This is a genomic window from Marmoricola sp. Leaf446, assembly GCF_001424755.1.
Classification (GTDB): domain Bacteria; phylum Actinomycetota; class Actinomycetes; order Propionibacteriales; family Nocardioidaceae; genus Marmoricola.
In genome coordinates this window covers 111,446-167,552 of the sequence record NZ_LMRF01000003.1, presented here as the reverse complement: position 1 = coordinate 167,552, position 56,107 = coordinate 111,446, and the positions used below count along the sequence as shown (strand labels likewise).

The window sequence follows — 56,107 nt, the reverse complement described above, 5'->3', positions numbered from 1 at the left end:
GGACTCGACGACGAGCCGGCCGAGGTGGCCGGAGGCGCCGGTGACGACGATGGACATGGGGTTCCTCCCGGGTGGTGGGGCCGCGGGTGCGGCCCGGCACGAGCGCAACGGGAACAGCCCCGGGTCACTTCCCGTTGGAGAGCAGGCACCTTGAAGTGCTGTAGCCACCCCGAGGAGAGCCATGACCGCGACGTACGCCCCCGACCCCTACTCCGGGGCCTGCCCCAGCCGCCAGCTGCTGGACCGGATCGGCGACAAGTGGACGGTCCTCGTCCTCGGGGTGCTCGCGGCAGGGCCGCGGAGGTACGGCGAGATCGCCCGCGCCATCGAGGGGGTGAGCCAGAAGATGCTCACGCAGACGCTGCGCCACCTCGAGCGCGACGGGATGCTCGTCCGCACGGTGCACGCCACGGTGCCGGTGCGGGTCGACTACGAGCTGACGGACCTCGGCCGGTCGCTCAGCGGGCCGCTGGCCGTGCTGGAGGCCTGGGCCGTCGAGCACATCGGCGTGATCGAGCAGGCCCGGGCGGCGTACGACGCCCCCGCCGGTGACGGGGGCGCCGGGCCCGCGGGGTCTGCCGGCGACGTCAGGAGCGGAAGCCGACCGTCCCGGTGACGCTGGTGGAGATGTCGACGTAGGCGAGGGTGCTGCCGGGGACCACCACGCGGCGGCCCTTGGCGTCGGTCAGGGCCAGCACGCCGCCGTCGGCCAGGGCGGCCGAGACCGCCGCCTCGACGGCGTCGGCGTCGAGCGTGGTGTCGATCGTGATCTCGCGGGCGACGTTCTGGACGCCGATCTTGACCTCCATGCGGAGGGCCTCCTCGTGTAGTGCGGACGGTGCCGGGGTGGGTGGGGCCGAGCGTGTGCGGCCGGCCGGGCGTGCCGGGCGCGCGCGGTGGATCAGCGCTCGTCGGTGCGGGGGTAGCCGCCGATGCCGCGCCAGGCGAGGCCGGCCACCAGGCGGGCGGCGTCGCCCTGGGGGATGGTGCCGGTCTCCTGCAGCCAGAACCGTGCGCTGACCTGGCCCATTCCGACCAGGGACACGGCGAGCAGCTGGGACTGCTCGGCGGGCAGGCCGGTGTCGTCGCGGATGACGTGGGCGATCAGCTTGGCGCACTCGGTGGTGACGCGGTCCACGCGTGCCCGCACGGCGGGCTCGTTGGTGAGGTCGGACTCGAAGACCAGGCGGAACGCGCCCTCGGCGCCGGCGACGTACTGGTAGAACGCGTGCATCGTGGCGATGACGCGCTGCTTGTTGTCGTCGGTGGACTCCAGCGCGGCGGCGGCGGCGTTGATCATCTGGTCGCACGACTCGTCGAGCAGCGCGAGGTAGAGGTCGAGCTTGCCGGGGAAGTGCTGGTAGAGCACCGGCTTGGAGACGCCGGCACGCTCGGCGATGTCGTCCATCGCGGCGGCGTGGTAGCCCTGCGCGACGAAGACCTCGCGCGCGGCGGTGAGCAGCTGCGCGCGCCGGGCACGCCGGGGCAGTCGCACCCCGCGTCCGGTGGGTGCGGCACCCGGGAGGGTGCCTTCCCGCGGGTCGCGCCGAGACTCCTCGATCCTGCTCACCCGGCGAAGCCTACAAGCAGCCTCGCCCGTGACCGGGCAGCAGCCGCGGGGGGCGTCCGGATGGCGGGCACGGCCGGACCGGCGGGGCCCGCGAGGGACCATGGAGCGACGGCGCCGGCGGGAACAGCCACGCACGGTGCCGCGTTGTGCACCGCAGCATCCCCGCAAACCCGAGGAGAAGTCGTCGTGTCCCTTCCCGCGCTGGTCGAGCCGGCCACCGAGCTGACCATCGACGAGGTACGCCGCTACAGCCGCCACCTCATCATCCCCGACGTCGGCATGACCGGGCAGAAGCGCCTCAAGAACGCCAAGGTGCTCGTCATCGGTGCCGGCGGGCTCGGCAGCCCCGCGCTGCTCTACCTGGCCGCGGCCGGCGTCGGCACGCTCGGCATCGCGGAGTTCGACGAGGTCGACGAGTCCAACCTGCAGCGCCAGATCATCCACGGCCAGTCCGACATCGGAAAGTCCAAGGCGGTCTCGGCCAAGGAGTCGATCGCCGAGACCAACCCGCTGGTCGAGGTCGTCGTGCACGACGAGCGTCTCGACAACGACAACGTGCTGGAGATCTTCGCCCAGTACGACCTGATCGTCGACGGCACCGACAACTTCGCGACCCGCTACATGGTCAACGACGCGGCGTACTTCCTGAACAAGCCCTACGTCTGGGGCTCGATCTACCGCTTCGACGGTCAGGCCAGCGTGTTCTGGCCGACGCTCGAGGGTGCGGACGCCCCCTGCTACCGCTGCCTCTACCCCGAGCCCCCGCCGCCGGGCATGGTCCCGAGCTGCGCCGAGGGCGGCGTGCTGGGCGTGCTGTGCGCGAGCATCGGCTCGATCCAGGTCAACGAGGCCATCAAGCTGCTCGCCGGCATCGGCGACCCGGCCGTCGGCAAGCTGGTCATCTACGACGCCCTCGAGCTGGAGTGGCGCACGCTCAAGGTCCGCAAGGACCCCAACTGCCGGCTGTGCGGCCCCAACGCCGACGTCACCGAGCTCATCGACTACGAGTCCTTCTGCGGTGCGGTCTCCGACGAGGCCGCCGACGCCGCCGCCGGCTCGACGATCTCGGTCACGACGCTGGAGCACATGCTCAAGGAGCGCGAGGAGGGCAGCCGCGACTTCACCCTCGTCGACGTCCGCGAGCAGAACGAGTACGAGATCAACCGGATCCCCGGCTCGGTGCTCATCCCCAAGGGCGAGTTCCTCAACGGCAACGTCTTCGACCAGCTCGGTCAGGACAAGCCCGTGGTGCTGCACTGCAAGTCCGGCGTCCGCTCGGCCGAGGCGCTGGCCGTCCTCAAGGGCGCGGGCTACGACGACGCCGTCCACGTGGGTGGCGGCGTGGTCGCGTGGGTCAACCAGATCGACCCCTCGCAGCCGTCCTACTGACGCACCCGAGCGCCGACAGCACGAGCCGACGGCCCGCCCCCACCGGGGGCGGGCCGTCGTCGTGCGTGACCTTCTCGGCCCCGGTGCGTTGTGACCTGCATCACGCCCGGCACCCAGGCGTTCGACGCCGGGGCCGGTCCGCCCAGACCCCCGGCCCGCCCGAGGCGGGCACCGGGGAACAGCGGGGGCGACGACGCGCACAGGGGGCGTGGCGTCGCCCTCGTGCCGCGTCCGAGCACCGTGCGCGGGAGGATCGGCGCGTGGATCCCGAGGACTACGTCGAGCGCGTGCTGTCGGTGGTCGAGCACGTCCCGCGCGGTCGCGTCACGACGTACGGCGCGATCGCCGAGCACCTCGCCGACCCGCGGCGGCGCGGCCCCCGCTCGGTGGGCCGGGTGATGTCGCAGCAGGGCGGCGGGGTGCCCTGGTGGCGCGTCGTGCGGGCCGACGGGTCGCTGCCTCCCTCGCACGGCGACGAGGCGCGGGCGGCGTACCTCGAGGAGGGCACGGCGCTGCGTCCCAGCGGGCGCGTCGACATGCCGCGGGCCTTCTGGCACCCGGCCGACGGGACGCCGGGGCCCTGAGCGGCCCGTTGTCGGTGGCGGGTGTTTGGGTGTCCTGGTGAGACCCGAGGCCCGCTCCCCGCGCTCCCCGCGCTACCGCCTCGCCCTCCCGGCCGCCGCGTCGACCGCCCCGCCGCCGCTCGACGCCGCGCAGCGCTCGGTGGTCGACCACGCCGGGGGGCCGCTGCTCGTGCTCGCCGGTCCGGGCACCGGCAAGACCACGACCCTCGTCGAGGCGATCGTCGACCGCGTCGAGCGCGGCGGGGCCGACCCGTCCTCGGTGCTGGCGCTGACCTTCAGCCGCAAGGCCGTCGAGCAGCTGCGCGACCGCGTGACCGCCCGGCTGGGCCGGACCACCGCCACCACGATGTGCTCGACCTTCCACTCCTTCGCCTACGGCCTGATCCGCCGCTACTCCCCGCCCGAGCTCTATGCCGGCCCGCTGCGCCTGCTCAGCGCCCCCGAGCAGGACGTCGTGCTGCGCGAGCTGCTGCTGGAGACGCCCGAGTCGGTGCGCTGGCCCGAGTCGCTGCGCCGGGCCGCCGGGACGCGCGGGTTCGCCCACGAGGTGGCCGCGGTCCTGGGCCGCGCCCGGGAGAAGGGCCTCGACGGCGACGAGCTCGCCGACCTCGGCCGCCGGCACGACCTGCCCGAGCTGGTCGCGGCGGGCCACTTCCTCGAGCAGTACCTCACGATCCTCGACGACCTCGGCGCCACCGACTACGCCGACCTGATCCGCCGGGCCACCCTCGAGGCCCAGGTGCACCAGACCGAGCTGCGCCAGCAGCTCCGGCACGTCTTCGTCGACGAGTACCAGGACACCGACCCCGGCCAGGTGGCGCTGCTGCGCGCCCTCGCGGGCGACGGCCGCGACCTGACGGTGGTGGGCGACCCGCACCAGTCCATCTACGGCTTCCGTGGCGCCGACGTGCGGGGCATCCTCGACTTCCCGCACGCCTTCCCGCGTGCCGACGGCCGGCCCGCCGACGTGGTCGCCCTGGGCACCACCCGCCGGTTCGGGCCGCGCGTGCTGGCCGCGACCCAGCGGGTGGCCCACCGGCTGCCGCTCCCCGGCGGGCTGCCCGAGCAGGCGCGCGAGGCGTTCCTGCACCCGGTGGCCCAGGCGCCCGTCGCCGGTCGGGTCGAGGTGATGACCTTCGACACCGAGCGCGCCGAGAGCGAGCACCTCGCCGACCTGCTCCGTCGGGCCCACCTCGAGGGCGGCGTGCCCTGGCACGAGATGGCCGTGCTGGTCCGCTCGGGCCGCGGCTCCATCCCCGGGCTGCGTCGGTCCCTGGGCGCGGCCGGCGTGCCCGTCGAGGTCGCGGGCGACGACGTGCCGCTGGTGCGCGACCCCTCGGTGCGCCCCCTGCTCGACGCGCTCCGGGCGGTGCTCCACCTCGACGTGGACGACCCGGACGACCTCGGCCACCTCGACGCCGGGCGCGTGGAGGCGCTGCTGACCGGCCCGCTCGGCGGCCTCGACGCGAGCGACGTGCGCCGCCTGGCGCGGGCGCTGCGCGGCCGCGAGAAGCTGGCGCTGGAGGACCGGGTGGAGGCCGACCTCGCCCACGAGCTCGCCGGGGAGCCCGTGGCGCAGCCCGCCCCCGCCGACGCGGCACGTCCCCGCACCTCGCGCGAGCTGCTGCGGCTGGCGCTGCTCCGGCCCGGGTTCCTCGACGGGCTGCCCGAGGGGCCCGAGGTGCTGCGGACCCGGGCGCTGCACCAGCTGCTGCGCCGCGCCCAGGACCACCTCGTGGCCGGGGCCTCCGCCGAGGAGCTGCTGTGGGAGCTGTGGTCGGGCACCAGCTGGCCCGGCCGGCTGCGCCGCGCGGTCGAGGGCGGCGGTGCGGCGGCGCGCCGCGCCCACCGCGACCTCGACTCGGTCGTGGCGCTCTTCGCCGCCGCCGCACGGGCCGAGGAGCAGCGCGACCACCACGGCGTGGAGTCGTTCGTGGCCACGCTGGTCGCCCAGCAGCTGCCCGCCGACACCCTCGCCGAGCAGGGCGTGCGGGGCTCGGCGGTGCGGCTGCTGACCGCCCACCGCTCCAAGGGCCTGGAGTGGCGCGTGGTGGTGGTCGCCCACGTCCAGGCCGAGGGCTGGCCCGACCTGCGCCGCCGCACCACGCTGCTGCAGGCCGACCGGATCGGGGCGGGCGAGCTGGTCCCGCCGCTGACCGGCCGGGAGCTGCTCGTGGAGGAGCGCCGGCTGTTCTACGTCGCCTGCACCCGCGCCCGCGAGCGGCTGGTCGTCACGGCCGTGGCCTCGCCCGAGGACGACGGCGAGCAGCCCAGCCGGTTCCTCGAGGAGCTGGGGCTCGAGCCCCGGCGGGTGACGGGCCGGCCGCCGCGGCCGCTGTCGATGGCCGGGCTCGTGGGCGAGCTGCGCCGCACCGTCACCGACCCCGCGACCAGCCCGGCGCTGCGTGCCGCGGCCGCCACCCGGCTCGCCCGGCTGTCCCGCGAGACCACCGGCAGCGGCCGGCCGCTGGTGCCGACCGCCGACCCCGCCACCTGGTGGGGCACCCGCGCGGCCAGCCGCTCCGAGCAGCCGGTGCGCGACCCCGAGCGACCGGTGCCGGTCTCCGCGAGCGTGCTCGACGCGATGGCGGTCTGCCCGACCCAGTGGTTCCTGCAGCGCGAGGCCGGCGGCACCGACCGGGTGCACCAGTCGGCCAACCTCGGTCAGCTGCTGCACGCGCTGGCCGACCGGGTCGCCACCGGTGAGCTGCCCGCCGACCCCGAGGCCGTCGAGGAGCTGATGTCCCACGTCGAGGCGGTGTGGGACCGGCTGGAGTTCCGCACCCCGTGGTCGCGGCAGCGCGAGCACGCCCGGGTGCGCGCCGCGCTGGGCCGGTTCCTGCAGTGGCACCGCCACAACCCCCGGCGCCTGCTCGGCACCGAGACGCACTTCGCGACCGACGTGGTGCTCGACGACGGCGAGCGCGTCCGCATCTCCGGCTACGCCGACCGGGTCGAGGTCGACGCCGACGGCCACGTCGTCGTGGTCGACCTCAAGACCGGCCGCACCGTGCCCAGCAAGGTGGCCGTCGAGCGCCACCGCCAGCTCGGCCTCTACCAGTACGCCGTGGACCACGGCGCCGTCGACGAGCTGCTCGCCGGCCACGAGCTGCCCGTCCCGGGGCGGGCCGGTGGCGCCGAGCTGGTGCAGCTGGGCCGGCTCGACGAGTCCACCGACGCGGTGGTGCAGCAGCAGCCGGTGCAGCCCGAGGGCGGGGCCGAGCGCGACGTGCTGCGCGAGGAGCTGGGTCGTGCCGCGGGCCACCTGCGGTCCGAGGTCTTCCCGGCCACGCCGGGGCCGCACTGCCTCGACTGCTCGTTCGTGCCGGTGTGCCCGGCCCGGAGCGCCGGGTCGGTGGTGCAGCAGTGAGGCAGATCGACAGCCCGGCCGACCTGCGCGAGGTGATGCGGGCCGACTACGAGGTCAGCGCCCAGCAGTGGCAGGCGATCTCGGCGCCGCTCGCCCCGGCCGTGGTCATCGCCGGGGCCGGGTCGGGCAAGACCACGCTGATGGCGGCGCGGGTGGTCTACCTCGTCGTGACCGGCCAGGTGCGTCCCGACGAGGTGCTGGGCCTGACGTTCACCACCAAGGCGGCCAGCGAGCTGCGCTCGCGCATCCGTGACGCGCTCGTGGTGGCCGGGGTGCTCGGGCCCGACGTACGCCCTGCCGCGCTCGCGCCGGGGGAGGACCCCGAGGACGCGCTCGAGCCGACCGTGGTGACCTACAACGCCTACGCCGCCTCGCTGCTGGCCGACCACGGGCTGCGCATCGGCCACGAGCCGGACACGCGCGTCATCACCGACGCGTCGCGCTTCCAGCTGGGCGCGCGCGCGGTGGAGCGCTACACCGGCGACGTCCAGGTGCTGTCGGACCACCCGCCGACGGTGATCCAGAACCTCCTCGCGCTCGACGGGGCGATGACCGAGCACCTCGTCGCCCCGGCCCAGGTGCTCGCGCTCGACGCCGAGGCCCGGGCGGGGTTCGTGCGTGCGCACGAGGAGGAGGTCGCGGGGAAGAACCGCAAGACCTACCTCGAGCCGCTGGCCAAGGCGGTCTCGGCCATCGACCGCCGCGCCGACCTGATGGGGCTGGTGCTCTCCTACCGTCGCCTCAAGGCCGACCTCGGGCTGATGGACTTCGCCGACCAGATCGCGCTGGGCGCCCGGCTGGCCCAGGAGCAGCCCGAGGTCGGGGCGCTGGAGCGGTCGCGCTTCCGGGTCGTGATGCTCGACGAGTACCAGGACACCTCGGTGGCCCAGGCGCAGATGCTGGCCCGGCTGTTCTCCGGCCCGACGCCCGCCGCCGGGCTGGGGCATGCCGTCACCGCGGTGGGCGACCCCAACCAGGCGATCTACGGCTGGCGGGGTGCGTCGGTGTCCAACATCCTCGGCTTCGGGGCCACCTTCCCGGCCGTCGACGGGCCGGTGCCGGTGCTGCCGCTGACGGTCAACCGGCGCTCGGACCGCCGCATCCTCGAGGTCGCCAACACCCTCGCCGAGCCGCTGTACGCCGCCCTGCCCGACGTCGCGCCGCTGGTCCCCGCCGGCGACCGCGAGGGCCGTGTGACCACCCAGGTCTTCGAGACGGCCGACGCCGAGCTGGCCTGGCTGCTCGAGGAGGTGCGGGCCACCCACGACCCCGACGGGGCGTCCGGCACCCGGGTCGACTGGTCCGACATCGGCGTCCTGACCCGGGACAACACCACCGCCGAGGCGGTCTTCGACGCGCTGACCGCGGGAGGGGTGCCCGTCGAGATCGTCGGGCTGTCGGGGCTGCTCCGGCTGCCCGAGGTGGCCGAGGTCGTGGCCGTGCTGACGCTGCTGCACGACGTCACCGCCAACCCGGCGCTGCTGACCCTGCTCACCGGCCCCCGGTGGGCCGTGGGACCGCGCGACCTGCGGCTCCTGGGGGAGCGGGCGACCGAGATCGCCGGCCGGCGGGGCCGCGCCGACGGGCCGGTCTCGATCGCCCGCGAGCTGACCGAGATCGCCGACGGCATCGACCCTGCCGAGGCGGCGGCGCTGTCCGACGCGCTCGCCGACCCCGGCGACGCGGCGTACTCGCCCGAGGCGCTGGAGCGCTTCGGCCTGCTGGCCGGCGAGCTGCGGGGGCTGCGCGCGGCCGTGGGCGAGCCGATCCTCGACGTGGTGCGCCGCATCGTCGACACCACGGGGGTCGACGTCGAGCTCGCGTCCGCGGTGAGCCCGGCCGCGGCCGCGCGCCGCGACAACCTCGACCTGTTCCTCAAGGCGGTGGCGGAGTTCCAGGCCGTCGACGGCGACGTCACCCTGCCCGCCCTGCTGGCCTACCTCACGGCCGAGGACGACCAGGGCAACGGCCTCGACGTGGCCACCCCGACCGAGGCCGACTCGGTCAAGCTGCTCACCGTGCACCGCTCCAAGGGGCTGGAGTGGCACTCGGTGTTCGTGGTGGGCGTGTGCGAGACGCGGTTCCCCTCCAACCGCTCGCGGACGCTGTGGACCTCCTCGCCGGCGGTGCTGCCCGCCCCGCTGCGCGGCGACGCGGCCGACCAGCCGCAGCTGCACGGCCACGACAAGGCGGCGCTCGACGCCTACCGCGCGGCCACGCGGGCCCACGACGCCGAGGAGGAGCTGCGCCTGGGCTACGTCGCCCTCACCCGGGCCGCGAGGCGGCTCTCGGTCACCTCCCACCTGTGGGGCACCCGCGCGACGCCGTACGGTCCCTCGTCCTACCAGCAGCGGCTGCGCGAGCAGGTCGAGGCCTGGGGCGAGGAGGTGACCTGGCTCGACAAGCCGGAGAAGGGCGCACCCAACCCCTACGACGACGTCGACCGGTCCTCGCCGTGGCCGCTGAGCGGCCTCGGCCGCGAGGCCACGCTGCGGCTGGCTGCCGCCGAGGTGGTGCGGGCCAGCGACCCCGACGGGGACGACCGCGACCTCGACATGGTCGAGACCGCCCGGGTGGGCGACTGGGACGCCGAGATCGACCGGCTGCTCACCGAGGCCCGGGCCGACCGCGCCGAGGTGGTCGACGTGCCCCTGCCCAGCAGCCTCTCCGCGACGGCCGTGGTGCGGCTGCGCGAGGACCCCGAGTCGTTCGCCCGCGACCTGGCCCGGCCGATGCCGCGTCGCCCGTCGCCCGCGGCCCGCTTCGGCACCCGCTTCCACGCCTGGGTCGAGGCCCGCTTCGGGCAGCAGTCGCTGCTGGACCCCGACGACCTCCCGGGCCGCGGCGACCTCGGCATCGACGACGAGGACGACCTGCGCGAGCTGGTGGTCCGGTTCGAGGCCGGCCCCTTCGCCGACCGCGTGCCCCACGCCGTCGAGGCGGCGTTCTCGCTCGTCCTGGGCGGCCAGGTGGTGCGCGGCCGCATCGACGCGGTGTACGCCGAGCCCGGTGGCCGCTGGCTGGTCGTGGACTGGAAGACCAGCAGCCACCAGGACGAGGACCCGCTGCAGCTCGCGCTCTACCGCCTGGCGTGGGCCGACCTGGTCGGCGCGCGGCTGGAGGACGTGGACGCCGCGTTCCACTACGTGCGCTCGGGCGAGACGGCGCGTCCCCCCGACCTGCCCGACCGGGCCGCGCTCGAGGCGCTGGTGCGTCCGGGCTAGCCGCCCAACGCCGCCTCCAGCGCGACCTCGACCATGGCGCCGAAGGTCTCCTCGCGCTCCTGGGACGTGGTCGCCTCGCCGGTGACGACGTGGTCGCTGACGGTGCAGATCGCCAGCGCCCGGCGGCCCTTCGCGGCGGCGAGGGTGTAGAGCGCGCTGGCCTCCATCTCGACGGCCAGGACGCCGTGCTCGACCAGCGGGGCGGTCAGCTCGGGGCGGGGGTTGTAGAACGTGTCGCCCGACAGGATCAGCCCGACGTGGGCGGTGACGTCGTCGCGGGCCTGCGCCGCGTCGTACGCCGCCCGCAGCAGGCCGAAGTCGGCGACCGGGGCGTAGTCGAGGCCGTGGAAGCGCAGCCGGTTCATCGAGGAGTCGGTGCAGGCGCCCGAGGCGATCACGAGGTCGCGGATCGCGACCCGCTCGGTGAGCGCGCCGCACGAGCCGACCCGCACCACGGTCTGCACGTCGTAGTCGTCGAGGAGCTCGTTGACGTAGATCGACATCGAGGGCTGGCCCATCCCCGAGCCCTGCACCGAGACCGGCTGCCCGCGCCAGGTGCCGGTGTAGCCGAGCATCCCGCGCACCTCGCTGTGGCACTCCGCGTCGTCGAGGAAGGTCCGCGCGATCCAGCGCGAGCGAAGCGGGTCGCCGGGCAGCAGGACGGTCGGGGCGATCTGGCCGGGCTCGGCGCCGATGTGGGTGCTCATGCGGGACAACCTAGGTCGTACGCTCGGCCGACATGGACCTCCAGCCCCTCGCGCTCCCCGCCACCGACGGCGACTGGCTGCCGTGGACCGACGCCCGGGTCGAGCAGGGCGTCGCCGCGGCCGAGGCGGGCCTGGCCGACCTCCGGGCCGCAGCACCCGGTGACCCGGTCGCGCTGACCCGCTGGAACGACGTCGAGATCGCGCTGTCGCAGGTGCTGTCGCTGGTCTCGCTGCTGGGCGCGGTCCACCCCGACGGGGCCGTCCGCGAGGCGGCCGAGGCGCACGACCTCGCGACCCGGCGCCTGGCCACCGACGTCTACCTCGACGCCGAGGTGCACGCCCGCCTCGCCGCGCTCGACGCCAAGGCGCTCGACCCGCCGGCGCAGCGGGTCCTGGCCGACGCGCTGCGGGCGTTCCGGCGTGCCGGGGTCGACCGCGACGACGCCACCCGCGCACGGGTGCGCGAGCTCGACCGCCGGGCCCAGGAGCTGGGCCAGGCCTTCTCCCGCGCGATCCGCGACGACCGCCGCACCACGCGGGTGCCGGCGGCCTCGCTCGCCGGACTCCCCGAGGACTGGTTGGCCGCGCACCCCTCCGACGCCGACGGCACGGTCGAGGTCAGCACCGACTACCCCGACACGCTGCCGGTCCTCACCCACGCCCGCGACGCCGAGGCGCGACGGGCGGTGGCGCGCACCATGCACGACGTCGCCTGGCCCGAGAACGACGCGGTGCTGGCCGAGCTGCTGACGACCCGGCGGGAGCGGGCCACGCTGCTGGGCCACGCCGACTGGCCGTCGTACGACGCGGAGCTGAAGATGATCGGCGAGGGCGACCGGATCCCGGAGTTCGTCGACCGCGTCGCCGAGGCCGCCGACGGCCCCGGACGCCGCGACCTGGCAGACCTGCTGGAGGTGGCCCGTGCCGCGGGCGAGGACGTCGTCGACTTCTCCTCCTGGCGCCACCACCTGGAGACGCTGCGCCGCGAGCGGTTCGACGTCGACACCCAGGAGGTGCGCCGCTACCTCGACGCCGGCAAGGTCCGCGCCGGTCTGCTCGAGGTGACCGGGCGGCTGTTCGGGCTGCGCTACGAGCCGGTCGACGCGCCCACCTGGCACCCCGAGGTCACCAGCCACGACGTCCACCTCGAGGACGGCACCCTGCTCGGCCGGGTCCACCTCGACCTCCACCCGCGGCCGCACAAGTACCACCACGCCGCCCAGTTCAGCCTGGTCCCCGGCGTCCGTGACCGGCTGCTGCCCGAGGGCGTGCTGGTCTGCAACTTCTCGCGCGGCCTGATGGAGCTCGACCACGTGGTCACGCTGTTCCACGAGTTCGGCCACCTGCTCCACCACGTGCTGGCCGGCCGCCACGACTGGGTGCGCTTCTCCGGGGTGGCCACCGAGTGGGACTTCGTCGAGGCGCCCTCGCAGCTGCTCGAGGAGTGGGCCTGGGACGCCGGCGTGCTGGCGAGCTTCGCCACCGACGAGCACGGCACGCCCATCCCCGCCGAGCTGGTCGGCCGGATGCGGGCGGCGCAGGAGCTCGGCACCGCCTTCCTGGCCCGCACCCAGACGGCGTACGCCGCGGTCTCCTACGCCTTCCACCAGGAGTGCCCGCCCGACCTGACCGCCCGGCTGCGCGAGCTGATGGCGCGCTACAGCCTCGTCGAGCTGGTGCCCGACACCCACTTCCACACCGGGTTCGGCCACCTCGAGGGCTACACCTCGGCGTACTACACCTACCTGTGGAGCAAGGTCATCGCCAAGGACCTGTTCTCCGCCTTCGACGCGGACGACCTGTTCGCGCCCGAGGTGGCCCGTCGCTACCGCGACACCGTGCTCGCCGCGGGTGGGTCCCGCGACGCCGCCGACCTGGTCGAGGACTTCCTCGGCCGTCCCTACGACGACCGGGCGTTCAGCGCCTGGCTCGACCACCGAGGCGAGGAACACCCGTGAACCGCACCCTGCCCCACGTCGCGCTCTCGCAGCACGCTCACGACCGCCACGGCGAGCTGCGCCGCGACGAGGCCTGGCTCGACGAGCGCTGGCGCGACCCGGCGACCCGGGTCCTGGTCATCTCGGGCGCGCGGCTGCGCCCGGTCGACGGCGAGGTCGCGTGGGTGTCTTCCGCCGACGCCCCGGCCGGTGGCCTGCGGCTGCTGCTGGGCGAGCGCGACGGCGTGGAGCACTTCGCGCTGCTCGTCGACCCCACCGAGGCACCGGGGGAGCGCGAGGAGTGGGTGCCGCTGCGCTCGGTCGTGATGGGACTGGTCGACGACACCATCGCGGACGGTCCGCTGGTGATGCACGCCATCGGGATGGCCGAGTGGCACGCGGCGACGACCTTCTGCCCGCGCTGCGGCGACCGGCTCGAGCCGCGGCAGGCCGGTCACGTGCTGCACTCGCCGCGCTGCGGGCGCGACCAGTTCCCGCGCTCGGACCCGGCCGTGATCATGCTGGTGACCGACGGCGAGCCCGGGTCGCCCGAGGAGCGGGCGCTGCTGGGTCGCAGCCCCGCCTGGCCGGCGGGTCGCTACTCCACCCTCGCGGGCTTCGTGGAGCCCGGCGAGACCATGGAGGACGCCGTACGCCGCGAGGTCGCCGAGGAGACCGGCGTCCAGGTGGGCGAGGTGGCCTACTTCGGCAGCCAGCCGTGGCCGATGCCGGCGAGCCTGATGGTGGGGTTCACCGGGCGGGCGCTGAGCACCCGCGTCGACGTCGACGGCGCCGAGATCGAGGCCGCCGGGTGGTTCACCCGCGACGACCTGCGGACCCAGTCGGAGGCCGGCACCCTGGTGCTGCCCAGCGGCGTCTCGATCTCGCGCTCGCTCATCGAGGACTGGTACGGCGGCCCGCTCACCGGCCAGTGGTGAGGCCGGCGGCGGGCGGACCCGCGGGCCCGGGGGTCACGCCAGCGCGGCGATCTTCTCCTTGACCTGCTTCAGCGAGGGGTTGGTCTGGGCCGACCCGTCGCTGTAGACCAGCGTCGGCACGGTCTGGTTGCCGCGGTTGACCTGCATCACGATCTCGGCCGAGGCGGGGTCCTGCTCGATGTCGACCACGTCGTAGGCGATCCCCTCGCGGTCGAGCTGGCTGCGCAGCCGGTGGCAGTAGCCGCACCAGGGGGTGCTGTACATCGTGAAGGCGGCGCCCCCACGGGTGCTCGGGGTGGTGGGGCCGGACTGGTGGTCGGTCACGGGCTGTCCTCTCTCGCATCTAGGCTCTGACCCCTGGCCAACGCACCGCAGAGGGAGTTCATTTCGTGCCGTCGTCCGATGACCTGCTGGCGGCGCTCGACCCCGAGCAGCGCGAGGTCGCCAGCGCCCTGCGCGGACCGGTGCGGGTGCTCGCGGGCGCCGGCACCGGCAAGACCCGCGCGATCACCCACCGGATCGCCTACGGCGTCGCGACGGGCGTCTACAACCCCACCGAGGTCCTCGCCGTCACCTTCACCACGCGGGCGGCGGGCGAGATGCGGGCGCGGCTGCGCACGATGGGGGCGGGCCTGACCCAGGCGCGCACCTTCCACTCCGCGGCGCTGCGCCAGGTGCGGTGGTTCTGGCCCAAGGTCTACGGCGGCGAGCCCCCGCAGCTGATGGAGTCCAAGATCCCGGTGCTGGCGGCGGCGGCCCGGCGCAACCGGGTCGAGACCTCCCAGGCGCTGCTGCGCGACCTGGCTAGCGAGGTGGAGTGGGCCAAGGTCAGCAACGTGCGCCCCGACGACTACGAGCGGCTCGCGGTCCCCCGGGGGCGCGAGGTCACCGGCGCCGACGCGGCCACCGTGGCGCGGGTCTTCGCCACCTACGAGGAGGCCAAGCGCGAGCAGGGCCGGATGGACATGGAGGACGTGCTGCTGTGCGCGGCGGCGCTGCTGAGCGACGACGAGCGCGTGGCCGCCGAGGTGCGCCGCCAGTACCGGTGGTTCGTGGTCGACGAGTTCCAGGACGTCAGCCCGATCCAGAGCGCGCTGCTCGACCTGTGGCTCGGGGGTCGCGACGAGCTCTGCGTCGTCGGTGACCCGGCGCAGACGATCTACTCCTTCGCCGGGGCGCAGCCGGCCTTCCTGTCCGAGTTCACCACCAAGTTCCCCGGCTCGACGAGCGTCGAGCTGGTCCGCAACTACCGCTCCACGCCGCAGGTGATCGCGGCCGCCAACGGGGTGCTCGCCGGTGGCACCACCCGGAGCGTCACGCTGCGCTCGCAGTCGTCGGGCGGCCCGGAGGTGACCTGGCGCGAGGCGTCCGACGAGGTCGCCGAGGCCGAGGCGGTCGCGACCCGGGTGGCCGCGCTGCGCGACCGCGGGGTGCCGCTGCGCGAGATGGCGGTGCTGTTCCGCATCAACGCCCAGTCCGAGGCCTTCGAGGAGGCGCTGACCGCGCACGGCCTGCCCTACGTGCTGCGGGGGGCGGCCCGGTTCTTCGAGCGGCAGGAGGTGCGCCAGGCGGTGGCGCTGCTGCGCGGCGACGTGCGCGCGGCCGAGCGGGCCGCGGACGCGGGCGAGCTGACCGCCCCGGCCGGCGACCTGCTCGAGCAGGTCACCGGCGTGCTGGGCGGCATGGGCTGGTCGACCCGGGCGCCGGCGGCCCGCGGCCAGGCCCGCGACCGGTGGGAGTCGCTGCAGGCGCTGCACTCCCAGGCCGAGGCCTTCGTCGCCGGGGCAGGCGAGGAGCGGCCTGCGACGCTGGGCGGGTTCGTGGCCGACCTCGACCGCCGCGCCCACGAGCAGCACGCCCCCGTCGCCGAGGGCGTCACGCTCGCCACGATCCACGCCGCCAAGGGCCTGGAGTGGGACGCCGTCTTCCTCGTCGGCATGCAGGACGGCTCGATGCCGATCATCCACGCCGACGCCCCGGCCGGGGTCGAGGAGGAGCGCCGGCTCCTCTACGTCGGCGTCACCCGCGCCCGCACGCACCTGTGGCTCTCCTGGTCGCTGGCCCGCAACCCCGGTGGGCAGGCCCGGCGCAAGCCCTCGCGGTTCCTCGACGGGCTGCGGCCCACGTCGGCCACCGACCGCGACGCGGGTCCGGCGGTCGGCCGGCCGGCCCGGCGTACCTCCCGCAGGGCCGCGACCTGCCAGCAGTGCCAGCGACCGCTGGCGACCTCCCGCGAGCGCAACCGGGGCTACTGCGCCGACTGTCCGGTGCCCTACGACGAGGAGCTCTTCGAGACCCTGCGCAGCTGGCGCAAGCAGCAGGCCGACGCCCAGAGCGTGCCCGCCTTCGTGGTCCTCTCCGACGCCACGTTGGAGGCGTTGGCCGAGGTCAGGCCGACCACGCACGCCGGGCTGCAGGGCATCAACGGCATCGGCCGCGCCAAGCTCGAGAAGTACGCCGAGGAGCTGCTCGCGCTGCTGGCCTGAGCCGGCTCCTGGCCGCTCCAGGCCGCTGCTGGCCGACCGTGGTGGACGAGTCGTCGTTAAATACGTTGCGCCCCCGCGCGGGGGGCTACTACCGTGCTGTGCACCACGTCACCGGGCCCGGCCGACCGCCGCTGCCCCCCAGCCACCGAAGGAGGTGCGAGATGAAGAACTGGTACACCCCCACGACCGCTCTGCGTCACGGTCCCGTCTCGCCCGTCCTGCTGGGTTGCGAGGGAGAGGTCCGTCCGCAGGCGGATCGTCGCCGTGTCGACACCCCTGTCCAGGACGTGACCGCTCCGGTCCTCGCCATGGGCGGCTTCGACGCCCCGGGTCTCCGCACCTCCGGTCCACCGACCACCTGAGCTCAGCTCAGACGTCGGCAGCCTCGAGGCCGCGGAACCCCCACCGGGATTCCGCGGCCTTCGTGCTTCCCGGGCACGAGGAGCAGGTCGCGGAGCCACACGCTTCGACCCGACGTCGTTCACGAGGAGGTGACCGAGATGAACACCAGTGCTGTCGACCGACCACGGGCCCACGAGGTGGGGCTGCCCTGCCACAGCAGGGACCCCGAGCTCTACTTCGCCGAGTCCCCGGCCGACGTGGAGCTGGCCAAGGAGCTGTGCCGGGCCTGCCCGGTGCGCGCCACCTGCCTCGCCGGGGCTCTGGAGCGCCGCGAGCCCTGGGGGGTGTGGGGCGGCGAGCTCTTCGCCCAGGGGCAGGTGATCCCGCGCAAGCGACCCCGCGGGCGTCCCCGCAAGGACGCCGTCGTGGCCGCCTGACCCCCGTCCCCCAGGAGCACCCGTGACCGACTCCCCGAACCACCCGACCAGCACCACCACCAGCAAGGAGCACGTCGATGAGCCTCATCACGACCGACCTCGTCCTCGAGCGGCAGCAGGAGCGCCGCGCCGAGGCCGAGGAGGGACGCCTGGCCGGCCGGGCCGCAGCCGCGGCGCGGCTGCAGCGCCGGGCCTCCCGCCTGGCCCACCGGGCCGAGCGGGCTGCCGTCCGGGCCGAGCGCGTCGCAGCGCGGGCCCGGGTCGCCGCCGCCCGCATCATCTGATGCCACCCGCCCACCACGACAGCACCACCGAGGGCCACGAGCCCCGGGGAGGACGCCCTCCCCGGGGCTCGTTGCCGTTCCGACGCGGACTGCCGGGCGGGCGGGTCTAGCGTGGGCGCCATGGTGACGTGCGCGTCCTGTGGTCGGACGGTGGAGGGGGAGGGGCCGCCGCTGTCGTGGACCAGCGCGGTCGAGCGGGGCCAGCAGCGGTGGTTCTGCGACACCTGCTCGCGCGAGCACCTCCGCTCGATGGAGGCCAAGCTCGACTCGGAGTGGTGGTAGCCCCCTCCGAGGGGTGGCTCAGCCCGCGAAGCCGGGGACCGTCTCCTCTAGCACGCGCCGGAACGGCACCCGCGCCTCGAGCTGGCTGAGCACGCCGATGCCGCCGGCGAAGGCCCGGTGGATGAGCATGTACGACGGGGGCAGGTTGAGCCGCAGCATCGTGCTGTAGGCGTCGCTGCGGGGGTCCTGCACCCGCTGGAACTGCTCCTGCATCCACGCCCGGGAGAAGTGGAAGGTCTCCACGCTGGCCGGCTCCAGGAACGGGCCGAGGTAGGCCTTGAGCGCCTCGGGGTCGAGCCGGATCCTGTCGCGGACGAAGCCCTCGGAGCGCAGCGCCTCGACGAGCTGGTCGTAGTCCTCCATGAGCGCGATCCGGATCAGCGCCCCCATCGAGGCGGGCAGCTCCCGCTCGGGCAGCCGTGCGACGGCGCCGTAGTCGAGCACGCCGAGCCGGTCGGGACCGCCCGCGGCGTCGGGCACCTGCCGGAAGTTGCCGGGGTGCGGGTCGGCGTGGAGCATGCCGGTGCGGCCGGGGGCCTCGAACATGAAGCGCAGGAACAGCAGACCGAGGTGGTCGCGCTCCTCCTGGGTGCCCTCGCGGATGACGCGGGCCAGCGAGCCCTGGCTGTCCATCCACTCGGTCACGAGCACGGTGCCGGCGTCGGCCACGACGTCGGGCACCACGAAGGCCTCGTCGTCGGCGAACGCGGCCGCGAAGCCGCGCTGGGCCTCCGCCTCGAGCTGGTAGTCGAGCTCCTCGACGGCACGCGCCTGCACCTCGGTGATCAGCGCCTTGACGTCGAGGCCGGGCACGAGCGGGCCGAGGCCGCGGGCGACGCGCGAGAGCTGGCGCAGGTCGGAGGTCAGCGCCTCGGCGGAGCCGGGGTACTGCACCTTGACGGCGACCTCGCGGCCGTCGGACCAGCGGCCCCGGTGCACCTGGCCGATCGACGCCGCGGCCGCGGGCATCGGGTCGAGCTCGACGAGCCGCTGCTTCCAGTCGGGTCCCAGCTCGCGGGTGAGGATCTCGCGGACCGTCACGGTCGGCATCGGGGGAGCGGAGTCCTGGAGCTTGGTGAGCTGCTCGCGGTAGGGGCCGGCGAGCTCGTCGGGCAGCGCCGCCTCGAAGACCGAGAGCGCCTGCCCGAACTTCATGGCCCCGCCCTTGAGCTCGCCCAGCGTGCGGAACAGCTGCTCGGCGGTGCGCTGCTGGACCTCGGAGAGCACGGTCTCGGCGGAGGCGCCGCCCATGCGGCGTCCGAAGCCGAGGGCGGTGCGGCCGGCGTACCCCAGGGGGAGGGCCGCCAGGCGCGCCGTACGACGCACCGCCCGCCGCGGGATCTCGCTCACAGCGGCGCCTGCGCGTGGGTGCTCCGGCCGGACCTCATGTCCCCATCGTGCCCCACGCGTGGTCGTCGGGGGCCCAGTTGCAGCCGCAGCGCGGGTGGCGCGACCACTCCCGGAGGGCGGGCTCTTCGGCGGTGCCGGTCCAGCGGCGCGTGCGGGACCAGCCGGGCGGCTCCTCGCCCCGGACGTAGGCCGCCACCTCGCGCACCGCGGCGGCCGTCGCGAGCGCGACCAGGGCGGGGTCGGCGAGGTCGGGGACACCGTCGGTGCGCGGCCGGGACCCGGCCTCGACGTAGCGGGTGGTCACGGCGTGGTGGTCGGGGTCGGCCACCGCACGGTGGGCGTCGACGCAGCGCAGGCAGCAGGTCAGCCCGGGGGCGACGAACGGGCCGAGCAGGGCGTCGCCGTCGACGAGCCGCAGCAGCAGGTGGGGCGTGCCGACGCGCACGAGCGGGTCCAGCCGGTCGCGGTCGCACTCGCCGCGGGTGCGGACCAGCACGACGTCGGCCTCCTCGGTCCACGGGGTGAGCGTCAGCCCCGTCGCCTCGAGCAGCCGGGTCGGGTCGAGCGGGTCGTCCGGGTCGCCCGCGAGGTCGTCGAGCACGGCGACGACCGGCACCGGCGGGTCGTCGGTCAGCAGCCGCAGGCAGCCGCGGTCGAGGAGGGCGTGGACCACCCGACGGGCGGTCGGTGACCCGGGCAGCGGCAGGTCGGACCGCAGGGCGTCCAGCACCTCGGCGGTGGTCCGGTCACGCGGCAGCAGCACCCGTCGCTCGGGCTCGAGACCGACCTGCAGCAGGTCGGGGCCGCGGCGCACGACACGCAGGCCCGGGGCGAGCCGCGGCCGGACGCCGGCGGCGTACGGGTCGGGGGGCGGGGCGGGCGGTGGCAACGACACGCCGTGACCGTAGGGCGGTCGGCGCGCCTCGTGCTGCGGTCGTCCACAGGCCGGTGGCGGGGCCGGGACGCAGCAGGACGGCGGGCCCGTGAGGGTCCCGCCGTCCTGGGTGCGCGCCCCGCGGGGCGGCGTACGGCTCGGGTCAGGCCTTGCCGAGGATGCGGTTGAGGTTGGTGCCGCAGACGGGGCAGACGGCCTTGGCCATCCGGGTGCCCTTGTCGTTCACCTTCACCTCGCCCTCCGCCTCGCGCTTCTCCTTGCACTTCACGCAGTAGAACTCGCCGCTCCAGGTCTCGGCCATGAGGGACTCCTTGCATCGTGTGACCAGCTCGTGGCGGCGGTGCTCGCAGCGCCGCCGGGGTCCGGTGGCCCGGGCCTCGCTCGACCCTAGTCCACCGCCGCCCCGCCGAGCGGTAACCTCCGCCGCATGCCAGACACGGACAGCCTCGACCTGACCCACCTGCGACTCGAGCGCCCCTCCGAGGGCGTGGTCCGCCTGGTGCTGGACAACCCCGACCAGCGCAACGCCATGTCGGCGCCGATGACGGACTCGTGGACCAGCGCGGTCGCGCAGGTCAGGGAGGACCCCACGGTGCGGGTCGTCGTGGTGACCGGGGAGGGGTCGGCCTTCTGCTCCGGCGGCGACACCAGCTGGATCGCCAGCGAGCCCGACGCGGGCGTCGACCGGCTGCGCACCCGGATGATGGCCTTCTACCGCGCGTGGCTCTCGATCCGCTCGCTCGAGGTGCCGACGATCGCGGCCGTCAACGGCGCCGCCATCGGGGCGGGCCTGTGCCTCGCGCTCGCCTGCGACCTGCGGTACGCCGCCGCGGGCGCCAAGCTCGGCGCCCCGTTCGTCAAGCTCGGCATGAACCCCGGCATGGCGGCCACCTTCCTGCTGCCCGACGTCGTCGGCCGCGCCGTGGCCCGCGACCTGCTGCTGACGGGTCGCATCGTGACGGCCGAGGAGGGCCTCGACCTCGGGCTGGTCTCGCGGGTGCTCCCCCGCGAGGAGCTCGCGGCGCAGGTCGACGAGATCGCGGCCGGGATCGCTGCCACCGCCCCCATCGCCAGCCGCTACACCACGCTGGCGCTGCGCGGCGAGGGTCACCCCGACCTCGAGTCCTGCCTGCAGTGGGAGGCGCTCGCGCAGCCGGTCACGCTGGCCACGGCCGACCTCCAGGAGGGCATCCGCGCCGCCCGCGAGAAGCGTCCGGCGGAGTTCCGCGGGGTCTAGGCCCCGGCCGTCCCCCGGACCGTCCCCCTGGCCGGATCCGGTGGTCAGGCGCCGCGCGGACTGCCCTCGAGGATCTTCTCCAGGCGGGGGATCAGGCTCTTGACCAGGTCGGACTTCTCCAGGTAGCCGTGCGCCCCGGCGTCGAGCGCGCCCCGGCCCGCGGTCTCGAAGGGGTAGCCCGAGAGCATCACGACGGTGGCGTCGGGCGCGGCCTCCCGGATCAGCGGGAGCGCCTCCATGCCGTCCATCACCGGCATCGCGATGTCGAGCAGCACGAGGTCGGGCTGGCTGGCGCGGGCCTCGTCGACGGCCTCGCGACCCTCCGTCGCGGTGGCCACCACGCGCCACCCCTGGGGGTGCCGGCGGATCACCATGCTGATGAGGTCTCGCAGGTCGTCGGAGTCGTCGACGACCATCACGTTGAGTCCGGTGGTCATGGGTTCTCCGAGCCGCTCCGAGCCGGCCCGGTGCGGACGGCGGTTCCCGGCTCCACCGACTCACCTCCGGCCAGCTCTCCGATCCAGTGGCGGGCGTGGCTGGAGGTCCGGGCCACGATGCTGCGGGCGAAGTCGGTCTGGCCCAGGTCGAGCGCCATCTCGGCGGCGACGAGGCCCTGCACGATGGTGTCGTTGACCTCGGCGGCCACGAGGGTCCGCTCGGCGCGGGCGGAGTCGGCGGCGACCTGCTGCTCGACCAGCTTCTGCATGGTGAGGTCGGTGAAGACCAGGCAGCGCACCAGCACGCCGTCGACGTCGAGGTCGGTCGCCGCCACCAGGCAGGGCAGCTCGCCCTGGGCGGTGGGCAGCGTCAGCTCGGCACGCCGGGTCGGCTGCTCGGTGGAGGTGAGCAGCGAGGCCAGCACGGGCAGCTGGTCGACCGAGACGTAGTCGGCGACGTCGCGCCCGGCCATGCCGTCGCGGTCGACCCCGAGGAACGAGGCGACCTGCGGGTTGGCGTAGAGCACGACGCCGTGCTCGGAGACCGTCATCGCGCCCTCGCCCATGTTCTCCACGATGACGCGGTAGGGCCGGTCGGCGCTGGTGAGCGTGTAGACCTGCTCGTCGTGCCCCTCGCCGAGCACGACGGCGTCGATGCCGCTGCCGCCCCCGATGGCGTTGAGGGTGCGCTGGAGCATCGCGACCTGCTCCTGCAGCTGGGCGAGGGCGACGCTGTCGTCGTCGTCCCGGGGCCAGCGCAGCTCCCCGCCGTCGGGCGTCGAGCTCACGTGCCACCGCCCTCGGGGGCGCGCAGCTGCAGGCCCACCAGGACCTTGTCGGTGTCGGACAGGTCGCCGATGATCTTGCGGATCGGGTCGGGCAGCTTGCGCACCAGCGTGGGCACGGCGACGATCTCGTCGCCGCGCGCCAGCGCGGGGTTGACCAGCAGGTCGATGACCTCCACGCGGTAGCGGCCGGCCAGGTGCTCGTCGCAGACGCGACGCAGGTTCTCCACCGCCCGCACGGAGCGCGGCGACTGCCCGGCCACGTAGAGCCGCAGGTCGTAGAGCTCGCGTCCCTCCCCGGTGGCGGCCTCGGTGTTGTCGTCCTCCCAGGTCTCCGTCACGACCCCGCTCCTGACCGGACGTCCTGGACGTCCTGGGCTCCTCGTCGCTGTGCCATCGACGTTCGTGCCTCCTCGTCCACCTCGTGCGCGGCTGCCTGCTCCGCGACCAACCTCTCGAACTCTTCCCGGTCGGAGTCCAGCTCCGCGCGCAGGGAGGCGATCTGGGCCTCCAGCGCGGCCGAGCGCTGGTCCAGCGACCGGCGACGGCGGACCCGCTCGTCCTCGCGCGCGGCGGCCTGGGCCTGCTCGCGCACCGACTGCTCCACCCGGGCGGAGCCCGTCAGGACGCCCTCCGGCCCGACGTACACCTCGACGAGCCGGGGGCCCTGGTCGGTGAGGACGAACTCGCGCACCTGGTTGGAGTGGGACGTGCCGCGGCTCTTGATCACGAACATCAGCCGATTGCGCTCGCCGTTGGTCTCGTGGTTGCGCAGCAGCAGCCAGCTGTCGACGAGGGAGGAGACCTCGACCTCGCTGCTCTCGGCCTCGGTGGTGCGCGTCAGCGTGGTCATCACCGACGTCACCCCGCGGCTCTTGAGCAGGTCGAGGTCGCGGGCGAGGACCTGCGAGGCGTCGTGGCGGGCGCCGCTGCGGCCCAGGCTGACCACAGCGTCGAGCACCACCAGTCGCGGCTGGTGCTCGTCGACCAGGCGGTGCAGCTGGGCCAGGTGCTCCTCCAGCCCGAAGGCGGTGGCGCGCACCGAGTGCAGGTGCAGCAGGCCGGTCTCGGTCCAGTGCTGCAGGTCGACGCCGATCGAGCGCATGTTGCGGGCCAGCTGAGCGGGCGACTCCTCGAAGGAGACGAACAGCACGGACTCGCCTCGGGCGCAGGAGGCGGCCGCCATGGTGGCGCCGATGCTGGTCTTGCCGGTGCCGGCGGAACCGCTGATCATCATCGCCGAGCCGCGGTAGATGCCGCCGCTGAGCATCTCGTCGAGCTCGGGGATCCCGGTGGTGATCCGCTCGTCCGACGCCTCGTAGGTCAGCCCCATGGAGGTGATGGGGACCGCGACGATGCCGGTGGCGGTGATCAGGAAGGGGTACTCGTTGGTGCCGTGCAGCGAGCCGCGGTACTTGGTGACGCGCATCCGTCGGGTCGACAGGCCGTCCTCGACGCGGTGGTCCAGCACCACGACGCAGTCGGAGACGAACTCCTCGATCCCGATGCGGGTCAGCTGGTCCTCGCCGCCCCCGCGCTCGCCGGTGATGACGACGGTGAGGTCGCGCTCCTTGAGCCAGCGGAAGAGCCGGTTGAGCTCGCTGCGGACCACGGCCACGTTGGGCAGCGCTGCGAAGAGGACCTCGATGGTGTCGAGCACGACGCGTCGGGCACCGACCGAGGCCACCGCCAGCTCGAGGCGGATGAACAGCCCCTCGAGGTCGAACTGGCCGGCCTCGATGAAGTCGGCCGGGTCGAGGCGGAAGGAGTCGATCGCGATCTTGCCCTCGGCCTCCAGCGCGGGGAGGTCGAAGCCCAGGGAGGCGACGTTGGTGGCGATGTCGGCGGCGGCCTCCTCGAAGGCCAGCAGCACGCCGGGCTCGTCGAACTCGGTGGCGCCGCGCACCAGGAACTCCAGGCCGAAGAGCGTCTTGCCCGCACCCGCCGAGCCGGCGACCAGGGTCGGACGACCGCGGGGGAGACCCCCGTTGGTGATCTCGTCGAACCCGGTGATGCCGGTCGGCGCCTTGCGCAGACCGGTCACACCACTCCCGGACGTGGTCACGTGTCACTTCCTTCACTGATTGCGCGACGAGACTCCACGCGGCAGTCTCCCTTGTCGGCGGACGCGCCGTGGGCGTTTGCGCCAGAAGTCGCACGCCGGGGAGGACGTCGACGGGGCCCTCGCCAGATCGTCCGCGCTTGCCTTCCCCTTGCGAACGCGGAGACCGACGAGGGCCCCTTCTGCCCGACACGGTAGGGCCGCGGGTGGTGACGGGTCAATGGAGGCCGGCGACCGGGGTGGACCGGTGGCGCGACCGCGGGTCCTGGCGGTTGTGCACCGCTGTGGACAGACCTGTGGACAACGCCGTCGCGCGTGTGGACGGAGCTCCGCACGCTGTGGACCTCGCCGTGCCCGCACCGTGCCCGGCCGGGCGCTGTCGGCGGGGCGCGCCACAATGACCGGGTGGCGACGAGCGAGACGACCGGGGCGCCCGGTGCGGCGGAGGCACCCCTGGGGCCGGTGCAGGCGCTGCGGCGGATCGGGTTCCTGCTGGAGCGGAGCCGGGCCGAGACCTACAAGGTCAAGGCATTCCGGGCCGCGGCGGCCACGATCCTGCCGCTGGGCGACGAGGTCGCCGACCGGGTGCGGTCGGGCACGCTGCGCGAGCTCCCCGGCATCGGGGCCTCGACGGCCGAGGTGATCGAGGCGGCGGTCGAGGGGCGCGTCCCCCGCCGCCTGGCGCAGCTGGAGGAGGAGGTCGGCGGTCCCCTCGTCGAGGGCGGCGAGCGGGTCCGGGCGGCGCTGCGCGGCGACCTGCACTCGCACAGCGATTGGTCCGACGGCGGCTCGCCGATCGAGGAGATGGCCTTCACCGCGATGGAGCTCGGCCACGACTACCTCGTGCTCACCGACCACTCGCCCCGGCTGACCGTCGCCAACGGGCTCTCGGCCGCGCGGCTGGCCCGCCAGCTCGAGGTCGTCGACGCGGTCAACGAGCACCTCGAGGGCGGCTTCCGGCTGCTGCGCGGCATCGAGGTCGACATCCTCGACGACGGGACGCTCGACCAGACCGAGGAGATGCTGGCCCGGCTCGACGTGCGCGTCGCCTCGGTGCACTCCAAGCTGAAGATGGACCGTGACGCGATGACCCGGCGGATGGTCGCCGCGGTGCACGACCCGTGGACCAACGTCCTGGGCCACTGCACCGGTCGGCTCGTGACCGGCAACCGCGGCACGCGCCCACAGTCCGAGTTCGACGCCGAGGCGGTCTTCGCCGCGTGCGCCGAGACCGGCACGGCGGTGGAGATCAACAGCCGACCCGAGCGGCGCGACCCGCCCACGCGCCTGCTGCAGCAGGCCATCGACGCCGGCTGCCTGTTCTCGATCGACAGCGACGCCCACGCCCCGGGGCAGCTCGACTTCCAGGTCTACGGCTGCGCCCGCGCCGAGGAGCTCGGTCTCGACCCCGACCGCATCGTCAACACCTGGCCCACCCAGCGGCTCCTCGACTGGGCCCGTCCGGCATGAGTCCCGGGCACCCCGGAAGCCCCGGTCACCCCGGTCACCCCGACCCGCCCGTGGAGGTACGCCGCTCCCGACGGCGCACCCGCACCGTCTCGGCCTACCGCCGCGACGGCCGGATCGTGGTGATGATCCCCGACCGCTTCTCCCGCGCCGAGGAGCAGGAGTGGGTGACCAAGATGCTCGGCCGCCTCGAGCGGTCCGAGCGCCGCACCCGCCGCAGCGACGACCAGCTGCTGGAGCGGGCCCGGCAGCTGTGCGCCGCCCACCTGCCCCCGGGAACCGCGCCCTCCTCGGTGCGCTGGGTCGGCACGATGACCACACGGTGGGCCTCCTGCACGACCGGCACCGGCGAGATCCGGATGTCCGACCGGTTGCAGTCGATGCCGTCCTGGGTCGTGGACTACGTCCTGCTCCACGAGCTGGCCCACCTGGTCGAGGCCAACCACGGGCCCCGGTTCTGGGCGCTGGTGGACGTGCTGCCGCGGGCCGAGCGCGCCAAGGGCTTCCTGGCGGGTGTCGCCCACGCCGACGCGTCGGGACCCAGCGAGGTCGACGACGCCTAGGCGGAGCGTCCGCGTCGAGGCCCGGGCCCGGCGGAGCGCCGGAGGGCCAGGCCGATCATCTCCACCATGTCGGCGTCCTGGGTCGGCAGTGCGTCGACCGGCCACCACCGCACGTCGAGCGACTCGTCACTGACGACCGGCTCGACCCCGGCCGCGGCCCGGGCGAGGAAGCGCACGTCCAGGTGGTCGACGGGGCCGAGGGGGTCGCAGAAGTCGACCCGGTGCCGCGACAGGTGGAGCGGCTCCGCGTCGACCTCGAGGTCGGGCAGCCCCGACTCCTCGACCGCCTCCCGGCGAGCGGCGTCCTGCAGGGTCGCGTCGGCGTCCTCGAGGTGGCCGCCGAAGTGGAACCAGCGACGTGCCTTGCGGTGCAGGTTGAGCAGCACGTGGCCGCCGTCGTGGCTGAGCACCAGCGCCCCGGCGGTGAGGTGGTCGGGGAAGCAGGCGCGGCGCTCCCCGTCGGGGTGCGCGTCGAGGTGGGCGACGTACGACGCGCGCAGGCGCTCCTGCTCGGCGTCGGGCGCCGTCCAGCCGGCCAGGGTCGCGCGTGCCTCGGCGTGCAGCGTCACGCGCCGGGGCGGGGGTCCGCGTCGCCGCCGCTGCTCTCGCCGCCGTCGCCCTCGTCGGTGCCGGCGTCGAGCAGCTTGCCCAGCTCGCGGTCGAAGTCCTCGTCGCTGAGCTCGGGCACCTGCGGGAGGTCCTCGCGGAAGCCGAGCGGGTCGTCGAGGTCGGCCGCGGTCGGCAGCAGGTCGGGGTGGGCCCACACCGCGTCGCGCTCCTCGGTGCCGTGCTTGGAGCGCAGCGCGCCCCACAGCGTGGAGGCGTCGCGCAGCCGGCGGGGACGCAGCTCCAGGCCCACCAGGGCGGCAAAGGTCTCCTCGGCGGGGCCACCCGCGGCGCGGCGGCGACGGAACGCCTCGTGCATCTTGGTCGCGGCGGGCATCCGCTCGACGGTGGCCTGGCCGACGACCTCGTCGACCCAGCCCTCCACCAGGGCCAGGGTGGTCTCGAGGCGCTCGAGCGCGGCCGCCTGCTGCGGCGTCTGCTTGGGCTCGAACAGGCCGCCCTGCAGCGCCTCCTGCATTGCCTCGAGGTTGGTCGGGTCGAGCCCGCCCATGGCCTGCTCGATGCCCGAGACGTCGATGGTCACGCCGCGGCCGAAGTCCTCGACCGAGGAGATCAGGTGGGCGCGCAGCCACGGGACGTGGGCGAACAGGCGCTGGTGGGCGGCCTCGCGCAGGGCGAGGTAGAGGGTGACGTCCTCCACGTCGACGTCGAGGCCCTCCGCGAACGCCGCGATGTTGTGGGGGAGCAGTGCGGCCTTGCCCGCCGGGCCCAGCGGGAGCCCGATGTCGCTGGCGGTGAGGACCTCGCCGGCCAGGCCACCGAGCGCGGCGCCGACCTGGCTGCCGAACATCGCCCCGCCCGCCTTGCCGAGCATCCCGATGAGCGGGCCGGCCATGGCGCGGGCCTCCTCGGGCATCGCCTTGCCCATGGCGCCGACGACGTGCTCGGCGACCGGCTCGACCAGCACGCGCCACACCTCGGTGGTCTGCTCGATCCACTCCGCGCGGCTCCAGGCGGCGCTGGTGGTGACACCGGAGGGCAGCACCGTCGCGCTGTCGAGCCAGTGGTCGGCCAGCCGGATCGCGTCGGCGACGCGGGTCTGCTCGGCGCGGCCCGGGGTGGGGTCGGGCTCCTGGGCGGTCGTGCGGCGGGCGATGTCGGTGGCGAGGCCCCAGTTCACCGGGCCGTCGTAGGGCTGCATCATCGCCTGCATCTGCCCCATCAGCGCCGACAGGTCGGGCATCCCGGCGCCGCCCGTGCCCCCGGCGCCGCCACCGAGCGCCTGGAAGATCTGCTCGAAGGGGGTGCCCTTGAAGGGGTTGTCGTCGGATCCGCCGGGGCTGCTCATGACCCCAAAATACCGCCGTTCCCTGAGCGGTCCCTGTGCACCGCCGTACCGTCCCCGGCCCAGCGCCGGCCGAGCGCTGGGCCAGCGCCGGGCGGGCCCGGCGCTACGCTGCCGCGGTGACCTCCCAGACCCCCGCCGGCCCCGCCGACGCCGTGATCCGGCTGCTCGACCTGCGGGAGGAGGCGCTCGACGCCACCGAGGTCCTGGCGGCGGTCGACGACCCGACGGCCGGGGGCGTCAACCTGTTCGTCGGGGTGGTGCGCGACCACGACGGCGGGGCGTCGGTGGACCACCTCGACTACTCCGCGCACCCCACCGCGCTGGCCCGGCTGCGCGAGGTGGCCGAGGGCGTGGTGCGCGACTTCGAGGTCGTGGCGCTGGCGGCGGTGCACCGCACCGGGACGCTGCAGGTGGGTGACACCGCGGTGCTGGTGGCCGCCTCCGCCGCGCACCGCGGGCAGGCGTACGACGCCTCGCGCGCCCTCATCGACCGGCTCAAGGCCGAGGTGCCGGTGTGGAAGCACCAGGTGTTCGCCGACGGCCACGACGAGTGGGTCGGCACTCCCTGACCCCTGCCGTTGCCGGGCGTTCCGGTCGGCCGTGCGTGTCGTGGCCCCGAGTAGGCGCCCACGCGGGCCACCATGGGGTCGTGGAGATCCTGCTCTGGTGGCTGCCGCCCGTCGTCGTGACCGCGGGCGCGATGGTGTGGGTCGGCTGGGCCGGCCGTGCCCGCTCCACCGAGCCCGACCGCTCCGAGGCGGCGCAGGAGCGCTTCCGTGCGGCGATCGAGCGCGAGCTCCCCGCAGCGGCCCGGCAGGTCCGCGCGGTCCGGCCCGTCCGGGAGCGCAGCACCGGGATCGCCGTACGCCCCTCGCAGCGTCCGGTGCCCACCGCCCGGGACCGCGCCGACGAGACGCGCCGCTCGGCCTGAGGTCTGCGGCGGTGCGCCCCGGCGCCGGACCTGTCAAGGGCCGTCTTGCCGCAGGGTGAGAAGGTGACGCCATGACGAGCGCCCCCGAGCACCCGCCTGCGGGGGAGGGGGCGCCGGCACGCACCGACCGGCGACGCACCTGGGCGAGCCTGCTGGCGCTGCTCCTGGTGCTGGTGACCGGGTTCCTCGCGCTGCGCGAGCCGGTGCCCTACGCGACCTTCTCGCCCGGGCCCACGGTCAACGTGCTGAGCGAGTACGACGGCAAGCCGATCATCGAGGTCCAGGACCGCAAGACCTACTCCGACAAGGGTGGTCTGCGCCTGGTCACCGTCATCCCCAGCGCGCCGGGGGAGAAGGTCAACCTGGTGCAGCTGGTCCGCTCCTGGCTCGATCCCGACGTCTCGGTGCTGCCGTACGACGCGGTCTACGGCAGCACCGAGACGCGCAAGACCGTGCGCCAGCAGTCCGCGGCGCAGATGACCTCCTCGCAGGAGAACGCCGTCGCGGCCGCACTGACCGCCCTCGGCGTCGACTTCGACGAGGGCGTCGGGGTGGCGAGCGTCGACCCCGAGGGCCCGGCCCAGGGACGGCTCGAGGCCGGCGACGAGCTGCTGCGCGTGCAGGGGCGCCGGGTCTCCGACGTCGCGTCGGTGACGAGGGCCGTGCGCGCGCTGCCGGTGGGCACCCGCGTGCGGATCGACGTACGCCGTGACGGGCGCACCGTGAGCGAGCAGCTCCGGACCGTCGGCGCCGCCGACGACCCGCAGGCCAGCGCGGTGCGCATCGGTGTCGCGGTGTGCTGCTACGACTTCCCGTTCGAGGTCGACCTCAACATCAGCCAGAACATCGGCGGCCCGTCGGGCGGGATGATGTTCGCGCTGGGGATCTACGACGTGCTCACCCCGGGGTCGCTCACCGGCGGCAAGGTGATCGCCGGGACCGGCGAGATCGACCCCGAGGGCCGCGTCGGAGAGATCGGCGGGATCCAGCAGAAGCTGGTCGGGGCCCAGGACGACGGCGCCCGGCTGTTCCTCGTCCCCGCCGGCAACTGCGCCGAGGCGCTCGGCGGCAACTACGACCCCGACAGGATGCGACTGGTGAAGGTGGAGACCCTCGAGGACGCGCTCGCCGACGTGAAGGCCTGGGTCGCTGACCCCGGCGCCGAGCTGCCGCGGTGCACCCGATGAGCGCCGACGAGCGGCTCGCCGAGGTCGTGCGCGAGGTCGAGCTGCACGCCTCGCGCGCGGGCTGGGACCAGCCGGCGCAGCTGTTCGCCCTCGTCGACACCGACGAGCTCGCCCAGCGCGAGCCCCAGCTGGCCGCCCTGCTGGGCGCCGACGACGGGGCGGCCCCCGGCTCGCTGACCCCGGTCGAGCAGGAGACCTCCGGTGGGAGCCTCGAGGAGCTGCTCCCCAGGATCGTCTGGCCGTCCGAGGTGGCGGGCTGCGCGGTCGTGCTGGAGGCCACCACGCTGCCTCCCGAGGCCGGGGCGCTGCCCGAGGACCCGACCGCCGCCGAGGACCTCGCCACCCGCGCCAGCAGCGACCCCGACCGCGAGGAGGCCCGCGTCGTGGCCGGCGTGCTGCGCTCGGGCGCCGCCTGGTGCGCGGTGCGGCAGCGCGCGCACGACGAGGACGACCTCGTGCTGACCGGCCCGGACCTTGTGCCCGGCCTCCTACAGTTGCTGCACACCACGCTCGAGCCCGCCTCGGACGATGACGACGACCTCGGGCCCGACCTCGGTCCTGACCCCGACCCCAGCCCCGCCCCCACCTCCGACGGAGACCCCCACCCCTGATGAGTGACTTCTTCGCCGCCCAGCCCGCCGGTGCCCCCGGTGGGGACGGATCCGGGGGCGCGCCGCCGCCCCGGGGGCCCGCCCGAGCGTCGCGCCGTCCCCGGCCGCTGCTCATGGCGATCATCGTGGTCGGCGCCGTGGTGCTCGGCTTCTCGCTCTTCTCGGGCATCTGGACCGACCGGCTGTGGTTCGACAGCCTCGGCTACGGCAGCGTCTTCAGCACCCTGATCTGGACCCGCGTGGGCCTGTTCCTGGCCTTCGGCGGGCTGATGGCGGTCGTGGTCGGCGTCAACCTGTGGCTGGCCTACCGGATGCGCCCGATGTTCCGGCCGCACTCGCCCGAGCAGGCCAACCTCGAGCGCTACCGCGAGGTCGTGACCCCGATGCGCCGGCTGCTGCTGGTCGTGGTCTCGCTCGTCTTCGGCGTCTTCGCGGGCACCTCGGCCACCGGGCGGTGGCGCACCTTCCTGCTGTGGCGCAACGGCGAGGACTTCGGTCGCAACGACCCCTACTTCCGCCGCGACATCGGCTTCTTCGTCTTCGACCTCCCGTGGCTGCACTTCCTCGTCGACTTCTCCATGACGGTCGTGTTCACCGCACTGGCCCTCGCGGCCGTCGTCCACTACCTCTACGGCGGCATCCGGCTGCAGTCGGCCAGCGACCGGTTCTCCGGCGCGGCCGTCGGCCAGCTCTCCGCGCTGTTCGGCACCTTCCTGCTGCTCAAGGGCGTCGACTACTGGCTGGACCGCTTCGACCTGACCTCGCAGAACGGCGGCCTGGTCACCGGCATGACCTACACCCGCGACAACGCGGTGCTGCCGGGCAAGACCATCCTGATCTTCATCGCCGTGATCTGCGCGCTGCTGTTCTTCGCCAACATCGTGCGGCGCACCTGGCTGCTGCCCGGCGTGGGCCTGGCGCTGTTCGCCATCTCGGCCGTCCTCCTCGGGGGCGTGTGGCCCGGGCTGATGCAGCGGTTCCAGGTCAAGCCCAACGAGGCCGACCGCGAGTCGACGTACATCGGGGCCAACATCCAGGCCACCCGCAACGCCTTCGGGATCGACGACAGCCGTTCCACGTCGTACGCCGCCTCGACCGAGCTCTCGCAGTCCGAGCTGGCCGACAGCGCCGCCACCACCGAGGGTGTGCGGCTCGTCGACCCGCAGCTGGTCTCCGACACCTTCGAGCAGCTGCAGCAGGTGCGCGGCTACTACAGCGTCCCCGACGTGCTCGACGTCGACCGCTACGACATCGACGGCACCACCCGCGACGTGGTGGTCGCGGCCCGCGAGATGAACCTCGCCGGCATCCCGGAGAGCCAGAAGAACTGGTCCAACGAGAAGACCGTCTACACCCACGGCTACGGCCTGATCGGCGCCTTCGGCAACCAGCGCAACGCCGAGGACGAGCCCGCGGCGACCGGCGGGGAGCCGGTCTGGGCCGAGGAGAACCTCCCTCCCAACGGGGCCATCAGCGAGTCGCAGCCCGACGGGCAGTACCGCGCCCAGATCTACTTCGGCGAGCAGAGCCCGACCTACTCCATCGTCGGCAAGCGCTCCGGCGGCAACGACGTCGAGCTCGACGTGCCGACCAGCGACGGCGACTCCCCGAGCGGCTCCACGTCCACGACGTACGCCGGCAAGGACGGCGTCGCGGTCGGCAACGTGTTCAACAAGCTGCTCTACGCCACCAAGTTCGGCGACGCCAACATCCTGCTCTCGGGCCGGGTCAACGAGAACAGCAAGATCCTCTACGACCGCTCGCCCCGCGAGCGCGTCCAGAAGGTCGCCCCGTGGCTGACCGTCGACCGTGACGCGCTCCCCGCGGTCGTCGACGGCAAGATGGTCTGGCTGCTCGACGGCTACACCACCAGCGACAAGTTCCCGCAGGCGCAGAAGCGCTCGTTGGAGGAGATGACCTCCGACGCGATCAACCCGCGCTCGGCGTACGCCACGCTGCCGACCGACCAGGTCAACTACATGCGCAACGCGGTCAAGGCCACCGTGGACGCCTACGACGGCACCGTCACCCTCTACGAGTGGGACGAGAGCGACCCGGTCCTCCAGACGTGGGAGAAGGCCTTCCCCGGCGTCGTGAAGCCCAAGTCGGACATCCCCGAGGAGGTGCTCGACCACATGCGCTACCCCGAGGACCTGTTCAAGGTGCAGCGCGAGATGCTCGCCCGCTACCACGTGCTCGAGCCCCGCACCTTCTACGAGGGCAGCGACGAGTGGGTCGTCCCCACCGACCCGGTGGACTCGCGCTCCTCGCGCAAGCAGCCGGCGTACCGCCTCTCGGTGGCGGCCCCCGGCGCCGACGACCCGGTGTTCTCGCTGACCTCGACCTACGTGCCGCGCAACCGGCAGAACCTCGCGTCGTTCATGGCGGTCGGCGCCGACGCCTCGGACCCCGAGACCTACGGCAAGTTCCAGATCCTGCGGCTGCCCGGCACCCAGGTGCCCGGTCCGCAGCAGATCGCCAACAACTTCAGCAACGACACCAAGGTGGCGGCGGCCCTGCGGCCGTTCATCCAGGCCGATGCCAACGTGCAGTACGGCAACCTGCTGACGCTCCCGGTCGGCGGCGGCCTGCTCTACGTGCAGCCGCTCTACACCGAGCGCACCGGCGGCGACGGCACCTACCCGCTGCTGCGGTTCGTGGTCGCGTCGTTCGGCGAGGAGGTCGGCATCGGCGCCACGCTCTCGGAGGCCCTCGAGAACGTCATCGAGAGCGGCGCCGGCACCGGTACCGACACCCCCGACCCGACGCCCGACGAGGGCGACTCGGGCGGCTCGGGTGACGTGGGCGGCACGGGCGACCCGCTCCCGCAGGGTGCGCTCGAGCTGCTCCAGCAGGCCGACGCCAAGTTCGCCGAGGCCGACCGCGCACTGGCCGACGGCGACCTCCAGGGCTACGCCGCCGCCGTCGACGAGGCCAAGGCGCTCGTCGAGCGGGCGTTGAGCTCGCAGGGGTAGGTGGTTGGGCGGGCAGTTTCACCGGCCAACCGGTGAAACTGCCCGACTGATCGGGACGAACCGGACGCCGACGGGCAGTTTCGGTGCACCCCGTGTCCGAGTTGTCCGTACGCCGCTCCGCGGACCGCGTCGACTCCCCTAGGGCGTCAAACGACCGACGCCAGACAACCGACGCCAGACGAACAGCGCCAGACGAACAGCGCCAGACGAACGGCGACCCGACCCGACCCCTACGCGACCGGGACGGCGCAGGTGGTCTCGGTGGAGCGGCCGCGCAGGGTGACGGTGTCGTGCTCGCGCCAGTGGCGGGCCTCGTCGTCGTCCGCGCGCTCGACCGAGGCCATGGCCGCGAGCAGCTTGCCGTCGACGTCCTTGGCGAGCTCGGTGAGGCGGGCGGCTGCGTTCACGGCGTCGCCGATGACGGTGTACTCGAAGCGGCTCTCGTCGCCCACGTTGCCCGCGACCGCCTCGCCGGTGGAGACGCCGATGCCCGCGGCGAGGTCGGGCACCTCCTCGGCCAGCCGGGCGGCCATGGCGCGGCCCGCGGCCAGGGCCTGGCCGGCGTGGTCGTCGAGCTCGACGGGGGCGCCGAAGACGGCGAGCGCGGCGTCGCCGATGAACTTGTTGACGAACCCGCCGCGCCGGTCGACCTCCTCGACCACGACCGCGAAGAAGCGGTTGAGCAGCTCGACGACCTCGACCGGGTCGCGCTCGGTCGCCAGGGTGGTGGAGCCGACGACGTCGACGAAGAGCACCGAGACCTCCCGGGTCTCACCGCCCAGCTCGACCTCGCCCCGCGACGCGGCCTCGGCGACGTCGCGGCCGACGTGGCGGCCGAACAGGTCGCGCAGGTGCTCCCGGTCGCGCAGCCCGCTCACCATCTGGTTGAAGCCCGCCTGCAGCTGGCCGAGCTCGGTGCCGTCGTACACCTCGACCTCGGTGTCGAGCAGGCCGTCCTCGACGCGTTCCATGGCGTTGCGGACCGAGAGGATCGGGGCGACGACGGCGCGGGCGTTGAGCCAGGTCACGAGGGCGCCGAAGACGAGCACGACCCCGCCGAGCGCGAGGATGACCACGGCCAGCCGGTTGAGCGTCACCTCGCCCTCGCGCAGGGTGAGCGTGAAGATGGCCACCGATACCAGGCCGACCACGGGGGCGCCGGTGCCCAGGCCCCAGAACAGCAGCATCCGACGTCGTACGCCGACCCGCCGCACCTTGATCCGTTCCTCGCCGGACAACGCGCGGGCCGCGATCGGGCGCAGCGCGAACTCCGAGAACAGGTAGGCGATGGTCGTGACCACCGCCGAGGCGATGCCGACGGTGAAGGCCGTGGTGAGTGCGCGCTCGGGCTGGACGACGACCGCGAGCGCGGTGAAGAGCACCGTGGCGCCGGCCCACAGCGTGGCCTGCACCTTGGTCAGGAACCACGGGACCCCGAGCGCCTCGACGCGCTGCTCCTCCGTCGGCTCGTCCTCGCGGGTGGCCCAGCGCAGCGACCGCAGCGCACCGGCGGTGCCCCAGGCGGCTCCCACGACGACCGCGACTCCGACGTAGACCGGCACCCCGATCGCCAACGACAGCACGGTGCCGCGGTTGGCCGCAGGGCTGGGGATGACGAGCGCGGACAGGACGAACACGATGCCGGCGCCGATCACGTTGGTGCTCACGAGCAGCACGGTCAGCAGCACCTGCACCCGCACGCGCAGCCGGCGGCGGCTCTGGCCCGGCGTGCCCAGGAGCACCGAGCCGTAGCCCGAGGTGGAGGCACTCACGGGTCCGGCTCCTTCCAGGTCGTCGCACGCCTGCCGCGGCGCGGCGCGGGACAGCCTAGGCCGCGCGGGCGGGCCGCGGGGCGGATGTGGCGGGGATCGCGCAGACCAGGGCCGGTGGGGCACCCTGGGGGGACCCGACCCGGAGAGGAGAGCCCGTGGACGAGACCACCGCCCCGCGCCCGGCGCGTCCGCCGCGCCGGGGTCACGACATCCACCAGACGCACTTCTTCTACCGCGACGACCTCGAGGCCGGCGCGACCGTCGTCGACCACGTGACCGGCCAGGCGGTGGGCGAGGTCAGCGCGGTCGGCCGCCACGTCTTCGAGGGGTACGGCGCTCCGGCCGCGTCCGGCGGGCCGCCCGGCGACCTCGTGGTGGAGGTCGTCGAGCTCGAGCCCGTCGTGCCCGTGCGGATGCCCTGGCGCGACGCACGTCCCAGGCCCGGCCTCGACCCCCAGGGCGAGGAGACCGTCTCCGTCGAGCTCGACCGCGACGACGCGCCCCGGGAGCGGCCCGCCCGGCCGTCCCGACCCGCGGCCGCCGACCGCGAGCCCGCCGAGCGCGAGACTACCGAGAACGCCGACGGCAGCGAGGGCGACCACCGCGACCGCGGGACCGGCCGGAACGAGGACGGCGAGACCCCCGACGAGCCGACCGCCCTGCTCGACGCCCCCGCCGGGCGCGACCGCACCGCCCTCGGCGCCTCGGTCGCCCAGGGCGTCGCCATCGCGGTGCTGGCCCCGCTGCTGGCCCTGGCCCTGCTGGTGCTGCTCGTGGTGCTGTTCATCGGGTGACGCAGGCGGCGTGACCACCGTCACGGCGCGACCGGGGCCCTCGATTTGGCCCCACCCCGGGACGGCAGTAGTGTTCTACGAGCCGACGCGGGGTGGAGCAGCTCGGTAGCTCGCTGGGCTCATAACCCAGAGGTCGCAGGTTCAAATCCTGCCCCCGCTACAAGTAACAGACCCACAGCAATCTGGTGGTCCGTCTCGAGAAGTCCCGGCCCGGTTCCCCGGGCCGGGACTTCTCGCGTCTGGAGAGATGGTCCTGGTCTTCCGTGTCGTGCCGGTGTCCGGCCGTGCTCGGTCGCGAGCTGGAGTCCGGCACCTCGCCGAGTGGCTACTGCTTCTGGTCACCTGCGTGCCGACGTCACCAGGACGTGACGAGGTCGGAGTCCGGTGGGTGCTCTCAGCGTGCAGGGGTGGCTCCCCACGCGGGGAAGTTGACCCAGGAGTCGTCGCCGAGGTCGATGAGGCGGACGTTGCCGCCGCCCGCGTTGCTGGTGCACAGTCGATCGCGTTGGACTCCCAGGTCGAAGCAGCCCATGAGGATGCGGTGCCCGTCGGGTGACCAGGCGATCTTGAAGAAGCGCAGGTCGCGCGTAGGTGCTCGCAGCACGTGGGTCGCCCTGCCGTCCGGTCGTACGACGACCAGCGCCCCCGAGTCGGGCAGCTGGGTCTCGCCGGGGTTGATGTCGAACCCGAGCCAGCGTCCGTCGGGTGACCAGTCCGGGTGCTCCAGCCCGGCCCGGGGCGCGACGACCTGGCGCTCACCCGTGCCGTCGACGTCGACCACGTGCAGCGAGTTGACCTGGGGGCCGTCCTCGCTCTCCTCGACGATCCGCGCAAACGCGATGCGGCGTCCATCGGGCGAGAACACCGGCTCGACGTCGAACCCTCCAGTGGTGACCCGGCGGGCATCGGTGCCGTCGGAGCGCATGATCCAGATCGAGGTGCTGAAGTAGGGAAGCGTCGGGTCCATGGCCCCGTAGGTGATCCATCGACCGTCCGGCGACCAGTCGGGTGTCTCCTGCACACCCTCCTCGGTGGTCAGGGTCGTGCGTCGACTGCCGTCCGGTGAGATCGCGCCGATGTGCACGCCGGATTCATCGGCGAAGTCGAACGCGATCCGGGAACCGTCGGGTGACCAGTCGGAGAACGAGCTGGGGTCGGTGATCAGCTGCCGCTGGTCCTGACCGTCCGGCCTGGCCACCCACACCGTGGTCGCATCCAGGGCGGGGTCGTAGCGCCCGAAGGTGATCTCACCGTTCCCGTCCGGCGCGCGGGCCGAGGCTGGTGTCGCGGTGGCTACGCACAGCGCACAGGCGATGACGGTGGTGGACAACAGTCGTGCTCGCATCTCGGGTCCCTTGCTCCTCGACGACGCCACCATCTGCCACGGTGGTGACGGACGACCCGAGAGGGCAACCGATCTGGTTCGGACCATCGACCATCCTCAGCCTCCGTGACGGCGTCAACCGGTTATCTCCTCGACGCCCGCACGTTCACGGGCCGGTCGGGGAGCGCGCTAGCCCGCCCGGAGCGTGGACCGGAGAAGCTGGGCGCACTGGCAGGACCTCCCGGGCTGCCCGGCGCGTGCCTACGGTGGAGGGCATGGGCCCGGAGGCCCCTCCACCAGAGCGTCGGACGCCCCGTCCCCGAGGCCTGACGGACGACCCCGGTCCTGACCCCACCGCTCCACGAAAGGAACCACCATGGACCCCCGCACGCTCGGCTCCTCGGGCCTCCAGGTCTCCCCGCTCGGTCTCGGCTGCATGGGGATGAGCCAGTCCTTCGGCACTCCGCCCCCGCGCGAGGAGATGATCACCTTCCTGCGCGACGCGGTCGAGCGTGGGGTCACGTTCTTCGACACCGCCGAGGTCTACGGCCCGTTCCACAACGAGGAGCTCGTGGGCGAGGCGCTGCAGCCGGTCCGCGACGACGTCGTGATCGCGACCAAGTTCGGCTTCGCCTTCGACGAGGACGGGAAGCAGACCGGGGTCAGCAGCCGCCCCGACGGCATCCGCGCCGCGGTCGAGGGCTCGCTGCGCCGGCTCCGGACCGACAGCATCGACCTGCTCTACCAGCACCGCGTCGACCCCGACGTCCCCATCGAGGACGTCGCCGGCACCGTCGGCGAGCTGGTCGCGGCCGGGAAGGTCCGCCACTTCGGGATGTCCGAGGCAGGCGTCGGGACGATCCGTCGCGCCCACGCGGTGCAGCCGGTCACGGCGCTGCAGAGCGAGTACTCCCTGTTCTGGCGCGAGCCCGAGGCCGAGATCCTGCCCGCCCTGGCCGAGCTCGGGATCGGCTTCGTGCCGTTCAGCCCGCTGGGCCGTGGTTTCCTCACCGGTCAGGTCACCGCCGACACGCAGTTCGGCGATGGCGACATCCGGACCACGCTGCCGCGGTTCGAGCGGGAGGCGCTCGAGGCCAACCTGGCCCTGGTCGACCTCGTCCGCGCCGTCGCGGACCGCAAGGGCGCCACCGTCGGCCAGGTCGCCCTGGCCTGGCTGCTGGCCCAGCAGCCCTGGATCGTGCCGATCCCCGGCACCCGCCGGCTCGAGCGGCTCGACGAGAACCTCGGGTCGGCCCGGGTCGAGCTGACCGCCGACGACCTCGCCGAGCTCGACCGGGCCTCGGCCAGCGTGCAGGTGGTGGGCGAGCGCTACCCCGAGGCGATGCAGCGCATGATCGACCGCTGACTCCGGCCGCCGGGTAGCGTCGCCGCATGAGTCGGAGCAGCGTCGCGGACAAGGTCGTCGTCGTCACCGGAGCGGGGTCCGGCATCGGTCGGGCGCTGGTCCTCGAGCTCGATCGGCGCGGTGCCCGGGTGTCGGGCTGCGACGTCGACGAGGCGGGCCTGAAGGAGACCGCCTCGCTGACCCGCGGCGAGCTGCACACCGCGGTGGTCGACATGGGCGACCGCGAGGCCGTCGAGGCGTACGCCGAGGACGTGGCCGCCCACCACGACACGGTCCACCAGGTCTACAACAACGCCGGGATCGCCTTCACGGCCCCGGTGATCGAGAGCAGCTGGGCCGACTACGAGCGGGTGCTGCGGGTCAACCTCCACGGCGTCATCCACGGCACCCAGGTCTTCCTGCCGCACCTGGTGGCCTCCGGCGACGGCCACGTCGTCAACGTCTCCAGCCTCAACGGCTACCTCGCCCAACCGGGCCTCTCGCACTACTGCGCGGCGAAGTTCGCGGTGCGGGGGTTCACCGAGACGCTGCGCGCCGAGATGCTGCTCGCCGGCCACCCGGTGCAGGTCAGCGTCGTCCACCCCGGCGGCGTGGCGACGGCCATCTCAAGCAACGCCCTGGAGTGGGCGCGGTCGAGCGGCATGGAGGTCACCGCCGCCCACGAGGCCCGCCAGCGCACCTACACCGAGAAGCTCCTCAAGCTCCCCGCCGACAAGGCCGCCACGATCATCGTCGACGGCGTCGAGCGGGGCCGCCCGCGGATCCGCGTCGGCAAGGACGCCGTGGCCGTCGACCGGCTGGTCCGCCTCGCCCCGGCCACCGCGACCCGGGTTGCGGTGGCGCTGGAGCATCGGCTGCTCAAGGCCGAGCAGCAGGCCTGAGCGGGAGGGGACGAGCCGTGCGCTCCGACATCGAGATCGCCAGCGCGGCGGTGCTGCGGCCCATTCGTGAGGTGGCGGCCGAGACGCTCGGCATCGAGGAGCGACACCTCGTGCCGTACGGCCACTTCAAGGCCAAGGTCGACCTCGGCTACCTCGCCTCCCTGGAGGACCGCCCGCTCGGCCGGCTGGTGCTCGTCACGGCGCTCTCGCCCACCCCGCCCGGCGAGGGCAAGACGACGACCACGGTCGGGCTGACCGACGCGCTCCACGGGCTGGGCCACCGGGTGGTCGCCTGCCTGCGCGAGCCCTCGATGGGGCCGGTGTTCGGGATGAAGGGCGGCGCGGCCGGGGGCGGGTGGAGCCAGGTCGTGCCGATGACCGACATCAACCTGCACTTCACCGGCGACTTCGCCGCCATCGCGGCCGCCAACAACCTGCTGGCGGCGCTGATCGACAACCACGTGCACCACGGCAACGCGCTCGACCTCGACACCCGCAGCATCACCTGGAAGCGGGTGCTCGACGTCAACGACCGCGCGCTGCGCGAGGTGGTCGTCGGCCTGGGTGGCCACGCCAACGGCTTCACCCGCGAGGACGGCTTCGACATCGTGGTCGCCTCGGAGCTGATGGCGATCTTCTGCCTGACCGAGTCGTGGGCCGACCTCAAGCGCCGCATCGGCGACATCGTGGTCGGCTACGACCGCTCCTCGCAGCCCGTCACGGCGCGCGACCTCGACGCCCACGGGGCGATGGCGGTGCTGCTGCGCGACGCGCTCGCCCCCAACCTGGTGCAGACCCTGGAGGGGGCGCCGGCGTTCGTGCACGGCGGCCCGTTCGCCAACATCGCCCACGGCTGCAGCTCGGTCGCCGCCACCCGCGCCGGGCTGCGCCTGGCCGACGTCGTGGTGACCGAGGCCGGCTTCGGGGCCGACCTGGGCGCGGAGAAGTTCGTCGACATCAAGTGCCGCAAGTCCGGCCTGCGTCCCGACGTGGCCGTCGTGGTGGCCACGGTGCGGGCGCTGAAGTACCACGGCGGCGTCGCCCTGGCCGACCTCGGCACCGAGGACCTCGCCGCCGTCGAGGCCGGCATGGTCAACCTGCGCCGTCACCTCGACAACGTCCGCGGCGTCTACGGCATCGGCTGCGTCGTGGCGGTCAACCGGTTCCCGACCGACACCGACGAGGAGGTCGCGAAGGTGGTCGAGCTGTGCGCCGCGGAGGGCGTCGAGGCCCACCCGGCCACGCACTTCACCGACGGCGGCGTCGGGGCCCGCGACCTGGCCGACGGGGTGCTCCGGCTGCTGGCCGAGCCGCCGGCGTACGACTTCTCCTTCACCTACCCCGACGAGCTGTCGCTGACCGAGAAGGTCGAGGCGGTGGCCACCCGGCTGTACGGCGCCTCGCTGGTCACCTGGGACGCCAAGGCGCGGCGCCGGCTGGAGCGCATCGAGCGCGACGGGTACGCCGCCCTCCCGGTCTGCGTGGCCAAGACGCAGTACTCCTTCTCCACCGACCCGAAAGCTCTCGGTGCCCCGAGCGGGCACGAGCTCCACGTGCGCGAGGTGCGGCTCTCGGCCGGCGCCGGGTTCGTGGTCGTCGTGTGCGGCGACATGATGACGATGCCCGGCCTGCCGGCGACCCCCGCGGCCGGACGGATCGACCTCGCCGACGACGGCACCGTCCTGGGGCTGTCCTGACCGTCTGGTCGTGGGTGCTCGGCGGCTCCGCCCTGGCCCTGGCGATCTGGGGGGCGGCCCGGCTGTCGGTGCGCGGGCGCGGGGGCCGGCTGCGGCTGCGTCGGCGGGACGGCGGGGTCGAGGTGCTCGGGTCGCCCTGGGCGCGTCCCCAGGAGCTCGTGGGGGTCCTGGTGCTCGTCGTGGCCCTCGTCGGGGCGCTGCTGGCCCTGCCCGACGCACCGGGCGCGGACCGGGCGGCACTCGGCGTGGCGGGGCTGGCCGTGGCCACCGCGCTGCGGTTCTTCCGCGCGCTGTGGGTGCTCCGCGGGTGGCGGCGGCGCACGCGCCTGGTCCTCGACCCGGGGGGACTGACCGTGGCGGGCACCGACGGGCAGGGGAGGTTCGCGTGGGCCGACCTCACCGACGTGGGGGAGGATCCGCTCGAGCTGCGTGGGTACTCGGAGACCGCGCCGGTGCCGCTGCCGGCCGGCGAGCTGCTGTCCGACCCGGCGCTGGTCGCCCGGCTGCTGCGGCACTACCTACGACGACCGAGCCACCGGGCCGAGCTGGGCGACGAGCGCGTCCTCGACCGGGTGGCAGGCTGGACCGGAGTCCCCACCCCGACCCGATCATGACCGAGGAGCACGCCCTGCCTCCCACCACGGCCCGCGACGCGATGCTGACGCGTCCCACGGTGCACCCCGCCGACCTCACCGTCGGCGCGGCGCACCTCGCCCTGGAGGACCCGCACGTCCACCTGCTGCTGCTCGTCGACGACGGTCGGCTGGTGGGCGCCGTCGGCCGCACCGACCTCGAGCGCGCCGACCACGCGGGCCAGCCCGCCCGCGAGGTCGGGGGGCTCGACGGCCGCACCACGGCACCCGACGTCGACGTGGCGCAGCTGGTCGAGGCGATGGCCTCGACCGGGCGACGGCGGCTGGCGGTCGTCGACGACGACGGCACCCTGCTCGGGCTGCTCTGCCTCAAGCGCAGCGGCGGCGGGTTCTGCGACGACGCCGGCGTGGCCGCCCGTCGACGCGAGCGCAGCCGCGACCGCGACCCGGAGGGCCGGGCGCGGCAGGCCCGGCCGCGCGACGCGCTCGGCCGCCCGCTGCCCTACGGCGAGACCGGCGTCGAGCCCGTCCCCGAGGACCCGTTGCCGCCCCTGGAGACCGTCGCCCGGGCCCGCGAGCTGCTCGCGGAGGGGCGCCCGTTCTCGGCCCACGAGGTGCTCGAGGCCCGGTGGAAGGACGCGCCGGAGGCCGAGCGGCCGCTGTGGCAGGGGCTGGCCCAGCTGTGCGTCGCGCTCACCCACGCCGCCCGCGGCAACGCGGTCGGCGCGGCCCGGCTGCTCGAGCGCGGGGCCGGCCGGGTCGAGGAGTACGCCGCGACCGGCGGTCCGACGTACGGCCTCGACCTCGCCTCCGAGCTGGCCTGCGCCCGCGAGCGCGTCGGCGGCTGAGCCGGCCGCGGCTCAGATCGGGTCGAGGAACAGGTCCTCGCGCAGCGGAGCCTCGCCGCCGGGCACCGCGCGGTAGCCCTCGAGGTCGGTGACGCCCTCCTCCGCGAGCACCTCGTCGTCGATGAAGAAGTGGCCGGTGCAGGTGCGCGGGTCACGCGTCAGCACGGCGTACGCCGCGTCGGCCACCATCTCCGGGGTCCGCGACCCCGCCACGGCCTCGTCGCCGCCGAGCAGGTTGGCGACGGCGGCGGTGGCGATCATGGTGCGGGGCCACAACGAGTTGGCCGCCACGCCGACCTCGCGCAGCTCCTCGGCCAGGCCGAGGGTCACCAGGCTCATGCCGTACTTGGCCATCGTGTAGCCGAGGTACTGCCCGGCCCACTGCGGGCGCAGGTCCAGCGGCGGCGACAGCGTCAGCACGTGCGCGTGGTCGCTGCGCTCGAGGTGGGGGAGCGCGGTCTTGGAGAGCAGGAAGGTGCCGCGGGCGTTGATGTCCTGCATCAGGTCGTACTTCTTCATCGACAGCTCGCGGGTGCCGCTCAGGTCGATCGCGCTGGCGTTGTTGACCACCACGTCGATGCCGCCGAAACGCTCGACCGCGGCGTCCACCGCGCGGGACACGTCGGCGTCGTCGCGGACGTCGCCGACCACGGCGAGCGCCCGTCCGCCCGCGGCCTCGATCTCGGCGGCGGCGGTGTGCACGGTGCCCTCGAGCTTGGGGTGCGGCTCGCCGGTCTTGGCCAGCAGCACGACGTTGGCGCCGTCGCGGGCGGCGCGCAGCGCGATGGCCAGGCCGATGCCGCGGCTGCCGCCGGACATCACGAGGGTGCGGTCGCGCAGCGAGCGGGTGGGGGAGGCGGGTGCTGAGGTCATGGGGGCGAACCTAGCGGGCCGGCAACGTTTGACATTTCAAATGTTGGGTGTAGAGTCGCCCTTGTTAGTTGAAGTCTCAACCTCACACCTCCAGGAGCTCGTCATGGGTCTGTTCAACCGTTCCGACAAGTCCGCCGACGCCGGCACCACCTCCACCGCCGTCTTCGACGCCCCCACCGCCCACCTGTCCGACATCTCGGGCGACTACGTCATCGACGCCAGCCACACCCGCATCGGCTTCTCGGCCCGCCACGCGATGGTCACCACCGTCCGCGGCTCGTTCGGCGAGTTCGAGGGCACCGCCCACGTCGACACCGCCAACCCCTCGGCCTCGAGCGCCAAGCTCGTCATCAAGACCGCCAGCATCGACACCGGCTCCGCCGACCGTGACGGTCACCTGCGCTCGGGCGACTTCTTCGACGCCGACGCCAACCCCGAGATCACCTTCACCACCACCCAGGTCGAGCGCGTCGAGGACGACGTGTGGCGCCTGACCGGCGACCTCGCGATCAAGGGCGTCTCCAAGTCCGTGGCCATCGACTTCGAGTCCACCGGCTCCGCGATCGACCCCTTCGGCAACACCCGCATCGGCTTCGAGGGCACCACCTCGATCAACCGCAAGGACTGGGGCCTGACCTGGAACGCCGCGCTCGAGACCGGCGGCGTGCTCGTCAGCGAGAAGATCAAGCTCGAGTTCGACGTCTCCGCCATCAAGTCCGCCTGACCGACCCCACCCCACGACCAGCCCGTAGGAGCCACGAGATGACCGTGCCCGTCGTACGCCTGAACCACGCGGTGCTCTTCGTCTCCGACCTCGAGCGCGCGCTGGCCTTCTACACCGCGGCCTTCGGGGTGGAGGTGGTCGCGCGGGAGCCCCGTGCGAACGCCGCCTTCCTGCGGATGCCGCGCTCGGAGAACCACCACGACCTGGGTCTGTTCGGGATCGGGGCCCACGCCCCGGCCCGGCAGCCCGGGACGGTGGGGCTCTACCACCTCGCCTGGCAGGTCGACACCGTCGAGGACCTCGAGGCGGCCCGCATGACCCTCGCCGGACTCGACGCCTACACCGGCGAGTCCAGCCACGGCGCGACCAAGAGCATCTACGGCGTCGACCCCGACGGCAACGAGTTCGAGGTGATGTGGATGCTCCCGCGCGCCGACTGGGGCGACTTCGAGCACTCGGCCACCACCGAGCGGCTCGACCTCGCCGGTGAGATCGACCGGTGGGGCGGGCGTCGTACGGCGGGCCGCCTCGTCGAGGGCTGAGCCGCCCCGGATGCCCGATCCCGAGATCGTCGAGGCTGACCGGACGGGCTCCTGGCTCGTCCGGCTCGACGGTCGCGACCAGTCGGTCGTCGACCTGCTCGACCCGACCCGGCTGGCCTTCGACTACGTCCGCCGCACCGGCGACGTCGTCGACGCGGCCGCCGTCCCCGGCGAGCCGCTGCGCGTCGTCCACGTCGGCGGCGCCGGGCTGACCCTGCCGCGCTACGTCGCGGCCACGCGGCCCCGCTCGTGGCAGGTCGTGCTCGAGCCCGACGAGGCGCTGACCGCCCGGGTGCGCGAGGAGCTGCCGCTGCCGCGCCGCAGCGGCGTGCGCGTGCGTCCGGTCGCGGGCCGTCCCGGTCTGGAGGCGCTGCGCGGCGCGGGGGCCGACCTCGTGCTGGTCGACGCCTACGACGCCGGCGCGGTGCCCGCCGACCTCGTCACCGAGGAGGCGCTGGCCGTCGTGCGCGAGGTGCTCGCCCCCACCGGGACCCTGGTGGCCAACCTCAGCGACGCGGCACCGTTCGCACTGGTGCGCGACGTCGTCGCCGCCGTCTCCCCGCTGGTCGACCACGTCGTGCTGGGCGCCGAGCCGGCCACGCTCAAGGGCCGTCGCGGCGGCAACGTGCTGCTCGTGGCCGGGCCCGACGGGTCGCTCGGCGACGCGCTGCGCCGGCGGGCGGCGTCGTACGCCGCGCCGTACCGGGTGCTCGCCGGCCGCGAGGTCTCCGACGCCTTCGGTGGCGGCCGCCCCCGCCACGATGCGGACCCCGGGCCGGCGGGCGGCGCGGACCCGGCAGGCTAGGTCGCGTGAGCCACCCGATCACCGTCCTGTGGAGCGTGCCCCGCTCGGTGTCGACCTCCTTCGAGCGGATGGTGAGCGAGCGCGGCGACCACACCGTCCTCGACGAGCCGTTCTCGCGGGCCTACTACTTCGGCCCCGACCGGCGATCGCAGCGCTACGACGAGACCATCCCGGACAGCTCGGCGGAGCAGGTGCTGGCAGAGATCGAGGCGGCCGCCGAGGAGCGGCCGGTGTTCGTCAAGGACATGGCCTACCAGGCCACCGAGCTGCTCGACCGCGACTTCCTGGCCCGGTTCCGCAACACCTTCCTGGTGCGCGACCCGGCTGCGACGCTGACCTCGATGGCCCGCAAGTGGCCCGACTTCACCGACGAGGAGACCGGCTGGGCCCACCTCGACCGCGCCGCCGACCTCGTCGAGGAGCTCGGCCAGCCGCTCGTCGTGGTCGACGCCGACCGGCTCTGCGCCGACCCCGCCGCTGTGGTCGAGGACTGGTGCCAGCGGATGGGCGTGGCCTACGACGCCTCCGCCCTGACCTGGGAGCCCGGCATGCGCCCGGAGTGGGAGCTGTGGGGGGAGTGGCACGCCTCGACCGCGCGCAGCACCGGCTTCGGCGACCTCCGCCCGCCCCCGCCGCCCCCGGGTCCCGAGGACGGTCGGCTGCGGGCGGCGTACGACGCGGCGCTCCCGGTCTACGAACGCCTGCTCGCCCACGCCCTCCCCGGCTGAGCCCGGTCGCCGGTCGCCTGTCGAGCCCGCCTCCGGTCTCGACGGGCTCCACCTGCGAGGGCCGACCCCGGAACGCGGAAGATCCGAGCCACCAGGTGACTCGGATCTTCCGTGGCGATCGACCGCGCGGTCAGCGGGGGACGGGGACGCCCGTCTTGGCATGGCAGCGGTAGCCGAAGGGGTTCTTCAGCAGGTACTGCTGGTGGGGGTCCTCGGCGTAGTAGTACGGCGTCTCCGCCGCCGGGCGGATCTCGGTGGTGATGGCGTCGAAGCCGCGGCGGGTGAGCTCGGCCTGGTAGCGGTCGGTCACCTCACGGGCGACCTTCTCCTGCTCCGGGGTGGAGACGTAGATCGCGGAGCGGTACTGCGTGCCGAGGTCGTTGCCCTGGCGCATCCCCTGCGTGGGGTCGTGGACCTCGTAGAACTGCGCGACGAGCTCGGCGTAGTCGACCTTCGCGGGGTCGTAGACGACGCGGACGGCCTCGGTGTGGCCGGTGCGGCCGCTGCAGACCTCCTCGTACGACGGGTGGGGGGTGTGCCCGCCGGCGTACCCGACCGAGGTCGACCAGACGCCGGGGACCTGCCAGAAGATCTCCTCGGCGCCCCAGAAGCAGCCGAGCCCGAAGACCGCCACCTCGTAGCCCTCGGGGACCTCGTCGGTCACCAGCGGGGCGTCGAGCGCGCGGTGCTTCTCCGACAGCGGGAACCACCGCTCCTCGCGGCCGCGCAGGGCCTCGTCGGCGGTGGGCAGGGTGGTCTTGGTGCGACCGAACATCGTGGTCCTCTCGTCGGTTCCGACTGCGGTGGCACCCGTGGGCGCCTGTGGTCACAACGGCAGGGGGCGGCGAGGTGTTCCCCGGCGAGTAGCGTGCTGCCGGTGACCCAGGAGCAGCACGACCAGCACCGATCCAAGTCCGGCTTCGAGACGCGGGCGATCCACGCGGGCTACGAGCCGGACGCCGCGACGGGCGCGGTGATCCCGCCGATCTACGCCACCTCGACCTACAAGCAGGACGGCGTCGGGGGGCTGCGCGGGGGCTACGAGTACAGCCGCTCCGGCAACCCCACCCGCACCGCGCTCGAGGGCAACCTCGCCGCGCTGGAGGAGGGGGAGCGGGCGTTCGCGTTCGCCTCCGGCCTGGCCGCCGAGGACACCCTGCTGCACTCCGTGTGCGGTCCGGGCGACCACGTGGTGATCCCCGACGACGCCTACGGCGGCACCTTCCGGCTCGTCGACAAGGTCGCCACCCGCTGGGGCCTGGAGTACGACGCGGCGCCGGTCAGCGACGTCGACGCGATCCGTGCCGCCATCCGCCCCGGCCGGACCAAGCTGGTCTGGGTCGAGACGCCCACCAACCCGCTGCTCAACATCGGCGACATCGAGGCGCTGGCGGGCGTCGCCCACGAGGCCGGCGCGCGGCTGGTCGTGGACAACACCTTCGCCTCCTCCTACCTCCAGCAGCCGCTCGTGCTGGGCGCCGACGTGGTGGTGCACTCCACGACGAAGTACGCCGGCGGCCACTCCGACGTCGTCGGCGGCGCCCTCGTCGTGCGCGACCTCGAGCTGGCCGAGCAGGTCGGCTTCCACCAGAACGCGATCGGCGCCGTGGCCGGCCCCTTCGACTCCTGGCTGGTGCTGCGCGGCCTGAAGACGCTGGCCGTGCGGATGGACCGGCACTGCGACAACGCCGAGCGGGTGGTGGAGTTCCTCGCCGGGCACCCCGGCGTCGCGGAGGTCATCTACCCCGGCCTCGAGGAGCACCCCGGCCACGCCGTCGCGGCCCGGCAGATGAAGCGCTTCGGCGGCATCGTGTCCTTCCGCGTCGCCGCCGGCGAGCAGGCCGCGCTCGACGCCTGCGGCCGCGCCGAGGTGTTCACCCTGGCCGAGTCGCTCGGCGGCATCGAGTCGCTGATCGAGCACCCGGGCCGGATGACGCACGCCAGCGTGGCCGGCACCGCGCTCGAGGTGCCCGCCGACCTGATCCGGCTCAGCGTCGGCATCGAGACCGCCGACGACCTGCTCGCCGACCTCGACCGGGCCCTTGGCTGAGCGGGAGGCCGAGCGGGAGGCCGGGCGGGAGTCGGTGGAGCCGGACGTCCGGTTCTCGCTGGCCAACGAGCGCACCCTGCTGGCCTACCAGCGCACCTCGGTCGCGATGCTGGCCGCTGCCGTGGCGGTGGTGCACTTCCTCGAGCGGGGTCCGCTGTCGCTGATGCTCGGGCTGGCGTTCGTGGTGACCTCGGCGATCGCGGCCGTGGGCGGCTACCTGCGGTTCCGCAGCGTGGAGCGCGCGATGCGCGAGGGGCGGCCGATCGGCTCCGGTCCCGCCGCGCACCTGCTCAGCCTCGCGGTGGTGGTGAGCCTGCTGGTCGCGACCGCCTACGTGCTGCTCGCCCGGGGCTGAGGTGGAGCCGCTGCTGTGCGTCGACCTGGGGTCGACGTTCACCAAGGCCGCGCTCGTCGACGGCGACACGGGTGACCTGCTCGGCACCGCGTCGCACCCCACGACCCTGGCCACCGACGTGATGGACGGCGTCGACGCCTGCCGCGCCGCCCTGGCCGCGAGGCACCCGGGGGCCGCGGACGCCGCGCTGCTGGCCTGCTCCTCGGCCGGCGGCGGGCTGCGGATCGCCGTCGTGGGCACCGAGGAGCTGGTGACCGCCGAGGCCGGCCGCCGCGTCGCGCTGTCGAGCGGGGGCAAGGTCGCGGCCGTGCTGAGCGGCGGCCTGGGGGAGCGTGGGGTGGCCGCGCTGCGCGGGGCCCGGCCCGACGTGGTGCTGCTGGTCGGCGGCACCGACGGAGGCAACTCCGAGGTGCTGCTCGCCGACGCGGCGTCGCTGGCCGCCGCCGGCTGGGACGGCCCGGTCGTGGTCGCCGGCGACGTGGAGGCCCGCGAGGAGGTGGGCGCCCGGTTGGCGGCGGGCGGAGCGGCGTACCTCCTCAGCGACAACGTGCTGCCCCGCATCGGCGTGCTCACCCCCGGCCCCGCCCGCCGCGCCGTGCGCGAGGTGTTCCTCTCCCACGTCATCGGCGGCAAGGGCCTGAGCACCCGCGTCGACCTCGCCTCCCTCGTGCGCGGTCCCACCCCCGACCTCGTGCTGACCGGGGTCGAGGTGCTGGCCGCGGTCACCGGCCAGGACGTCGTGGTCGTCGACGTCGGCGGAGCCACCACCGACGTGCACTCGGTGGTGCAGCTCGATCCCGAGGAGGCGACGCTCTCGCGCGAGGTGGTCGCGAGCTCGCCGGTCACCCGCACCGTCGAGGGCGACCTCGGGATGCGGTGGAGCGCGGCCTCGACGTGGGACGCCGCGACCGCCGCCGGGCTCGACCCCGGCTTCCCCCGCGACCAGGGCGTACGCCGCGCCGAGCGCCCCGACCTGCTGCCCGAGGGGCCCGACGACGCCGCCGTCGACCTGACGCTGGCCGGCTCCGCGGCCACCCTGGCCTGCCGCCGCCACGCCGGCCGCGCCCGCGTGGTCACCGGGCCGGACGGGCGGGTCGTGGAGCGCAGCGGCACCGACCTGCGACGCGTCGGCCTGCTCGTCGGCTCCGGCGGGGTGCTCCGCCACGCCCCGCCCGCACGGGCGGAGGCGGTGCTCGCGCGGCTGGTCGGCACCTCGCCCGAGGGCTGGCAGCTGCCGGCGTCGCCCCGGGTGGTCGTGGACCGCCACTACGTCCTCGCGGCGGTCGGTCTGCTGGCGGAGAGCCACGCCGACGCGGCGGGCGCGCTGGCACGTAGCCTGACGACGTGGGAGTCACACGAGGGGTGAGGGACCGGTTGCGGCTGCGCGGCCGCGACGACGAGGGGGCCCCGGGCGCGGTCCCGGACGAGGCGGCCGAGCAGGACGCCCGGGCCCGCCGCGAGGCCGAGAGCCTCGAGCTGCGCGAGCGCATCGCCGCCCAGTGGGCCGAGGTCCGCGCCGCCCGTCGCGCCATGGACACCCGCCCCGAGGTGGCCGCCGGCACCAGCAACTTCAAGCGCGCGCAGGTGCCCTACGGCATGGACCTCGCGGCCGCCTGGGCCTGGCGCTTCGTGGTCGTCTGCGCGGCCGGGCTGATCATCCTCTACCTGCTGCAGTTCTTCATGGTCGTGGTGCTGCCGATCGTGATCGCACTCCTCATCGCCGCGCTGGTCAGCCCGGTGGTCCGCTGGCTCGGGCGGCTCGGCGTGCCCCGCGGCGGAGGGGCGCTCATCGTGGTGCTGCTGCTCCTCGCGCTGGTCGCGCTGTCGGTGACCTTCGTGGGCAACCAGGTCGCGCAGGGCGTCAGCGACCTGTCGACCCAGGTCGGCAGCGGCCTCGAGCAGATCCGCAGCTGGCTGCGCGACGGCCCGCTCGGGGTGACCGACTCGCAGATCAACACCGCGCTGCAGGAGTCGCAGGCCCAGCTGCAGTCGCTCGGCGACAACGCCTACGCCACGCTGAGCGAGCTCGGCGCCACTGTCGGGCACCTGCTGGCCGGCGTCTTCATCGTGCTCTTCGCGACCTACTTCTTCCTCGCCGACGGCGCGCTGATCTGGACCTGGCTGGTGCGGCTGTTCCCGCGGGCCGGCCGGCTCAAGGCCGACTCCTCGGGCCGCGTCGCCTGGTCCTCGCTGACCCAGTTCGTCCGGGCCACCGTGCTGGTCGCGGCCGTCGACGCGCTCGGGATCGCCATCGGTGCCGCGGTCCTCGGCGTGCCGTTCGTCGGCGCCATCGGGGTGCTGGTCTTCCTCGGCGCGTTCGTGCCGATGATCGGCGCCACCATCAGCGGCGCGGTGGCCGTCCTCGTCGCGCTCGTCGCCCAGGGCCCGGTGACCGCGGCGGTCATGCTCGGCGTGGTGATCGCGGTGCAGCAGCTCGAGGCGCACGTGCTGCAGCCGTTCCTGATGGGCCGCTTCGTCTCGGTGCACCCGCTCGGCGTCATCGTCGCCATCGCGATGGGCGTGCTCGTGGCCGGCATCGCCGGCGCGCTGATCGCGGTGCCGCTCGCGGCCTCGCTCAACGCCGTCGTGCAGCACCTCGCCCGTGACACCGCCGTCGGGGAGGACGCCCAGGAGGCCGCGGAGGACGACGCGGCCCTGCATCCCGGAGGGGAACCCGCATGAGCGTCACGCTGGCCGACATCGAGGCCTGCCGCACCGTCGTCGGCGAGGTCGCCCTGACCACCCCCGTCGAGGAGTCGCGCTGGCTGCAGGCCATCGTCGGCGGCCGGGTGCTGCTCAAGTGCGAGAACCTCCAGCGCACCGGCTCGTTCAAGATCCGCGGCGCCTACCTGCGGCTCTCGCGGCTCACGCCCGAGGAGCGCGCCCGCGGCGTCGTGGCGGCCTCCGCGGGCAACCACGCCCAGGGCGTTGCGCTGGCCGCGCAGCTGCTCGGCATCAAGGCGACCGTGTTCATGCCCGACGGCGCCCCGATCCCCAAGGCCAACGCGACGCGCGGGTACGGCGCCGAGGTGCGCTTCCACGGCCTCTCGCTGACCGAGGCGCTGGTGCGGGCCCAGGAGTTCTCCGACGAGACCGGGGCGGTGTTCATCCACCCCTTCGACCACGCCGACATCGTGACCGGGCAGGGCACCTGCGGGCTCGAGGTGCTCGAGCAGGCGCCGGAGGTTCGCACCGTGCTGATCCCGACGGGCGGCGGCGGCCTCCTGGCGGGGATGGCGCTGGCGATCAAGGCCGCCCGGCCCGACGTACGCGTGGTGGGGGTGCAGGCGGCCGAGGCCGCGGCGTACCCCGAGTCGTTGCGCACCGGCGCGCCCGTCGCGCTGGAGCGGATGGCGACGATGGCCGACGGCATCGCCGTCGCGAAGCCCGGCGACCTGCCCTTCGAGGCGATCCAGCGCTGCGTCGACGAGGTCGTCACCGTCTCCGAGGACTCGCTCTCCCGCGCGCTGGTGCTGCTGCTCGAGCGGGCCAAGATGGTGGTCGAGCCGTCCGGCGCCGCCGCGGTGGCCGCCGTGCTGGACGCGCCGCAGGCCTTCGAGACGCCGATGGTGGCCGTGCTCTCGGGCGGCAACGTCGACCCGCTGCTCCTCGGCAACCTGATCCGCCACGGCATGGCGGCGGGCGGTCGCTACCTCAACATCCGCTGCGTCATCCCCGACCGGCCGGGCGGCCTGGCCACGCTGCTGGCCGACCTCGCCGGCTCGGGCGCCAACGTGCTCGAGGTCGCCCACGAGCGCACCTCCGGGGCGCTGCACATCGGCGAGGTGGAGGTGCGGCTCCAGCTCGAGACGCGCGGCGCCCCCCACGCGGAGTCCGTGCTCGCCCGGCTCCGCGACCACGGGTACGCCGTCCGCGACTGAGGCCAGCACGAGGTAGTCCGAGACGAGAGCACCGCCGGGGAGCCCCCGGAGGTGCTTTTCGTCTCGGACTACCCGCCCGTGGGCCGCAGCGACGTACGCCGGGAGCGGGTCAGCCGGAGTAGGGGACCGCCTCGACGATCTCGGCCTTCTGCTCCTTGCCGTTGGGCAGGGTGTAGGTCACGGTGTCGCCGCGGCGGGAGCCGTGGATGGCCTGGCCGAGGGGCGACTGCGGCGAGTAGACCTTGATGTCGTCGCCCGCCATCTCGCGGGCGCCGAAGAGGAAGGTCTCCTCGAAGTCGAGGCCGACGAGGTTGACGGTCACCTTCATGCCGGGCTCGACGACGCCGTCGTCGGCCGGGGTCTCGCCGACCTCGGCCTTCTCGAGCATGTCGGTGAGCTGCTGGATCCGGCCGTCGATCTTGCCGAGCTCGTCGCGCGCGGCGTGGTAGCCGGCGTTCTCCTTCAGGTCACCCTCGTCGCGGGCGTCGCTGACGCGCTTGACGATGTCGGAGCGCGTCGGCCCGCGCAGCTCCTCGAGCTCGGCCTTCAGCTGGTCGTACTTGGCCTGCGTCAGCCAGACGGCGCCGGAGGTCTGCTCGCTCATCGGGTGCTCCTTCGGTGGGTCGGGGGTCGTGCGGGCAAGTAGGCGATGCTAGCAACGCAGGCGTCCCGGAGCCGAAATCCTCGTCTCGCGGCCCGGCGACCGGCCCGGCGACCGGCCCGGCGACGGCCCCGCGACCGCTCGGCGGCCGCCCCGGGGTCAGCGGGGACGCGACTGGTCGGGGGTGGTGCAGCCGATCAGCCGCACGGTGTCGGCGCGCCGCTCGGTGCGCACGTCGACCACGACCCGCGAGGGCACCTCGACCCCGGTGACGGTGAAGCTGCGCTCGCCGACGGGACTGCTGTCGACCGCCACGGCGCGCACCAGGCAGCTGGCGCGCACCTCAGGGTCGGCGAGGGTGACGGTCACGGTGGCCTGCGCGGTGCGGCCGTCGACCACGTCGTACGCCGTGAGCCGCGACTGCACGTCCGGGCTGCTGGAGTCCAGCGCCACCCACCCCAGCCACGCGAGCGCGACCACGCCGACGAGCCCGGAGACGGCGACGACGACGCGGCGACGGCGGGCGGCGTCGCCGCGGCCGTAGCGGTCGGCGAGGTCGACCCGGTCGGGGCTGCTCGAGCTGGTCACCACCCCATCCTCCCAGGCCGGCCCGTCCCTAGGATGGGCGCATGCTGCGGCTCATGCACGTGCACGCCCACCCCGACGACGAGTCGAGCAAGGGTGCTGCCTCCACGGTGAAGTACGTCCACGAGGGCGTCGACGTGCACGTCGTGACCTGCACGGGCGGGGAGCGGGGCTCGATCCTCAACCCCAAGATGGAGCGTCCCGACGTCCTGGCCAACATCACCGAGATCCGTCGCGCCGAGATGGAGGCCGCCCGCGAGATCCTCGGCGTCACCCAGCACTGGCTGGGCTACGTCGACTCCGGCTGGCCCGAGGGCGACCCCAAGCCGCCGCTGCCCGAGGGCTGCTTCGGGCTGGTCGACCCCGAGGAGGCGGCCGAGCCGCTGGTCCGGCTGATCCGGTCGGTGCGCCCCCACGTCGTGACGACGTACGACGAGAACGGCGGCTACCCGCACCCCGACCACATCATGTGCCACCAGGTCTCCATGGTCGCCTTCGAGGCGGCCGGCGACCCCGACCGCTTCCCCGACGCGGGGGAGCCCTGGAAGCCGTTCAAGCTCTACTACCAGCACGGCTTCAACCGGCCCCGCTCCGTCGCGATCCACGAGGCGATGGAGGCCGAGGGCCTGGAGTCGCCGTTCGCCGAGCGGCTCCAGGAGTGGAAGCCCGACCCCGCCCACGACGCCCGGATCACGACCCGGGTGCCGTGCGGGGAGTACTTCGAGGTCCGCGACCGGGCCCTGATCGCCCACGCCACCCAGATCGACCCCGACGGCTTCTTCTTCAAGGCGCCGCTCGCGCTGCAGCAGCGGGTGTGGCCTACCGAGGAGTTCGAGCTGGTCGTCTCCCGCGTCGAGTCGCCGCTGCCCGAGGACGACCTGTTCGCCGGCGTCCGCGGCCGCGACGACCTGGACTGACCCGGGCCGGTCGGCGTCCTGCGGGCCGCCTCGACCGGGTGTGGAACCGGTTGCGACACTGGAGGCATGACCGCCCTCCTCGTCCACGCGCTCTTGCTGCTCCCCGCCGCGGACCCCGTGCCCGAGCCCGAGGACGTCAAGGCCGGCTGGCTGGCCTTCTGGGTCTTCGTGGCGCTGTGCCTGGCGACGGCGGTGCTGTGCGTCAGCCTGACCCGTCACCTGCGCAAGATCCGCGAGAACACCGCGGCCGGCAAGTTCGGCGCGGACGCCCAGGCGGCCGCGGCGGCCGAGGCCGAGGAGCGCGAGGCCGCCCGCCAGGCCTGGGTCGAGGCCCAGCGGACCCCGCAGCGGCAGCGCCCCGGCGCCGACCCGCGCGACCGCACCACCGACTGAGCCGCTCCGCCCCCTCCGACCGATGAGCCACGTCCCGACCGCCCGCGCCACCGGCGTGGTGCTGTGGGGGCGGGCGCTCGCGTTGTCGGTGGTGGCCTTCGCCGTCGGCGGCGTCGCCCACGTCCAGGCCGACGGCCTGCTGCCGGGCCCGGTCCTGCTCGGGCTGCTGGTGCTCCTGGGCGCGCTCGCCGTCGCGCCGCTGCTGCGCCGACCCGCCTCGACGCTGCGGGTGGTGCTGCTGCTCGCGGCCGGCCAGGGCGTGGTGCACACCGCGCTCGCCGTCGCCGCCGGCCACCGCGGCGAGCCGGCACCGGCGCCCGCGGCGGCACCCCCGGCCCTCCCGGTGGGGTCGGGATCGCGCCGCGGCTCCTTCCACGACGTGGCGTACGACGCGACGCCGACCGGCTCCGGTG

57 protein-coding genes and 1 tRNA gene (2 of these 58 cut by a window edge) are annotated in these 56,107 nt (G+C 74.1%); 38 read left to right on the top strand and 20 right to left on the bottom strand.

The features are described 5' to 3' along the window. On the bottom strand, positions 1–57 hold part of the coding region annotated (locus ASG49_RS11255) for an NAD(P)H-binding protein (RefSeq protein ID WP_235562032.1) (this coding region is incomplete at its 3' end). The annotated region extends 625 nt beyond the left edge of the window; 57 of 682 annotated nt are visible. Between the two features lie 124 nt (positions 58–181). Here ASG49_RS11255 and ASG49_RS11250 point away from each other — a divergent pair. Beyond that, positions 182–616 (top strand): helix-turn-helix domain-containing protein, encoded by a 435-nt coding sequence (locus tag ASG49_RS11250; protein WP_082534051.1) that lies wholly within the window; start codon positions 182–184, stop codon positions 614–616. Here ASG49_RS11250 and ASG49_RS11245 read toward each other — a convergent pair. Both ASG49_RS11245 and ASG49_RS11240 read right to left on the bottom strand, forming a co-directional pair. Then, positions 588–809: a DUF3107 domain-containing protein gene (locus ASG49_RS11245; protein WP_056541776.1), complete on the bottom strand. Its 222-nt coding sequence runs from the start codon at positions 807–809 to the stop codon at positions 588–590. The genes ASG49_RS11250 and ASG49_RS11245 overlap by 29 nt on opposite strands. 92 nt (positions 810–901) lie before the next feature. Beyond that, positions 902–1,561, bottom strand: coding sequence for a TetR/AcrR family transcriptional regulator (locus tag ASG49_RS11240; protein WP_056542030.1), 660 nt, complete (start codon positions 1,559–1,561; stop codon positions 902–904). Positions 1,562–1,756: 195 nt separating this feature from the next. Between ASG49_RS11240 and moeZ the strand changes: the two genes are divergently transcribed. The 4 genes from moeZ (at position 1,757) to ASG49_RS11220 (ending at position 10,137) form a co-directional block, all read left to right on the top strand. After that, positions 1,757–2,959 (top strand): adenylyltransferase/sulfurtransferase MoeZ, encoded by a 1,203-nt coding sequence (moeZ, locus tag ASG49_RS11235; RefSeq protein ID WP_056541772.1) that lies wholly within the window; start codon positions 1,757–1,759, stop codon positions 2,957–2,959. Positions 2,960–3,219: 260 nt separating this feature from the next. Further along, on the top strand, positions 3,220–3,543 hold the full coding sequence (locus ASG49_RS11230; protein ID WP_056541769.1) for an MGMT family protein: 324 nt from the start codon (positions 3,220–3,222) through the stop codon (positions 3,541–3,543). A gap of 37 nt (positions 3,544–3,580) precedes the next feature. Beyond that, the gene (locus tag ASG49_RS11225; RefSeq protein ID WP_082534049.1) at positions 3,581–6,913 is read left to right on the top strand and encodes an ATP-dependent DNA helicase; all 3,333 of its coding nucleotides are present in this window, start codon (positions 3,581–3,583) and stop codon (positions 6,911–6,913) included. Continuing rightward, on the top strand, positions 6,910–10,137 hold the full coding sequence (locus ASG49_RS11220) for an ATP-dependent DNA helicase (protein WP_235562031.1): 3,228 nt from the start codon (positions 6,910–6,912) through the stop codon (positions 10,135–10,137). Before ASG49_RS11225 ends, ASG49_RS11220 begins: the two co-directional genes overlap by 4 nt. Here ASG49_RS11220 and deoD read toward each other — a convergent pair. Then, positions 10,134–10,844, bottom strand: a complete 711-nt coding sequence (deoD, locus tag ASG49_RS11215) for a purine-nucleoside phosphorylase (RefSeq protein WP_056541765.1) — start codon at positions 10,842–10,844, stop codon at positions 10,134–10,136. The genes ASG49_RS11220 and deoD overlap by 4 nt on opposite strands. 32 nt (positions 10,845–10,876) lie before the next feature. Here deoD and ASG49_RS11210 point away from each other — a divergent pair, with 32 nt between their 5' ends. Together ASG49_RS11210 and nudC are read left to right on the top strand one after the other, a co-directional pair. After that, a complete protein-coding gene (locus ASG49_RS11210) occupies positions 10,877–12,802 on the top strand; it encodes a M3 family metallopeptidase (protein WP_056541761.1) in 1,926 nt (641 codons plus the stop codon). After that, positions 12,799–13,719, top strand: coding sequence for an NAD(+) diphosphatase (nudC, locus tag ASG49_RS11205; protein WP_056541758.1), 921 nt, complete (start codon positions 12,799–12,801; stop codon positions 13,717–13,719). The genes ASG49_RS11210 and nudC overlap by 4 nt, the downstream gene beginning before the upstream one ends. Positions 13,720–13,752: 33 nt before the next feature. On the opposite strand, the gene ASG49_RS11200 is transcribed toward nudC, so the two are convergent. Next, positions 13,753–13,983: a mycoredoxin gene (locus ASG49_RS11200; RefSeq protein WP_056542024.1), complete on the bottom strand. Its 231-nt coding sequence runs from the start codon at positions 13,981–13,983 to the stop codon at positions 13,753–13,755. Between the two features lie 125 nt (positions 13,984–14,108). On the opposite strand from ASG49_RS11200, the gene ASG49_RS11195 reads away from it, so the two are divergent. The 4 genes from ASG49_RS11195 (at position 14,109) to ASG49_RS19130 (ending at position 17,550) form a co-directional block, all read left to right on the top strand. Continuing rightward, positions 14,109–16,205, top strand: coding sequence for an ATP-dependent DNA helicase UvrD2 (locus ASG49_RS11195; RefSeq protein WP_056541755.1), 2,097 nt, complete (start codon positions 14,109–14,111; stop codon positions 16,203–16,205). A 500-nt stretch (positions 16,206–16,705) separates the two neighbouring features. Continuing rightward, a complete protein-coding gene (locus tag ASG49_RS11185) occupies positions 16,706–16,984 on the top strand; it encodes a WhiB family transcriptional regulator (RefSeq protein ID WP_056542022.1) in 279 nt (92 codons plus the stop codon). 77 nt (positions 16,985–17,061) lie between these two features. Next, entirely contained in the window at positions 17,062–17,268 is a 207-nt protein-coding gene (locus ASG49_RS11180) for a hypothetical protein (RefSeq protein WP_056541749.1), read from the top strand. 120 nt (positions 17,269–17,388) lie between these two features. Further along, positions 17,389–17,550, top strand: coding sequence for a hypothetical protein (locus ASG49_RS19130; protein ID WP_200936293.1), 162 nt, complete (start codon positions 17,389–17,391; stop codon positions 17,548–17,550). Between the two features lie 18 nt (positions 17,551–17,568). Here the strand turns inward: ASG49_RS19130 and ASG49_RS11175 are convergent, their stop codons facing one another. The 3 genes from ASG49_RS11175 to ASG49_RS19125 all read right to left on the bottom strand — a co-directional run bounded on the left by ASG49_RS11175 (position 17,569) and on the right by ASG49_RS19125 (position 20,096). Then, the gene (locus ASG49_RS11175) at positions 17,569–18,900 is read right to left on the bottom strand and encodes an AarF/ABC1/UbiB kinase family protein (protein ID WP_056541747.1); all 1,332 of its coding nucleotides are present in this window, start codon (positions 18,898–18,900) and stop codon (positions 17,569–17,571) included. A gap of 34 nt (positions 18,901–18,934) precedes the next feature. Beyond that, complete coding sequence (locus ASG49_RS11170) at positions 18,935–19,795, bottom strand: hypothetical protein (RefSeq protein ID WP_056541744.1); 861 nt, start codon at positions 19,793–19,795, stop codon at positions 18,935–18,937. A 142-nt stretch (positions 19,796–19,937) separates the two neighbouring features. Beyond that, positions 19,938–20,096 carry a DUF5679 domain-containing protein gene (locus ASG49_RS19125; RefSeq protein WP_011754982.1) on the bottom strand — a complete coding sequence of 53 codons (159 nt, stop codon included), beginning with the start codon at positions 20,094–20,096 and terminating at the stop codon, positions 19,938–19,940. 126 nt (positions 20,097–20,222) lie between these two features. On the opposite strand from ASG49_RS19125, the gene ASG49_RS11165 reads away from it, so the two are divergent. Further along, positions 20,223–21,032, top strand: a complete 810-nt coding sequence (locus ASG49_RS11165) for an enoyl-CoA hydratase/isomerase family protein (protein ID WP_056541742.1) — start codon at positions 20,223–20,225, stop codon at positions 21,030–21,032. 44 nt (positions 21,033–21,076) lie between these two features. Here ASG49_RS11165 and ASG49_RS11160 read toward each other — a convergent pair whose 3' ends face one another. The 4 genes from ASG49_RS11160 to kaiC are packed head-to-tail and all read right to left on the bottom strand — an operon-like array spanning position 21,077 to position 24,319. Further along, the gene (locus ASG49_RS11160) at positions 21,077–21,469 is read right to left on the bottom strand and encodes a response regulator transcription factor (RefSeq protein ID WP_056541739.1); all 393 of its coding nucleotides are present in this window, start codon (positions 21,467–21,469) and stop codon (positions 21,077–21,079) included. Beyond that, positions 21,466–22,257, bottom strand: coding sequence for a PAS domain-containing protein (locus ASG49_RS11155; protein ID WP_056541736.1), 792 nt, complete (start codon positions 22,255–22,257; stop codon positions 21,466–21,468). The genes ASG49_RS11160 and ASG49_RS11155 overlap by 4 nt, the downstream gene beginning before the upstream one ends. Beyond that, positions 22,254–22,595, bottom strand: a complete 342-nt coding sequence (locus tag ASG49_RS11150; RefSeq protein WP_056541730.1) for a circadian clock KaiB family protein — start codon at positions 22,593–22,595, stop codon at positions 22,254–22,256. The genes ASG49_RS11155 and ASG49_RS11150 overlap by 4 nt, the downstream gene beginning before the upstream one ends. Further along, positions 22,592–24,319 (bottom strand): circadian clock protein KaiC, encoded by a 1,728-nt coding sequence (gene kaiC / locus ASG49_RS11145; protein WP_056541727.1) that lies wholly within the window; start codon positions 24,317–24,319, stop codon positions 22,592–22,594. Before kaiC ends, ASG49_RS11150 begins: the two co-directional genes overlap by 4 nt. Positions 24,320–24,721: 402 nt before the next feature. On the opposite strand from kaiC, the gene ASG49_RS11140 reads away from it, so the two are divergent. Then, positions 24,722–25,786, top strand: coding sequence for a PHP domain-containing protein (locus tag ASG49_RS11140; RefSeq protein WP_235562030.1), 1,065 nt, complete (start codon positions 24,722–24,724; stop codon positions 25,784–25,786). After that, positions 25,783–26,346, top strand: a complete 564-nt coding sequence (locus ASG49_RS11135) for a M48 family metallopeptidase (RefSeq protein WP_056541724.1) — start codon at positions 25,783–25,785, stop codon at positions 26,344–26,346. Before ASG49_RS11140 ends, ASG49_RS11135 begins: the two co-directional genes overlap by 4 nt. Here ASG49_RS11135 and ASG49_RS11130 read toward each other — a convergent pair. After that, the gene (locus tag ASG49_RS11130; protein WP_056541720.1) at positions 26,343–26,915 is read right to left on the bottom strand and encodes an NUDIX hydrolase; all 573 of its coding nucleotides are present in this window, start codon (positions 26,913–26,915) and stop codon (positions 26,343–26,345) included. The genes ASG49_RS11135 and ASG49_RS11130 overlap by 4 nt on opposite strands. Beyond that, entirely contained in the window at positions 26,912–28,261 is a 1,350-nt protein-coding gene (locus ASG49_RS11125) for a zinc-dependent metalloprotease (protein ID WP_056541717.1), read from the bottom strand. Before ASG49_RS11125 ends, ASG49_RS11130 begins: the two co-directional genes overlap by 4 nt. Positions 28,262–28,377: 116 nt before the next feature. Here ASG49_RS11125 and ASG49_RS11120 point away from each other — a divergent pair, with 116 nt between their 5' ends. The 5 genes from ASG49_RS11120 to ASG49_RS11100 all read left to right on the top strand — a co-directional run bounded on the left by ASG49_RS11120 (position 28,378) and on the right by ASG49_RS11100 (position 33,965). After that, positions 28,378–28,830 carry a molybdenum cofactor biosynthesis protein MoaE gene (locus ASG49_RS11120; protein WP_056542018.1) on the top strand — a complete coding sequence of 151 codons (453 nt, stop codon included), beginning with the start codon at positions 28,378–28,380 and terminating at the stop codon, positions 28,828–28,830. 80 nt (positions 28,831–28,910) lie between these two features. Next, complete coding sequence (locus tag ASG49_RS11115) at positions 28,911–29,192, top strand: hypothetical protein (protein WP_056541712.1); 282 nt, start codon at positions 28,911–28,913, stop codon at positions 29,190–29,192. A 71-nt stretch (positions 29,193–29,263) separates the two neighbouring features. Further along, the gene (locus tag ASG49_RS11110; RefSeq protein ID WP_056541710.1) at positions 29,264–30,379 is read left to right on the top strand and encodes a PDZ domain-containing protein; all 1,116 of its coding nucleotides are present in this window, start codon (positions 29,264–29,266) and stop codon (positions 30,377–30,379) included. Next, complete coding sequence (locus ASG49_RS11105) at positions 30,376–30,990, top strand: PPA1309 family protein (protein WP_200936292.1); 615 nt, start codon at positions 30,376–30,378, stop codon at positions 30,988–30,990. The genes ASG49_RS11110 and ASG49_RS11105 overlap by 4 nt, the downstream gene beginning before the upstream one ends. Further along, entirely contained in the window at positions 30,990–33,965 is a 2,976-nt protein-coding gene (locus ASG49_RS11100; RefSeq protein ID WP_056541708.1) for a UPF0182 family protein, read from the top strand. Before ASG49_RS11105 ends, ASG49_RS11100 begins: the two co-directional genes overlap by 1 nt. 230 nt (positions 33,966–34,195) lie before the next feature. Here the strand turns inward: ASG49_RS11100 and ASG49_RS11095 are convergent, their stop codons facing one another. Continuing rightward, a complete protein-coding gene (locus tag ASG49_RS11095; protein WP_056541705.1) occupies positions 34,196–35,737 on the bottom strand; it encodes an adenylate/guanylate cyclase domain-containing protein in 1,542 nt (513 codons plus the stop codon). Positions 35,738–35,892: 155 nt separating this feature from the next. Here ASG49_RS11095 and ASG49_RS11090 point away from each other — a divergent pair, with 155 nt between their 5' ends. Together ASG49_RS11090 and ASG49_RS11085 are read left to right on the top strand one after the other, a co-directional pair. Continuing rightward, positions 35,893–36,531: a hypothetical protein gene (locus ASG49_RS11090; RefSeq protein ID WP_056541701.1), complete on the top strand. Its 639-nt coding sequence runs from the start codon at positions 35,893–35,895 to the stop codon at positions 36,529–36,531. An 86-nt stretch (positions 36,532–36,617) separates the two neighbouring features. Further along, positions 36,618–36,691, top strand: a tRNA-Met gene (locus tag ASG49_RS11085). Positions 36,692–36,925: 234 nt separating this feature from the next. Here the strand turns inward: ASG49_RS11085 and ASG49_RS11080 are convergent. Further along, positions 36,926–37,876 (bottom strand): PD40 domain-containing protein, encoded by a 951-nt coding sequence (locus ASG49_RS11080; protein WP_162244523.1) that lies wholly within the window; start codon positions 37,874–37,876, stop codon positions 36,926–36,928. Positions 37,877–38,231: 355 nt separating this feature from the next. Here ASG49_RS11080 and ASG49_RS11075 point away from each other — a divergent pair, with 355 nt between their 5' ends. Genes ASG49_RS11075 through ASG49_RS11055 form a run of 5 tightly spaced genes read left to right on the top strand, consistent with a single transcriptional unit; the run spans position 38,232 to position 43,240 of the window. Further along, the gene (locus ASG49_RS11075; RefSeq protein WP_056541695.1) at positions 38,232–39,221 is read left to right on the top strand and encodes an aldo/keto reductase; all 990 of its coding nucleotides are present in this window, start codon (positions 38,232–38,234) and stop codon (positions 39,219–39,221) included. A 26-nt stretch (positions 39,222–39,247) separates the two neighbouring features. Then, entirely contained in the window at positions 39,248–40,102 is an 855-nt protein-coding gene (locus ASG49_RS11070; protein ID WP_056541690.1) for an SDR family oxidoreductase, read from the top strand. Between the two features lie 17 nt (positions 40,103–40,119). Further along, complete coding sequence (locus tag ASG49_RS11065; protein WP_056541687.1) at positions 40,120–41,799, top strand: formate--tetrahydrofolate ligase; 1,680 nt, start codon at positions 40,120–40,122, stop codon at positions 41,797–41,799. A 14-nt stretch (positions 41,800–41,813) separates the two neighbouring features. Beyond that, a complete protein-coding gene (locus ASG49_RS11060) occupies positions 41,814–42,413 on the top strand; it encodes a PH domain-containing protein (RefSeq protein WP_056541684.1) in 600 nt (199 codons plus the stop codon). After that, a complete protein-coding gene (locus ASG49_RS11055; RefSeq protein WP_235562029.1) occupies positions 42,410–43,240 on the top strand; it encodes a DUF309 domain-containing protein in 831 nt (276 codons plus the stop codon). Before ASG49_RS11060 ends, ASG49_RS11055 begins: the two co-directional genes overlap by 4 nt. Positions 43,241–43,252: 12 nt before the next feature. Here ASG49_RS11055 and ASG49_RS11050 read toward each other — a convergent pair whose 3' ends face one another. Further along, on the bottom strand, positions 43,253–44,113 hold the full coding sequence (locus ASG49_RS11050) for an NAD(P)-dependent oxidoreductase (RefSeq protein ID WP_056541680.1): 861 nt from the start codon (positions 44,111–44,113) through the stop codon (positions 43,253–43,255). A gap of 103 nt (positions 44,114–44,216) precedes the next feature. On the opposite strand from ASG49_RS11050, the gene ASG49_RS11045 reads away from it, so the two are divergent. The 4 genes from ASG49_RS11045 to ASG49_RS11030 are packed head-to-tail and all read left to right on the top strand — an operon-like array spanning position 44,217 to position 46,912. Next, a complete protein-coding gene (locus ASG49_RS11045; RefSeq protein WP_056541678.1) occupies positions 44,217–44,837 on the top strand; it encodes a YceI family protein in 621 nt (206 codons plus the stop codon). A 38-nt stretch (positions 44,838–44,875) separates the two neighbouring features. Then, positions 44,876–45,379: a VOC family protein gene (locus tag ASG49_RS11040; RefSeq protein ID WP_056541674.1), complete on the top strand. Its 504-nt coding sequence runs from the start codon at positions 44,876–44,878 to the stop codon at positions 45,377–45,379. Between the two features lie 10 nt (positions 45,380–45,389). Continuing rightward, positions 45,390–46,184: a spermidine synthase gene (locus ASG49_RS11035; protein ID WP_056541671.1), complete on the top strand. Its 795-nt coding sequence runs from the start codon at positions 45,390–45,392 to the stop codon at positions 46,182–46,184. A gap of 5 nt (positions 46,185–46,189) precedes the next feature. Continuing rightward, positions 46,190–46,912, top strand: coding sequence for a sulfotransferase family protein (locus ASG49_RS11030; RefSeq protein WP_056541667.1), 723 nt, complete (start codon positions 46,190–46,192; stop codon positions 46,910–46,912). 130 nt (positions 46,913–47,042) lie between these two features. On the opposite strand, the gene msrA is transcribed toward ASG49_RS11030, so the two are convergent. Next, positions 47,043–47,687 (bottom strand): peptide-methionine (S)-S-oxide reductase MsrA, encoded by a 645-nt coding sequence (msrA, locus tag ASG49_RS11025; RefSeq protein ID WP_056541664.1) that lies wholly within the window; start codon positions 47,685–47,687, stop codon positions 47,043–47,045. Positions 47,688–47,789: 102 nt separating this feature from the next. On the opposite strand from msrA, the gene ASG49_RS11020 reads away from it, so the two are divergent. Genes ASG49_RS11020 through ilvA form a run of 5 tightly spaced genes read left to right on the top strand, consistent with a single transcriptional unit; the run spans position 47,790 to position 53,198 of the window. Next, entirely contained in the window at positions 47,790–48,962 is a 1,173-nt protein-coding gene (locus tag ASG49_RS11020) for a cystathionine gamma-synthase (protein WP_056542015.1), read from the top strand. Next, positions 48,955–49,317: a YidH family protein gene (locus ASG49_RS11015; RefSeq protein ID WP_056541661.1), complete on the top strand. Its 363-nt coding sequence runs from the start codon at positions 48,955–48,957 to the stop codon at positions 49,315–49,317. The genes ASG49_RS11020 and ASG49_RS11015 overlap by 8 nt, the downstream gene beginning before the upstream one ends. A gap of 1 nt (position 49,318) precedes the next feature. Next, on the top strand, positions 49,319–50,683 hold the full coding sequence (locus tag ASG49_RS11010) for a glutamate mutase L (protein ID WP_056541658.1): 1,365 nt from the start codon (positions 49,319–49,321) through the stop codon (positions 50,681–50,683). Further along, entirely contained in the window at positions 50,662–51,999 is a 1,338-nt protein-coding gene (locus ASG49_RS11005; RefSeq protein ID WP_235562028.1) for an AI-2E family transporter, read from the top strand. Before ASG49_RS11010 ends, ASG49_RS11005 begins: the two co-directional genes overlap by 22 nt. Beyond that, a complete protein-coding gene (ilvA, locus tag ASG49_RS11000; RefSeq protein WP_056541653.1) occupies positions 51,996–53,198 on the top strand; it encodes a threonine ammonia-lyase in 1,203 nt (400 codons plus the stop codon). The genes ASG49_RS11005 and ilvA overlap by 4 nt, the downstream gene beginning before the upstream one ends. A 109-nt stretch (positions 53,199–53,307) precedes the next feature. Here the strand turns inward: ilvA and greA are convergent, their stop codons facing one another. After that, positions 53,308–53,802, bottom strand: a complete 495-nt coding sequence (greA, locus tag ASG49_RS10995) for a transcription elongation factor GreA (RefSeq protein WP_056541649.1) — start codon at positions 53,800–53,802, stop codon at positions 53,308–53,310. Between the two features lie 156 nt (positions 53,803–53,958). Then, positions 53,959–54,387, bottom strand: coding sequence for a DUF4307 domain-containing protein (locus ASG49_RS10990; RefSeq protein ID WP_056541646.1), 429 nt, complete (start codon positions 54,385–54,387; stop codon positions 53,959–53,961). A gap of 41 nt (positions 54,388–54,428) precedes the next feature. Between ASG49_RS10990 and mca the strand changes: the two genes are divergently transcribed. The 3 genes from mca to ASG49_RS10975 all read left to right on the top strand — a co-directional run. Continuing rightward, on the top strand, positions 54,429–55,301 hold the full coding sequence (mca, locus tag ASG49_RS10985) for a mycothiol conjugate amidase Mca (protein WP_056541643.1): 873 nt from the start codon (positions 54,429–54,431) through the stop codon (positions 55,299–55,301). 66 nt (positions 55,302–55,367) lie between these two features. Then, complete coding sequence (locus ASG49_RS10980; RefSeq protein ID WP_056541638.1) at positions 55,368–55,694, top strand: hypothetical protein; 327 nt, start codon at positions 55,368–55,370, stop codon at positions 55,692–55,694. A gap of 22 nt (positions 55,695–55,716) precedes the next feature. Continuing rightward, positions 55,717–56,107: the 5' portion of a hypothetical protein gene (locus ASG49_RS10975; RefSeq protein WP_056541634.1), read on the top strand. It continues 344 nt past the right edge of the window; the window shows 391 of its 735 coding nt (coding positions 1–391); the start codon lies at positions 55,717–55,719; the stop codon falls past the right edge of the window.

Bases quoted from the DNA above. Each gene is read 5' to 3' on its own strand.
- ASG49_RS11250 (WP_082534051.1), top strand. From the start codon at position 182: ATGACCGCGACGTACGCCCCCGACCCCTACTCCGGGGCCTGCCCCAGC.
- ASG49_RS11245 (WP_056541776.1), bottom strand. From the start codon at position 809: ATGGAGGTCAAGATCGGCGTCCAGAACGTCGCCCGCGAGATCACGATC.
- ASG49_RS11055 (WP_235562029.1), top strand. From the start codon at position 42,410: ATGACCGAGGAGCACGCCCTGCCTCCCACCACGGCCCGCGACGCGATG.
- ASG49_RS11110 (WP_056541710.1), top strand. From the start codon at position 29,264: ATGACGAGCGCCCCCGAGCACCCGCCTGCGGGGGAGGGGGCGCCGGCA.
- ASG49_RS11180 (WP_056541749.1), top strand. From the start codon at position 17,062: ATGAGCCTCATCACGACCGACCTCGTCCTCGAGCGGCAGCAGGAGCGC.
- mca (WP_056541643.1), top strand. From the start codon at position 54,429: ATGCTGCGGCTCATGCACGTGCACGCCCACCCCGACGACGAGTCGAGC.
- ASG49_RS11135 (WP_056541724.1), top strand. From the start codon at position 25,783: ATGAGTCCCGGGCACCCCGGAAGCCCCGGTCACCCCGGTCACCCCGAC.
- ASG49_RS10980 (WP_056541638.1), top strand. From the start codon at position 55,368: ATGACCGCCCTCCTCGTCCACGCGCTCTTGCTGCTCCCCGCCGCGGAC.
- ASG49_RS11050 (WP_056541680.1), bottom strand. From the start codon at position 44,113: ATGACCTCAGCACCCGCCTCCCCCACCCGCTCGCTGCGCGACCGCACC.
- ilvA (WP_056541653.1), top strand. From the start codon at position 51,996: ATGAGCGTCACGCTGGCCGACATCGAGGCCTGCCGCACCGTCGTCGGC.
- ASG49_RS11160 (WP_056541739.1), bottom strand. From the start codon at position 21,469: ATGACCACCGGACTCAACGTGATGGTCGTCGACGACTCCGACGACCTG.
- ASG49_RS11040 (WP_056541674.1), top strand. From the start codon at position 44,876: ATGACCGTGCCCGTCGTACGCCTGAACCACGCGGTGCTCTTCGTCTCC.
- msrA (WP_056541664.1), bottom strand. From the start codon at position 47,687: ATGTTCGGTCGCACCAAGACCACCCTGCCCACCGCCGACGAGGCCCTG.
- ASG49_RS11075 (WP_056541695.1), top strand. From the start codon at position 38,232: ATGGACCCCCGCACGCTCGGCTCCTCGGGCCTCCAGGTCTCCCCGCTC.
- ASG49_RS19125 (WP_011754982.1), bottom strand. From the start codon at position 20,096: ATGGCCGAGACCTGGAGCGGCGAGTTCTACTGCGTGAAGTGCAAGGAG.
- ASG49_RS11105 (WP_200936292.1), top strand. From the start codon at position 30,376: ATGAGCGCCGACGAGCGGCTCGCCGAGGTCGTGCGCGAGGTCGAGCTG.
- deoD (WP_056541765.1), bottom strand. From the start codon at position 10,844: ATGAGCACCCACATCGGCGCCGAGCCCGGCCAGATCGCCCCGACCGTC.
- ASG49_RS11200 (WP_056542024.1), bottom strand. From the start codon at position 13,983: ATGTACAGCACCCCCTGGTGCGGCTACTGCCACCGGCTGCGCAGCCAG.
- ASG49_RS11035 (WP_056541671.1), top strand. From the start codon at position 45,390: ATGCCCGATCCCGAGATCGTCGAGGCTGACCGGACGGGCTCCTGGCTC.
- ASG49_RS11210 (WP_056541761.1), top strand. From the start codon at position 10,877: ATGGACCTCCAGCCCCTCGCGCTCCCCGCCACCGACGGCGACTGGCTG.
- ASG49_RS11045 (WP_056541678.1), top strand. From the start codon at position 44,217: ATGGGTCTGTTCAACCGTTCCGACAAGTCCGCCGACGCCGGCACCACC.
- ASG49_RS11080 (WP_162244523.1), bottom strand. From the start codon at position 37,876: ATGCGAGCACGACTGTTGTCCACCACCGTCATCGCCTGTGCGCTGTGC.
- ASG49_RS11125 (WP_056541717.1), bottom strand. From the start codon at position 28,261: ATGAGCAGCCCCGGCGGATCCGACGACAACCCCTTCAAGGGCACCCCC.
- ASG49_RS11185 (WP_056542022.1), top strand. From the start codon at position 16,706: ATGAACACCAGTGCTGTCGACCGACCACGGGCCCACGAGGTGGGGCTG.
- greA (WP_056541649.1), bottom strand. From the start codon at position 53,802: ATGAGCGAGCAGACCTCCGGCGCCGTCTGGCTGACGCAGGCCAAGTAC.
- ASG49_RS11100 (WP_056541708.1), top strand. From the start codon at position 30,990: ATGAGTGACTTCTTCGCCGCCCAGCCCGCCGGTGCCCCCGGTGGGGAC.
- ASG49_RS19130 (WP_200936293.1), top strand. From the start codon at position 17,389: ATGGTGACGTGCGCGTCCTGTGGTCGGACGGTGGAGGGGGAGGGGCCG.
- ASG49_RS11165 (WP_056541742.1), top strand. From the start codon at position 20,223: ATGCCAGACACGGACAGCCTCGACCTGACCCACCTGCGACTCGAGCGC.
- ASG49_RS11070 (WP_056541690.1), top strand. From the start codon at position 39,248: ATGAGTCGGAGCAGCGTCGCGGACAAGGTCGTCGTCGTCACCGGAGCG.